Origin of the sequence: Castellaniella sp. (assembly GCF_047971665.1) — a bacterium.
Classification (GTDB): domain Bacteria; phylum Pseudomonadota; class Gammaproteobacteria; order Burkholderiales; family Burkholderiaceae_B; genus Castellaniella.
Map to the genome: position 1 here is coordinate 57,672 of NZ_JBKEAA010000012.1, position 57,671 is coordinate 115,342.

Annotated in this window: 50 protein-coding genes and 1 pseudogene (2 of these 51 cut by a window edge); 21 read left to right on the forward strand and 30 right to left on the reverse strand. The window is 65.5% G+C overall.

The window, feature by feature from the left end; translation table 11 throughout:
- The 3 genes from ACK5JE_RS03465 to gluQRS all read left to right on the forward strand — a co-directional run.
- Window positions 1-1,203, forward strand: partial view of an acetyl/propionyl/methylcrotonyl-CoA carboxylase subunit alpha gene (locus ACK5JE_RS03465; protein WP_416800327.1) — the 3' portion only. It extends 816 nt beyond the left edge of the window; the window shows 1,203 of its 2,019 coding nt (coding positions 817-2,019); its start codon lies off the left edge, out of view; it ends in the stop codon at window positions 1,201-1,203.
- 49 nt (window positions 1,204-1,252) lie between these two features.
- Window positions 1,253-1,720, forward strand: a complete 468-nt coding sequence (locus ACK5JE_RS03470) for a DUF494 family protein (protein ID WP_416800434.1) — start codon at window positions 1,253-1,255, stop codon at window positions 1,718-1,720.
- Window positions 1,721-1,785: 65 nt separating this feature from the next.
- Window positions 1,786-2,688, forward strand: a complete 903-nt coding sequence (gene gluQRS / locus ACK5JE_RS03475) for a tRNA glutamyl-Q(34) synthetase GluQRS (RefSeq protein ID WP_416800328.1) — start codon at window positions 1,786-1,788, stop codon at window positions 2,686-2,688.
- A gap of 32 nt (window positions 2,689-2,720) precedes the next feature.
- Here gluQRS and ACK5JE_RS03480 read toward each other — a convergent pair whose 3' ends face one another.
- On the reverse strand, window positions 2,721-5,255 hold the full coding sequence (locus ACK5JE_RS03480) for a GDYXXLXY domain-containing protein (RefSeq protein ID WP_416800329.1): 2,535 nt from the start codon (window positions 5,253-5,255) through the stop codon (window positions 2,721-2,723).
- A gap of 65 nt (window positions 5,256-5,320) precedes the next feature.
- Between ACK5JE_RS03480 and ACK5JE_RS03485 the strand changes: the two genes are divergently transcribed.
- Complete coding sequence (locus ACK5JE_RS03485; protein ID WP_416800330.1) at window positions 5,321-7,918, forward strand: DNA topoisomerase III; 2,598 nt, start codon at window positions 5,321-5,323, stop codon at window positions 7,916-7,918.
- A 449-nt stretch (window positions 7,919-8,367) separates the two neighbouring features.
- Here the strand turns inward: ACK5JE_RS03485 and ACK5JE_RS03490 are convergent, their stop codons facing one another.
- The 3 genes from ACK5JE_RS03490 to ACK5JE_RS03500 all read right to left on the reverse strand — a co-directional run bounded on the left by ACK5JE_RS03490 (window position 8,368) and on the right by ACK5JE_RS03500 (window position 11,205).
- Window positions 8,368-9,645, reverse strand: coding sequence for a TRAP transporter large permease (locus ACK5JE_RS03490; RefSeq protein WP_416800331.1), 1,278 nt, complete (start codon window positions 9,643-9,645; stop codon window positions 8,368-8,370).
- 15 nt (window positions 9,646-9,660) lie between these two features.
- On the reverse strand, window positions 9,661-10,149 hold the full coding sequence (locus ACK5JE_RS03495; RefSeq protein ID WP_416800332.1) for a TRAP transporter small permease: 489 nt from the start codon (window positions 10,147-10,149) through the stop codon (window positions 9,661-9,663).
- A gap of 75 nt (window positions 10,150-10,224) precedes the next feature.
- A complete protein-coding gene (locus tag ACK5JE_RS03500; protein ID WP_416800333.1) occupies window positions 10,225-11,205 on the reverse strand; it encodes a TRAP transporter substrate-binding protein in 981 nt (326 codons plus the stop codon).
- A 272-nt stretch (window positions 11,206-11,477) separates the two neighbouring features.
- Here ACK5JE_RS03500 and ACK5JE_RS03505 point away from each other — a divergent pair, with 272 nt between their 5' ends.
- Window positions 11,478-12,560 carry a tartrate dehydrogenase gene (locus tag ACK5JE_RS03505; protein ID WP_416800334.1) on the forward strand — a complete coding sequence of 361 codons (1,083 nt, stop codon included), beginning with the start codon at window positions 11,478-11,480 and terminating at the stop codon, window positions 12,558-12,560.
- 206 nt (window positions 12,561-12,766) lie between these two features.
- On the opposite strand, the gene ilvB is transcribed toward ACK5JE_RS03505, so the two are convergent.
- Window positions 12,767-14,536 (reverse strand): biosynthetic-type acetolactate synthase large subunit, encoded by a 1,770-nt coding sequence (ilvB, locus tag ACK5JE_RS03510; protein WP_416800335.1) that lies wholly within the window; start codon window positions 14,534-14,536, stop codon window positions 12,767-12,769.
- 159 nt (window positions 14,537-14,695) lie between these two features.
- On the opposite strand from ilvB, the gene ACK5JE_RS03515 reads away from it, so the two are divergent.
- The 5 genes from ACK5JE_RS03515 (at window position 14,696) to ACK5JE_RS03535 (ending at window position 19,154) form a co-directional block, all read left to right on the forward strand.
- Window positions 14,696-15,166, forward strand: coding sequence for an SET domain-containing protein (locus ACK5JE_RS03515; protein WP_416800336.1), 471 nt, complete (start codon window positions 14,696-14,698; stop codon window positions 15,164-15,166).
- A gap of 173 nt (window positions 15,167-15,339) precedes the next feature.
- Window positions 15,340-15,864: a TRAP transporter small permease gene (locus tag ACK5JE_RS03520; protein WP_416800337.1), complete on the forward strand. Its 525-nt coding sequence runs from the start codon at window positions 15,340-15,342 to the stop codon at window positions 15,862-15,864.
- Window positions 15,861-17,159 carry a TRAP transporter large permease gene (locus ACK5JE_RS03525; protein ID WP_416800338.1) on the forward strand — a complete coding sequence of 433 codons (1,299 nt, stop codon included), beginning with the start codon at window positions 15,861-15,863 and terminating at the stop codon, window positions 17,157-17,159. The genes ACK5JE_RS03520 and ACK5JE_RS03525 overlap by 4 nt, the downstream gene beginning before the upstream one ends.
- A 57-nt stretch (window positions 17,160-17,216) precedes the next feature.
- Window positions 17,217-18,242, forward strand: a complete 1,026-nt coding sequence (locus ACK5JE_RS03530) for a DctP family TRAP transporter solute-binding subunit (RefSeq protein WP_416800339.1) — start codon at window positions 17,217-17,219, stop codon at window positions 18,240-18,242.
- A 162-nt stretch (window positions 18,243-18,404) separates the two neighbouring features.
- Window positions 18,405-19,154: a TSUP family transporter gene (locus ACK5JE_RS03535; RefSeq protein ID WP_416800340.1), complete on the forward strand. Its 750-nt coding sequence runs from the start codon at window positions 18,405-18,407 to the stop codon at window positions 19,152-19,154.
- Between the two features lie 86 nt (window positions 19,155-19,240).
- Here the strand turns inward: ACK5JE_RS03535 and ACK5JE_RS03540 are convergent, their stop codons facing one another.
- From ACK5JE_RS03540 to xdhA, 6 genes are all read right to left on the reverse strand, one after another.
- Window positions 19,241-19,789: a YaeQ family protein gene (locus ACK5JE_RS03540; RefSeq protein WP_416800341.1), complete on the reverse strand. Its 549-nt coding sequence runs from the start codon at window positions 19,787-19,789 to the stop codon at window positions 19,241-19,243.
- 145 nt (window positions 19,790-19,934) lie between these two features.
- Window positions 19,935-21,431: an AMP nucleosidase gene (locus tag ACK5JE_RS03545; protein ID WP_416800342.1), complete on the reverse strand. Its 1,497-nt coding sequence runs from the start codon at window positions 21,429-21,431 to the stop codon at window positions 19,935-19,937.
- A gap of 162 nt (window positions 21,432-21,593) precedes the next feature.
- On the reverse strand, window positions 21,594-22,925 hold the full coding sequence (guaD, locus tag ACK5JE_RS03550) for a guanine deaminase (protein WP_416800343.1): 1,332 nt from the start codon (window positions 22,923-22,925) through the stop codon (window positions 21,594-21,596).
- A 97-nt stretch (window positions 22,926-23,022) separates the two neighbouring features.
- Entirely contained in the window at window positions 23,023-24,069 is a 1,047-nt protein-coding gene (gene xdhC / locus ACK5JE_RS03555; RefSeq protein WP_416800344.1) for a xanthine dehydrogenase accessory protein XdhC, read from the reverse strand.
- A 34-nt stretch (window positions 24,070-24,103) separates the two neighbouring features.
- Window positions 24,104-26,467, reverse strand: coding sequence for a xanthine dehydrogenase molybdopterin binding subunit (gene xdhB, locus ACK5JE_RS03560; RefSeq protein ID WP_416800435.1), 2,364 nt, complete (start codon window positions 26,465-26,467; stop codon window positions 24,104-24,106).
- A 22-nt stretch (window positions 26,468-26,489) separates the two neighbouring features.
- Window positions 26,490-27,974, reverse strand: a complete 1,485-nt coding sequence (gene xdhA, locus ACK5JE_RS03565; RefSeq protein WP_416800436.1) for a xanthine dehydrogenase small subunit — start codon at window positions 27,972-27,974, stop codon at window positions 26,490-26,492.
- A 138-nt stretch (window positions 27,975-28,112) separates the two neighbouring features.
- On the opposite strand from xdhA, the gene ACK5JE_RS03570 reads away from it, so the two are divergent.
- Together ACK5JE_RS03570 and ACK5JE_RS03575 are read left to right on the forward strand one after the other, a co-directional pair.
- Window positions 28,113-29,087, forward strand: coding sequence for a LysR family transcriptional regulator (locus tag ACK5JE_RS03570; RefSeq protein WP_416800345.1), 975 nt, complete (start codon window positions 28,113-28,115; stop codon window positions 29,085-29,087).
- Between the two features lie 142 nt (window positions 29,088-29,229).
- Window positions 29,230-30,459, forward strand: coding sequence for an NCS2 family permease (locus tag ACK5JE_RS03575; RefSeq protein ID WP_416800346.1), 1,230 nt, complete (start codon window positions 29,230-29,232; stop codon window positions 30,457-30,459).
- A 28-nt stretch (window positions 30,460-30,487) separates the two neighbouring features.
- Here the strand turns inward: ACK5JE_RS03575 and ACK5JE_RS03580 are convergent, their stop codons facing one another.
- Complete coding sequence (locus ACK5JE_RS03580) at window positions 30,488-31,426, reverse strand: LysR family transcriptional regulator (protein ID WP_416800347.1); 939 nt, start codon at window positions 31,424-31,426, stop codon at window positions 30,488-30,490.
- 158 nt (window positions 31,427-31,584) lie between these two features.
- Here ACK5JE_RS03580 and uraD point away from each other — a divergent pair, with 158 nt between their 5' ends.
- Both uraD and ACK5JE_RS03590 read left to right on the forward strand, forming a co-directional pair.
- The gene (gene uraD / locus ACK5JE_RS03585) at window positions 31,585-32,091 is read left to right on the forward strand and encodes a 2-oxo-4-hydroxy-4-carboxy-5-ureidoimidazoline decarboxylase (protein ID WP_416800348.1); all 507 of its coding nucleotides are present in this window, start codon (window positions 31,585-31,587) and stop codon (window positions 32,089-32,091) included.
- A gap of 87 nt (window positions 32,092-32,178) precedes the next feature.
- Window positions 32,179-32,691 carry an ureidoglycolate lyase gene (locus tag ACK5JE_RS03590; protein WP_416800349.1) on the forward strand — a complete coding sequence of 171 codons (513 nt, stop codon included), beginning with the start codon at window positions 32,179-32,181 and terminating at the stop codon, window positions 32,689-32,691.
- Between the two features lie 74 nt (window positions 32,692-32,765).
- Here the strand turns inward: ACK5JE_RS03590 and ACK5JE_RS03595 are convergent, their stop codons facing one another.
- The 16 genes from ACK5JE_RS03595 to ACK5JE_RS03670 form a co-directional block, all read right to left on the reverse strand.
- On the reverse strand, window positions 32,766-33,476 hold the full coding sequence (locus ACK5JE_RS03595) for an ABC transporter ATP-binding protein (RefSeq protein ID WP_416800350.1): 711 nt from the start codon (window positions 33,474-33,476) through the stop codon (window positions 32,766-32,768).
- Window positions 33,477-33,504: 28 nt separating this feature from the next.
- A complete protein-coding gene (locus tag ACK5JE_RS03600) occupies window positions 33,505-34,266 on the reverse strand; it encodes an ABC transporter ATP-binding protein (protein WP_416800351.1) in 762 nt (253 codons plus the stop codon).
- A 1-nt stretch (window position 34,267) separates the two neighbouring features.
- Entirely contained in the window at window positions 34,268-35,254 is a 987-nt protein-coding gene (locus tag ACK5JE_RS03605) for a branched-chain amino acid ABC transporter permease (RefSeq protein WP_416800352.1), read from the reverse strand.
- A gap of 7 nt (window positions 35,255-35,261) precedes the next feature.
- Window positions 35,262-36,182: a branched-chain amino acid ABC transporter permease gene (locus ACK5JE_RS03610; protein WP_416800353.1), complete on the reverse strand. Its 921-nt coding sequence runs from the start codon at window positions 36,180-36,182 to the stop codon at window positions 35,262-35,264.
- A gap of 62 nt (window positions 36,183-36,244) precedes the next feature.
- Window positions 36,245-37,414, reverse strand: a complete 1,170-nt coding sequence (locus tag ACK5JE_RS03615) for an ABC transporter substrate-binding protein (RefSeq protein WP_416800354.1) — start codon at window positions 37,412-37,414, stop codon at window positions 36,245-36,247.
- A gap of 48 nt (window positions 37,415-37,462) precedes the next feature.
- Window positions 37,463-38,251, reverse strand: coding sequence for a 2-oxo-3-hexenedioate decarboxylase (dmpH, locus tag ACK5JE_RS03620; protein WP_416800355.1), 789 nt, complete (start codon window positions 38,249-38,251; stop codon window positions 37,463-37,465).
- Window positions 38,248-39,297, reverse strand: coding sequence for a 4-hydroxy-2-oxovalerate aldolase (dmpG, locus tag ACK5JE_RS03625; protein WP_416800356.1), 1,050 nt, complete (start codon window positions 39,295-39,297; stop codon window positions 38,248-38,250). Before dmpG ends, dmpH begins: the two co-directional genes overlap by 4 nt.
- Window positions 39,294-40,235, reverse strand: coding sequence for an acetaldehyde dehydrogenase (acetylating) (locus ACK5JE_RS03630; RefSeq protein ID WP_416800357.1), 942 nt, complete (start codon window positions 40,233-40,235; stop codon window positions 39,294-39,296). The genes dmpG and ACK5JE_RS03630 overlap by 4 nt, the downstream gene beginning before the upstream one ends.
- Window positions 40,236-40,254: 19 nt before the next feature.
- Window positions 40,255-41,040, reverse strand: coding sequence for a 2-oxopent-4-enoate hydratase (dmpE, locus tag ACK5JE_RS03635; RefSeq protein WP_416800358.1), 786 nt, complete (start codon window positions 41,038-41,040; stop codon window positions 40,255-40,257).
- A gap of 16 nt (window positions 41,041-41,056) precedes the next feature.
- Window positions 41,057-42,049, reverse strand: coding sequence for an amidohydrolase family protein (locus ACK5JE_RS03640; protein ID WP_416800359.1), 993 nt, complete (start codon window positions 42,047-42,049; stop codon window positions 41,057-41,059).
- A 26-nt stretch (window positions 42,050-42,075) separates the two neighbouring features.
- Complete coding sequence (gene nbaC / locus ACK5JE_RS03645; protein WP_416800360.1) at window positions 42,076-42,651, reverse strand: 3-hydroxyanthranilate 3,4-dioxygenase; 576 nt, start codon at window positions 42,649-42,651, stop codon at window positions 42,076-42,078.
- A 63-nt stretch (window positions 42,652-42,714) separates the two neighbouring features.
- The gene (locus ACK5JE_RS03650; protein ID WP_416800361.1) at window positions 42,715-43,143 is read right to left on the reverse strand and encodes a RidA family protein; all 429 of its coding nucleotides are present in this window, start codon (window positions 43,141-43,143) and stop codon (window positions 42,715-42,717) included.
- A 38-nt stretch (window positions 43,144-43,181) separates the two neighbouring features.
- Window positions 43,182-44,639: a 2-hydroxymuconic semialdehyde dehydrogenase gene (locus ACK5JE_RS03655; RefSeq protein ID WP_416800362.1), complete on the reverse strand. Its 1,458-nt coding sequence runs from the start codon at window positions 44,637-44,639 to the stop codon at window positions 43,182-43,184.
- 141 nt (window positions 44,640-44,780) lie between these two features.
- Complete coding sequence (locus tag ACK5JE_RS03660; RefSeq protein ID WP_416800363.1) at window positions 44,781-45,764, reverse strand: LysR substrate-binding domain-containing protein; 984 nt, start codon at window positions 45,762-45,764, stop codon at window positions 44,781-44,783.
- Between the two features lie 10 nt (window positions 45,765-45,774).
- Window positions 45,775-46,689 carry a DMT family transporter gene (locus ACK5JE_RS03665; protein ID WP_416800364.1) on the reverse strand — a complete coding sequence of 305 codons (915 nt, stop codon included), beginning with the start codon at window positions 46,687-46,689 and terminating at the stop codon, window positions 45,775-45,777.
- Between the two features lie 2 nt (window positions 46,690-46,691).
- Window positions 46,692-47,609, reverse strand: a complete 918-nt coding sequence (locus ACK5JE_RS03670; protein WP_416800365.1) for a LysR family transcriptional regulator — start codon at window positions 47,607-47,609, stop codon at window positions 46,692-46,694.
- Window positions 47,610-47,827: 218 nt separating this feature from the next.
- Between ACK5JE_RS03670 and gcl the strand changes: the two genes are divergently transcribed.
- From gcl to pyk, 6 genes are all read left to right on the forward strand, one after another.
- Window positions 47,828-49,609 (forward strand): glyoxylate carboligase, encoded by a 1,782-nt coding sequence (gene gcl / locus ACK5JE_RS03675; RefSeq protein ID WP_416800366.1) that lies wholly within the window; start codon window positions 47,828-47,830, stop codon window positions 49,607-49,609.
- 63 nt (window positions 49,610-49,672) lie between these two features.
- Window positions 49,673-50,449 carry a hydroxypyruvate isomerase gene (hyi, locus tag ACK5JE_RS03680; protein WP_416800367.1) on the forward strand — a complete coding sequence of 259 codons (777 nt, stop codon included), beginning with the start codon at window positions 49,673-49,675 and terminating at the stop codon, window positions 50,447-50,449.
- 75 nt (window positions 50,450-50,524) lie between these two features.
- Entirely contained in the window at window positions 50,525-51,409 is an 885-nt protein-coding gene (gene glxR, locus ACK5JE_RS03685) for a 2-hydroxy-3-oxopropionate reductase (protein WP_416800368.1), read from the forward strand.
- Window positions 51,410-51,472: 63 nt separating this feature from the next.
- Window positions 51,473-52,735, forward strand: coding sequence for a glycerate kinase type-2 family protein (locus ACK5JE_RS03690; protein ID WP_416800369.1), 1,263 nt, complete (start codon window positions 51,473-51,475; stop codon window positions 52,733-52,735).
- 28 nt (window positions 52,736-52,763) lie between these two features.
- On the forward strand, window positions 52,764-53,180 hold the full coding sequence (locus tag ACK5JE_RS03695) for a GlcG/HbpS family heme-binding protein (protein WP_416800370.1): 417 nt from the start codon (window positions 52,764-52,766) through the stop codon (window positions 53,178-53,180).
- Window positions 53,181-53,190: 10 nt separating this feature from the next.
- Window positions 53,191-54,612, forward strand: coding sequence for a pyruvate kinase (gene pyk, locus ACK5JE_RS03700; protein ID WP_416800371.1), 1,422 nt, complete (start codon window positions 53,191-53,193; stop codon window positions 54,610-54,612).
- Window positions 54,613-54,745: 133 nt separating this feature from the next.
- Here pyk and ACK5JE_RS03705 read toward each other — a convergent pair.
- Window positions 54,746-55,060, reverse strand: a pseudogene (locus tag ACK5JE_RS03705) (arsenic resistance protein); the annotation flags it as partial.
- Entirely contained in the window at window positions 55,054-55,380 is a 327-nt protein-coding gene (locus ACK5JE_RS03710) for an ArsR/SmtB family transcription factor (protein ID WP_416800372.1), read from the reverse strand. The gene ACK5JE_RS03710 and the pseudogene ACK5JE_RS03705, both read right to left, overlap by 7 nt.
- A gap of 279 nt (window positions 55,381-55,659) precedes the next feature.
- On the opposite strand from ACK5JE_RS03710, the gene ACK5JE_RS03715 reads away from it, so the two are divergent.
- A protein-coding gene (locus tag ACK5JE_RS03715; RefSeq protein WP_416800373.1) for a malate synthase G crosses the window boundary here: on the forward strand, window positions 55,660-57,671 show its 5' portion. The gene runs 163 nt beyond the window's last position; only the first 2,012 of its 2,175 coding nucleotides appear in the window; its start codon is at window positions 55,660-55,662; the stop codon falls past the right edge of the window.

Genomic DNA, 57,671 nt, shown 5'->3' on the forward strand with positions numbered 1-57,671 from the left:
ACGGTGGAATTCATCGCCGAGCCCGATGGCCGTTTCTACTTCATGGAAATGAACACCCGGCTACAGGTCGAGCACCCCGTGACCGAGGCCATCACCGGCCAGGATCTGGTGGAATGGCAACTGCGCGTGGCGGCAGGCCAGCCACTGCCGCTGCGCCAGGATCAGTTGCGCATCCAGGGTCACGCGCTGGAGGCCCGCATCTACGCAGAGAACCCGGACAAGGACTTTCTGCCCAGCATCGGCCGTCTGGACGCCCTGCAATGGCCGCCGCACGTCGTGTTCCAGACCGGTCCCGTGCGCGTGGACGGCGGCGTGCGCGAGGGCGACACCATCTCCCCCCACTACGACCCGATGATCGCCAAGCTGATCGTCCATGGTCAGGACCGCGAGCAGGCCCGGCAGCGGATGCTGCGCGCGCTGGGCGCGGTGCGCGCCACCGGCGTGCAGACCAATATCGCGTTCCTGGGCCGCCTGATGGACGATCCAGCCTTTGCTGCTGCGGATCTGGACACTGGACTGATCGAGCGCGAGCATGATCGTCTGTTCCCCGCGCCTCAGGCGTGCGGGGACACGACGCTGGCGCTGGCCGCCGCCGCCCTGCTGCACCACGATGGCCTCTCCGGCCCCGACGCCACGCCTGACCGTGACCCCTGGCGTCAGGCGGACAACTGGCGCATCGGCGGCCGCTACGAAAACACCCTGACCCTGCTGGACGCCCAGGGCCAACGCACCGTGCAGGTCCGTCGCGACGGCTGCGTCTGGACCCTGGCCGTGGACGAACAGCCCGCGCAGTCCTTTGACTGGCAGGCCGAGGGCCGCCACCCGGCCCACATCCGCGTGCGCCTGGGCGACGCGGAAACACGCGGCGACATCCACCGGGACGGCCCGCGCCTGGATGTCTTCGCCGAGGGCCGGCGGCAGACGCTGGAGTGGCGCAACCCGCTCGCCCTGGCGGCCGCCGCCGCCGACGACACGGCAGGCGGACTCACCGCCCCCATGCCGGGCAAGATCCTGTCGGTCGCCGTCGCGGCGGGAGACGCTGTGACGCGCGGCACGCCCCTGATCGTCATGGAAGCCATGAAAATGGAACACACCATCGATGCGCCGCACGACGGCACCGTCAAAGAGGTCTTCTATGTCGTCGGCGACCAGGTGACCGAAGGCGTCGTCCTGATCGACCTGGAGGCTGCGGGAGGCGATTGAGCACAGGGGAATCCGGTACACTGTGGATGCTAACCGTTCCCTGAACGCCATGTACGACATTCTGGTTTACCTGTTCGAAAACTACTACACGCCCCAGGCCTGCCCGCGCGCCGAGGTCCTGGCGAGCAAGCTGGCCGCCGCCGGCTTCGAACACGAGGACATCGACGATGCGCTGAACTGGCTGCGCGACCTGGCCAGCACCACGGAACACTGTCTGCCGCTGGCCGTCATGCGCGATGTCCGGCACGATGCCGCGCGCATCTATTCCGACGAGGAATACGCGGCCCTGGGCACCGAGGCGATCGGCTTCATCAGCTTCCTGGAGAACTCCGGCAGCCTGACCCCGGTCCTGCGCGAGATCCTGATCGAGGCGGCCCAGGTCGTGGATCACGCGCCCCTGTCCCTGGCCGAAATCAAGGTCCTGGCGCTGATGGTCCTCTGGAGCCAGGAGGCCGAAGTCGATCATCTGGTATTCGAGGAACTGCTGACCGACGACGAGAACCGGCTGTCTCACTAGGGCCTGTTCATCCTCAAAGGAGATCGCGTTGAGCCTGAGCGCTGGTGTGAACAGGTCCTAGCCGCATGCCCGCCCCGCTTCCGGCCATCCCCGGCCATGCTCCCTACGTGGGCCGTTTCGCGCCCAGCCCCAGCGGCCCGTTACACGCGGGATCCCTGGTCGCGGCCCTGGCCAGCTATCTGGATGCCCGGGCGCATCGGGGCCGCTGGCTGCTGCGCATCGAGGACATCGACGAGCCCCGCACCGTGACCGGCGCCGACCGCATCATCCTCCAGCAACTGGAGACACTGGGCCTGCATTGGGACGGCGAGACCGTCAGGCAAACGCAACGCCACCCCCTGTACACGCAAGCGTTCGCCCGCCTGCGGGCTGCCGGGCGCGTCTACGGCTGCGCCTGCATGCGGCGTGAACTGCCGTCCGGCCCGTATCCCGGCACCTGCCGGCCAGGCGCCCGCATCCGGCCGGATGCGCAACGCCCGACCCGCAGCTGGCGCTTCCTGGCCGAACCCGGCGTGGAGACCTTCACGGACCGTTGGCGGGGTCCGCAATCCCAGGATGTGGCCGCCGAAGTCGGCGACTTCATCATCCGCCGGGCCGACGGCCTGTGGGCCTATCAGCTCGTGGTGGTGGTGGACGATGGCGCCCAGGGTGTCACCGACGTGGTGCGCGGCGCCGATCTGCTCGACTCCACGGCGCGCCAGCGGCAGCTGGCGCGCGCCCTGGACCTGCCCATGCCGCGCGTCCTGCATGTCCCGCTGATCCTGAACGCGACCGGCCACAAGCTGTCCAAGCAGAACCACGCCCCTGCGCTGGACGTATCCCGGCCTCTGGCCTGCCTGCAGGCGGCCTGGAAAGCCCTGGGGTTCGAGCCGCTACCCGTCGCGACCCCGCACGCCTTCTGGCCCGAGGCCATCACCTGCTGGGCGCGGCGTTTTGGTCCCGGTCCCGGCCCGAAGGATCGCGCCTGACGCAGCCCACGCCCACAGGGGCCTGTTCATCCTTAGAGCGGCGACTGCTGCTCGTCGAGCAGGCCGGACAACAGGGCCGTGCCATCTTTCGCCACTCGCAGCCTCCCATACCGGGCCTTTGCATAGCGGTCCCCCTGGCCCTCGGGAAAGAACCAGTTGCGGGCCCCCCAATCCAGCCGCCCATCCCGCCAGCGCACGGCCAACGCAACGTGATCGTCCGACAGGGCCGGGGGCTTCTCGACCGAGACGCCCGCCAGTTGCCCGACGCCTTGCGCATCGGGTCGCAGCAGCAGCCAGCCGTGCCCCGCGGCTTTCAGCTCGAATTGCAGTGGCAGTCCCGCCTCACTGTTCAGCCAGACATCCACCTGACGACGCACGGCATAATCCAGATCCATGTAGTCCCCCTGCATCAGGGAGCGGGGATCCACCGGCGCCAGGGCCAGCAGGACCGGCTGGCCCTGGGACAGGATGGTTTGATAGTGATGCACCCGGGCCTGGACCACGCCCAGCGTCAGCACGCCCCCCGCCAGCAGCCAGACAGGCAGCGCCCAATGACGACGAACGACGGGTCGGACCGATCCGGTCGACCACCGCCACCGCACCCAGAGCCACAGCGCCAGCATGAACAGCCAGATCGCCGTCAGCCCCAGTGTCGTCGCCTTGCCGATCAAGGTGCCTGACTGAATATCGAAGTAATACAGCACCAGCCCCCCCAGCCCCAGCAGAACCGAAAGCCCCTGCGCCGGCCGGTGATGCGCCCAGCGTCCCAGGACCAGACCGGTCAGGGCCACGGAACACACTGGCGAGAACATCCACCCCGGACCCGCCACGCAACAAGCCGCCGGCACGCCCAGGCGCAGCCTGACCGGCAGGGCTGGCCGGATCGTGGACATCCAGCCCCCCAGCAACAATCCCGGCAGCAACGCGCTGACCAAGAGCGCGGCAAGGATCGGCCATGTCCTGGACAAGATGAATTCCTGCGCCAGCAAGGACAGGAGAATGGCCCGAAAGGCCGCCACCGACAGGGCAGCCCAGGCCAGGGGCCGCCAGCGCGCCCAGCGCGCCGGCGTCATGGACCGGACCCAGGCAGCCGCGCCCACCAGCAATAACAAGATCTGGCTCAGGCCTCCCGCCCGAAAAACCTCCGGGCTATCGCCGAAAGCGAACAGAAAATCCTCGGGAACCAGCAGCCAGTACCCCATTGACAGGGTCACGCCGGCCACCGCCAGACGCACGATGAACTGACGCGCCCCCGCATAGGCCACGGCCCCCGACGTCAGCAGGATCAACAAGGGAATCTCCCACCCGGTCGCATCCGCCATCAACCAAAGCCCGATCACGCCCGCCAGCAGCACACCCAGGATGGCCAGCACTGCGCCCACCTCCCGCCAGAACGCCGGACCCGCCGTCCGGCCAAGCCACAGGCCGGACACCATCAGGATCAGACCGGCGACCAGGGCATCGAAAAAAGAATCCAGCTCGAAACTGACCACCACCCAGCCGCCCAACAGGAGCAGGCCAGGCACCAGGAAGCCGATCCGCAACGCCGTCACATACCAGGGTGTACGGGTTGCATCGATACGACCCGCCGCCGGCACAAGTTCCGCATCCTCCCGCTCCGCCAGGGCCGGATGCGCCGGCGCAGGCAACGACATCGCCGACCGCAGGCGCAGCAGGCGCCGTGCCGCCCAGAACCCCAGCAGCAGAATCAGCAGCGCCTGAATCAGGAGCATGATCTCCGGCTGCTCCCACACATCGAACCACGGAATCACCATGAATTCCGCCATCAGGATTCCCGCCAACAGCGCCATGGCCACCACCACCGGATCGCGGCGCCAGCGCGTATAAACGCCATAAACGACCAGGATCGGAGCCCAGCGAGGGAGGAACACCAGCGACAATGCCTGCAGGTTCAAATCGTCCGAGGTAAGCCACCCGACGCTCACCAACACGCCCCACACCGCCCAGAACAGCGTTGCCCCCGCCAGCACCCGCCGGACCAGCCGCCAGGGATCCCGCAACATCGGCAGCAGGCACTCCGCCAGCACCAGCAGCAGTCCATTCAGCCCCAGCGACAAGATCTCCACGGGGATCGATGGCAGCGGCGCCGACCAGTCGAACGGCAGAGAATCGATGAACAGGCGCAGCGCCAGATTCAGCAACACCACCCACAACAGCGCCAGGAACGCGGACCGGATCGCCACCAGCCAAGGCAGCATCAGGACGGCCCAGGTCAGAAACAGCTCCCAGGTATCGGCGCCGGTTTGATATATTTGGCCCATGAGAGCCAGCAGCGCGCCCGTCGCCAGGGCGGCCAGACCGGCCAATGGCCCCGCCCAGCGACTGCCGCGTCGAGCCAGGACGGCCACCAGGACGACGAGCAGCGCCAATGTCCCCTGGACACCCGTCAGACGGGCGTCCGGCGTCATCCGGGGCCAGTTCGCCGCCACCCAAAACACCAGGGCGGCGCCGGCCAGAACGACCGCCAGCGAACCAAGGCCCGTGACCAGATGCCTGCGCCACGAATCGGCCTCATGGGCTGGCGATGCGAGACTGACGACTTGCATGGCGTGAAGCCCCCTCGTATGATCCGCGCTAATGCGGCCCGAAAGACGGCCGCCACTGGACCCACATGACTAAAACTCTGATTATTGCTGAAAAACCCTCGGTTGCCCTGGATATCTCACGGGCGCTGGGGGGATTTACCCGGGAAGGCGACTACTTCGAAAGCGAGCAGTACGTGCTGTCCTCCAGTGTCGGCCACCTGCTCAGTCTGGTTGCCCCCAATGACCCGGTACGCGGCAAATGGAGTTTCACCCACCTGCCGGTCATCCCCCCCCAGTTCGAGCTGGGACCGACCGACAAGCGCTCCGCAGAACGGCTGAAGCTGCTGGTCAGGCTGCTCAAGCGCAAGGACGTCGGCGGCGTCATCAACGCCTGCGACGCGGGCCGTGAAGGCGAACTGATCTTTCGCTACATCATCCAGTATTCCGGGGTCAAAAAACCCATCCAGCGGCTGTGGCTGCGTTCCATGACCCAGGCATCCATCCGCGAGGCCTTCGCCAACCTGCGCGACGACGTCACCATGAAACCCCTCGAAGCCGCGGCCCGGTCCCGCGCCGAGGCCGACTGGCTGGTCGGCATCAATGGCACCCGCGCCATGACCGCTTTCAACAGCAAGGACGGCGGTTTCTTCAAGACCCCCGTCGGCCGCGTCCAGACGCCCACGCTGGCGATCGTGATGGAGCGCGAGGACCGCATCCGCCGCTTCGTGTCGCGCGACTACTGGGAAGTCCACGCCACTTTCGTTGCCGCCACCGGCCTGTACGAAGGCCGCTGGTTCGACCCCGACTTCAAAAAGAACGATCAGGACGCCGACGCCCGCGACTCGCGCCTGTGGTCGGCGACCACCGCGCAGACCATCGTCGCCGCCTGCCGCGCACAACCGGGCAGCGTGTCCGAGGAATCCAAGCCCAGCACGCAACTGTCTCCGGCCCTGTTCGACCTGACCACCCTGCAGCGCGAGGCCAACTCACGCTTTGGCTTCTCCGCCAAGACCACGCTCGCCCTGGCACAGGCACTGTACGAACGCCACAAGGCCCTGACCTACCCGCGAACCGACTCGCGCTACCTGCCCCAGGACTATGTCGGCACCGTACAGCAGACCATGCGCACCCTGGCCGACAGCGAATCGGGTGTCGCCCGCTCGGTACGGCCCTACGCTGCCCAGGTCGTCAAGCAGGACTGGGTCAAACCCAACCGGCGCATCTTCGACGACAAAAAGATCTCCGATCACTTTGCCATCATCCCGACCCTGCAGGTGCCGCGCGAGCTCAGCGATGCCGAATTCAAGATCTACGAACTGGTGACACGCCGGTTCCTGGCAGTGTTCTTTCCGGCGGCCGAGTTCCGCGTCACGACCCGCATCACCCAGGTCTCGGGCCATCACTTCAAGACCGAGGGCAAGGTCCTGGTCTCCCCCGGCTGGCTGGCCATCTATGGCCGCGAATCCCAGGGCGAGGACGGCTCCCTGGTCCCCGTGGCCGACGGCGAGCGCGTGCGCACCGAGGACATCGAGGCGCGCGGCCTGGCGACCAAGCCGCCCGCCCGGTTCAACGAGGCCACGCTGCTGTCGGCCATGGAGGGCGCCGGCAAACTGGTGGATGACGAGGCCCTGCGCGAGGCCATGTCCGAACGCGGCCTGGGCACCCCGGCCACGCGCGCAGCCATCATCGAAGGCCTGCTCAACGAAAGCTACCTGCGCCGCGAAGGCCGCGACCTGATCCCCAGCGCCAAGGCCCGCCAGCTGATGACCCTGCTGGCCGGCCTGGGCGTCAGCGAACTGACCTCGCCGGAGCTGACCGGCGAATGGGAGCACAAGCTCAAGCTGATGGAACAGCGTCAACTGGATCGCGAGTCCTTCATGCGCGAGATCGCCCAGATGACTCAGGTCGTCGTCAAGCGCGCCAAGGAATACGAACGCGACACCGTGCCCGGCGACTACGCCACCCTCCAGACTCCTTGCCCGAAATGCGGCGGCGTGGTCAAGGAAAACTACCGCCGCTACGCCTGCACGGCCTGTGACTTCTCCATCGGCAAGCACCCTGGCGGACGCACCTTCGAGATCGCCGAGGTCGAGGAACTGCTGGACAAGCGCACGCTGGGCCCGCTGACCGGCTTCATCAGCAAGATGGGCAGGCCCTTTGCCGCCGTGCTGCGCATCACCGACGAATACAAGCTGGAATTCGACTTCGGCCAACGCGAGGACGAGGATGCCGAACCCGTGGATTTCTCCGGCCATACGCCGCTGGGCGCCTGCCCCAAATGCGGCGGCCACGTCTTCGAGCACGGCATGAACTATGTCTGCGAACGTGCTGTGGGGTCGGAAAAGACCTGCACCTTCCGCAGCGGCAAGGTCATCCTGCAACAGGAAATCCCCGCCGCGCAGATGAGCAAGCTGCTGGACACCGGCAAGACCGACCTGCTCGACGGCTTCGTATCCAGCCGCACCAACCGCAAGTTCAAAGCCTTCCTGGTGCGTCAGGCCGACGGCAAGGTCGGTTTCGAATTCGAACCGCGACCGGCCAAGGCGGGGGCCAAGACAGCCGCCAAGTCCGCGACAAAGACAGCCGCCAAGAAATCCGTCCGCAAGACCGCCGCCAAAAAGACGGCAGCCAAAAAAGTCCCCGCCCGGACCGGGTCTCACGAGGACGACGGTCCGGCCTTCTGACCTCCGCGCCGGCCGCTCAGCTGCTGGCGCGGATTTTCAGCTCGAACCCAGGCCGACCACGACCCGGCTTTCCGAGGCATACGCCCGGATGCCCACCAGCCACGACATGACGCGCTGATCCCTCTGGTTTCCGCTTGACGGGCACCTTGCCGGCCAGCGCCAAGCAGCTGCTTGATGAACCGGTGACCGGCCCGATGACGCCCGAGGCGGTCCAAGACACGTTCATGATGCTCTAAAGAAAGCGATGGTACCCGCGAGGTCCTGGGGCTATGGATCGAGAATACCGAAGGCGCGAAGCTCTGGATGGCCAGACGCTGCAAGGCCTGCAGCCGGTGCTCGATCTGGCACCGGACCATGCCATTCATTCGGGGCGCTGTTGCAGCACCGGTTTCAGGGGTCAAGGCAGCGGTTGTACCCAGGACGATACCACCGCTGTCAATCGACATCTCTCAGCGGTACACCAGATCACGGAAGGTCAGCGACAGGTCGGGCCAGTAGGTGATCACCATCAGGCAGACCACCACCACGCCGACGAAAGGCAGCAGTGGCCGGATCAGGCGCTCGATGGGCACCTTGGCCACCGTGCAGGCGGCGAACAGGTTGACGCCGAAGGGCGGCGTCACCATCCCCAGCGCCAGATTCACCACCATGATCACCCCGAAATGCGCCGGGTCGACACCGAACTGCACCGCCACAGGCAACAACAGAGGCGCCAGCACCACGATGGATGCGGACGTCTCGATGAACATGCCGATGAAGAACAGGGTGATGTTCACGCCCAACAGGAAGGTGAGTCCGCTGTCGAACAGGTGGCTGAGCCATTCGCCCAGCATCATCGGCACACCCGCGCGATTCAGCAGAAAGCCGAACACGCCCGCGTTGGCGATGATGAACATGATGATCGCCGTGGACACCACGGAGCGGTGAAACGTGCGCCCCAGCGTCGCGAAGGTCAGCCGGCGATAGATGAAAATGCCCACGAACAGTGCATACACCACGGCCACGGCCGAGGCCTCGGTGGGGGTGAAGATCCCGCCGTAGATCCCGCCCAGGATGATGACCGGCATCAGCAGTGCCCACCAGGCCTTGCGAAAAGCCGTCCAGACCGGCAGGCGGCCGTCACCGTCGTGCCTGCCCAATCCGTTGCGGCGCGCGTACAGCCAGACATACGCCATCAGCGCGACGACAATCAGCACGCCGGGGCCGATGCCGGCGATGAAGACCTCGCCCACCGACGTATCGGTGGACACGGCATACAGAATCATCGGAATGGACGGCGGAATGATGACGCCCAGTTCCGCGGCGGAGGCCTGCAGCGAAGCCGCGAAAGGCGCCGGGTAACCATGCTTGACCATGGCGGGGATCAGGATGGCCCCCACCGCGAAGGTGGTGGCCACGCTGGATCCGGCCACCGCCGCGAAGATCATGCAGGTCAGCACGCAGCTGCAGGCCAGCCCACCCTGCACGCCGCCCACCACGCTCTTGGCGAACTCGACCATGCGCTCGGAGATGCCGCCTTCCTCCATCAGGTTGCCCGCCAGGATGAAGAAGGGCACGGCGACCAGGGGATATTTGTCCAGGGCAGCGTAAAGCTGCTGCGCGATCACCAGCCAGGTCATGTGACCGTCGAACCCGACGCCGACCATGGTAGCCAGGCCGATCGACACGGCGACCGGCACGGTCAGGCCGAAAAACAGCAGCATGGAAACAACCATCAGCTGCGACATGATGCAATTCCCCGGTCAGATGGTTTCAATGTGGACGCGCCGGGGGCCTTCGGCCCAATAGGCCAGCGCGGCAAGCAGGGACAGCATCGCCCCCACAGGAATGGACAGGTAGATCCATGAAATGGAGACCCCCAGACTGGGCGTGGACTGGAACCGGACGCGCCAGGTCATGTCGATCCCGATCCAGATCAGGAACCCCAGGAATCCGACCACGATCAGCAGGACGAGGTGCTCCAGGATCCGCGCCCGATGCGGGGCAAGCAGGTTGTGCAGCAGATCCACGCCCAGCATGGCGCCCCGGCGGAACGCCAGGGCCACCCCCAGCATCACGGCCCAGATGATGGCGGCCCGCGTCCAGGCCTCGGACCAGGCCGAAGGCGATTCCAGGACAAAGCGCGCCAGGACCTGATAGAAGCCCGCGCCCACGGCGGACCACAGCAGGCCCTGGGCAACCCAGGACACCAGCCGGGACAGGCCCCGGTCGATCAAGCCGAGTAAACGCATGTTGCCCCCTTGGCGCTGCGCACCGCCCCCCCGAGGGGGAATTCGCGCTTGGGGCGGCCCGGCGCGCTCATGGCTTTACTGCGTATCGCGGATGGCATCGACCAGTTCCTTGCCGAACTGTTTGTAGTACTGCGGGTAGACCGGCTGGACGGCCTTGACGAAGGCGGCGTGATCCACCGTGTTGACCTGCATGCCATTGGATTTCAGGGTCTCGATGCCGTCCTTCTCGACCTGGTCGACATAGGCGCGCATGGCTTTGGCGCCTGCGGCGGCGGCCTCTTTGAATTTGGCCTTGCCGGCGTCGTCCAGACCGTCATACACGGAGGGCGACATCAGGATCAGCGCCGGACCATACACATGCGCCGTCAACGACAGGTATTTTTGCAGCTGCCACATCTTCACGGACACGATCACCGACAGCGGGTTTTCCTGGCCATCGATGGTGCCTTGCTGGAGCGCGGTGGCGACTTCGGGCCAGGCCATCGGCGTGGCCAGCACGCCCAGTTCCTTGAATGCGGCGATATGGATGGGATTTTCCGTCGTGCGGATCTTCAGGCCCTTGATGTCGGCGGGCTCCTTGACCGGACGGACATTGTTGGTCAGATGGCGAAAGCCCTGCTCGCCCCAGGCCAGGGCCACCAGGCCGCGCTTGGGGAACTCGGCCAGCATGTCCTGGCCGATCTTGCCGTCCAGCACCTTGCGCGCATGCGCCAGATCGCGGAACAGGAAGGGAATGTCGAACACCCCGGTCTGTGGCACGAAATTCAGCGTGGCGCCCGTGGACACGATGGCCAGATCGATGGTGCCCAGCTGCAGGCCCTCGATGACCTCGCGCTCGCCGCCCAGCGCACTGTTGGGGAACTGCTGCACCTTGAAGTCCGGCGCGCTGGCGCCCAGGGCCTTGACGAAGGCGGCGGCGCCCGCGCCATAATGCGAGTTCTCGGACAGCGCGTACGCCATCTTCAGCGTGGTCTGTGCCAGCGCCGGCGCAGTCGCCGTCATGCCGACCAGCGCCGCCGCGGCGAGCCATCCTGCGAATTTCTTTGCTTGAAACATGGTGTCGTCTCCCGAATCTGATATGAATGTTGTCCGGCCGCGCCCGCGGCCCGGGCGCGAGCCGTCAGAATCACGCTGCGCGCAAAGCACCAAAGCCATGGTGTTCTAACATGAAGTCCGGCAGGCTCGCAATGGAAACCGCGCCTGGGTCCGGGTTATCACAGAGATGAAATACCCTCTGTACGCACCGGACCGGCCAGACAGTACACTTGGACGACGCGCAGGCCCGACGACACGGCCTGGCACCGCTTTCACCCCACCAGAGAACCGGCATGACCCAAAAAATCGCAGTGATTCCCGGCGACGGCATCGGCACGGAGGTCATGCCGGAAGGCCTGCGCGCGCTGGAATCGGCCGCCGTCCGGTTCGGTCTGGATCTGGACTTCGAGTCCTTCGACTGGGGCTGCGACCATTTCCTGCGCGAGGGTCGCATGATGCCCACCGACTGGAAGCACCGCATCGGCGGGCACGACGCCATCCTGTTCGGTGCCGTGGGCGCGCCCGACAAGGTCCCGGACCATGTCGCCGTCTGGGATTCCATCATCACCATCCGTCGCGAATTCGACCAGTACGTGAATCTGCGTCCTGCCCGGCTGATGCCCGGCGTACCCAGCCCGCTGGCCAATCGTCAACCGGGCGACATCGACTTCCTGGTGGTGCGCGAGAACACCGAGGGGGAATACTCCAGCCTGGGCGGACGCATGTTCCCGAACACGGACCGCGAATTCGTCATCCAGGAGTCCGTCTTTACCCGCACCGGGGTCGACCGGGTCCTGAGATTCGCCTTCGAGCTGGCGGCGCGCCGACCCGAACGGCACCTGACGGCCGCCACAAAATCGAACGGCATCTCCATCACCATGCCCTACTGGGACGAGCGCCTGAAGGCCATTGCCCAGGAATACCCCACCGTGACCTGGGACAAGTTCCACATCGACATCCTCTGCGCCCACATGGTGCGCCACCCCGACCGCTTCGACGTGATCGTGGCCTCGAACCTGTTCGGCGACATCCTGTCCGATCTGGGGCCGGCCTGCACCGGAACGATCGGCATCGCTCCATCGGCCAACCTGAACCCGGACCATCTGTACCCCTCCTTGTTCGAACCCGTGCATGGGTCCGCCCCGGACATCGCCGGCCAGGGCATCGCCAATCCGGTCGGGCAGATCTGGTCGGCCGCCATGATGCTCGAACACCTTGGCCAGGGAGAGCCTGCCTGGCAGCAGGCCGCCAACGCCATTCTGAAGGCCATCGAGACCGTACTGGCCGATGGCCCCCGGACCCCTGACATGGGCGGCACGGCACGCACCGCCGAGATGGGTCAGGCGATTGCCGATCACATTGCCCGCGCGCCCTGAGCCGCCTCCCGGCGCGCATCGACCCGGCCCTGCGCGCCGCGCAGACGGGCATGGGCGAACAGTTCGACGGCTCCTGGGCCATGCCTGCGCCCGAGACCGGGGACGCCTGCTGGCGGTCTGGACCCGCAACGGGGCCCGGCAGTTGGGGCCCGGCAGTTGCGCATGGCCCGCCACCTGCGCTGCGGCCAGGAGACTTGGGCGCCGGGCTATTCCTCGACGTACCAGGTGTCTTCGGACAGCATCACCTGCTGGTGCCCATAGCCAGCCGGCATCATCGGGAAGCAATTCTGCAGCGGCACCACCGCCACGTCCAGAAAGTACGGCCCGTCATGGGCCATGCAGGCGGCCAGCGCCGCATCCAGGTCGCGCGGGTGCTCGACCCGCGCCGCACCCCAGCCAAAAGCCCCCGCCAGCGCCACGAAATCCGGGATCGAGGCGTTGTAGCTATGGCTGTAGCGGCCCTCGTGAATCAATTCCTGCCACTGGCGCACCATACCCATGTGCCCGTTGTTGCACAGAATCAGCTTGACCGGCGCGCGGTGCTGCGCGGCGGTGGCCAGTTCCTGGATGTTCATCAGCACGGACGCATCGCCGCTGACGCAGACCACCGGCTTGTCCGGATGCGCGATCTGCGCGCCGATGGCGGCGGGCAGCCCGTAACCCATGGTGCCCGCGCCGCCGGAAGTCAGCCAGCGGTTGGGCCGGTCGATGCGGATGTACTGGGCGGCCCACATCTGGTGCTGGCCCACATCCGTGGCCACGACGGCGTCGCGGCCGGCCAGCAGGCCGTCGATGCGCCGCATCAGGTCCTGGGGCAGGATGGTGTCGTCCGAGGGCGGGAATTTCAGGCAGTCGCACGCCTTCCAGACGGAGATGCGCTGCCACCATTCGTCCAGCCGGCCGGATTCCAGCACGGCCTGGCCCAGCTCCTTGTGCAGGGCGCGCAGCAGCGGATAACAATCCCCCACCAGCGCCACATCCGCGCGCACGACCTTGTCGATCGAGGCCGGATCGATATCCAGGTGAATCTTGTCGGCATGCGGACAGAAGTCCGACAGCCGGCCCGTGATGCGGTCATCGAAACGCGCACCCACACAGACGATCAGGTCGGCATGGTGCATGGCCAGATTCGCCTGCAACGTGCCGTGCATGCCGAGCATGCCCAGGAACTGTGCATCACCGGCCGGGTAGGCGCCCAGCCCCATCAGCGTGAGCGTGCAGGGAGCGCCGGTCGCCTGCACCAGGCCGCGAAAGGCGTGGCAGGCATCGACACCCGAATTGATCAGGCCGCCGCCGCCATAGAACACGGGACGGCGGGCGCGGGCGATCAGCGCGGCGGCCCGCTTGAGCGCGGCCTCCGTCGCGGGCGCCAGCGACTCGACGGCGGGCTCGGGATCCACAGCCGCCACCGCGTGTTCCGGCGGCACCCGGGCAATCTGCAGATCCTTGGGAAAATCCAGCAGCACCGGGCCGGGACGGCCGGCGCGCGTCAGGCGCAGTGCCTTGGCCGCCAGATCGGCGATGTCCTCGGAACGACGCACCTGTGCATTCCATTTGGTGACCGGGCGCGAAATCCCGACGGCATCGCATTCCTGGAAGGCGTCGGTGCCGATGGCGCTGGTCGCCACCTGGCCACTGATGCACAGCACGGGGATCGAGTCGCACAGCGCATCCAGCAGGCCGGTGGTGGTGTTCGACATGCCCGGACCGGAGGTCACGAAGACCACCCCGGGACGGCCGGTGGACCGGGCATAGCCCTCGGCGGCATGCACGGCGGCCTGCTCATGACGCACCAGAATGTGACGGATGCGCGGCTCGGCATACAGGGCGTCGTACAGCGGCAGCACCGCGCCGCCCGGATAGCCGAACACGGTATCCACCCCCAGGGAGATCAAGGTATCCAGCAACACCTCGGCGCCATTGCGGTCGAGAACGGACACGGAAGCGGCGACAGAGGCTGCGGTAGGGGCATTCACGGGAGTTCACCTGTACTGAAGATCGAGGGATGTCGCGCCCGCGCCTCACGCACGGAACCGCCCGGCGGGATTGCCGCCGGGATTCGTGGGTCCGAGATGCCTGGGCTCGTCGGCGCATCTCTATAATGGGTCCAGTTTATCCCTTTTCGTTCGCATCCCATGGCCTCCCATCGTCCACCCTGGCATACCATGCGCGTCTCGACCCTGCATGGCACCGGCGTTTTCGCCGCGCGCGATATCCCCGCCGGCACCCGGATCCTGGATTACGGCGGCCGGCGTCTTTCGGCCGAGCAGGCCGATGCCCGCTGGCCGGTCAACCCCGATGACCCCTACCACACCTTCTATTTCGCACTCAGCAGCGGCCAGGTGATCGACGGCGGCCAGCGCGGCAATGATGCCCGCTGGATCAACCACGGCTGCGCGCCCAATTGCCAGGCGCGCGAGAACGAAGCCGGCACCCGCGTGGCGATCTATGCGCTGCGGGACATTCCGGCAGGCGCCGAACTGCTCTACGACTACGGCCTGGTGATCGATGAGCCGCTCACCCGCACACTGAAACGCCACTACCGCTGCCGCTGCGGCGCGTCCAAATGCCGGGGAACGATGCTGGCACTGCCTGACAAGGGCTGAGTCGGCGGCCTTCCCCACCTCGCCGCCTGCATGCGGCTCGGATTCGTCCGGCACCGGGCAGTCCGCAGGGACTGCCCGGTGTCCGTACTCATCCCAACTGGCAAATGTGGCGTTTCGCAGTAGGATGCAGAGTTGCTATCTGTCACTCTCGCCACCTCCGCCCCGACCGCTCCATGTCAGACGACCACGTTGCCGATTCCTCCGAGCCGACCGAACACGCCTCTCCCTCCGACCCGCCCCTGCGCGTCCCGCTGCGCTTCGAAGACTGGCTGACCGTCCTGACCCTGGGCGCCCTGGCCTGCATCACCCTGGCCAACGTGATCGTCCGCTACCTGACGGCGGAGTCCTTTGCCTGGACCGAGGAGATTTCCATCTTCCTGCTGATCGTGCTCACGATGAGCGCCAGTTCTTCGGCTTTCGTCCGCCTGCTGCACATCCGCATCGAGCTGCTCGCCGACGGCGGCAGCCCTGCGCGCAAGCGGCGCTTTGCCCTGGCCGCGAGCATCGTGTCACTGCTGTTTTTTGCCGGTCTGACCGTCCTGCTGGGCCGCATGTCCCTGGACGAATACAACTGGGGCGATACCTCACCGGCCATCGGCGTGCCCACCTGGTGGTATTCCATGTGGCTGCCGATCCTGTCGGCGATCATCACGCTGCGACTGGCCGGCATGCTGCGACGCGCCTGGGGGAACACATGATTCCCACCCTGTTGTTCGGCCTGTTCGCCGTTCTGATGGTCATCGGCGTGCCCGTGGGCATCGCCCTCGGGGCGGCCGGCACGCTGGCTATCGCCCTGGCCAACCCCGACACCCACTGGTTCGGCCTGATGGCGGTCTCGCAGAGTTTTTATGCCGGCCTGGCCAAATACCCCCTGCTCGCCATCCCCATGTTCGTGCTGGTGGGCTCGATCTTCGACCGCTCCGGCGTCGCCGCCAAGCTCGTGCGTCTGGCCCAGTCGATCACCGGCAACGGCCCTGGCATGCTGGCCGTCGTCGCCATCACCGTCGCCATGTTCCTGGGCGGAATTTCCGGGTCCGGACCGGCCTGCGCCGCCGCCGTGGGCGCCATCATGATCGGTGCCATGAACCGCGCCGGCTACCCACGCGCCTATTCGGCCAGCGTGGTGGCGGCGGGCGCGGCCACCGACATCCTGATCCCGCCCTCGATCGCCATGATCGTCTATTCGGTCCTGGTGCCGGAAGCCTCGGTGCCGGCACTGTTCGCAGCAGGCATGTTCCCCGGCATCCTGGCCGGCCTCGGGCTGATCATCCCGGCCGTCTGGTTGGCGCGGCGCCACAAGATGGGCGAGGCGGCGCGAGCCGAACCCCGGCCGCCTTTCTGGCGCAGTCTGTTCGAGGCCATCCCCGGCCTGGCCGCCCCCGTCATCATCCTGGGCGGCATGCGCATGGGCTATTTCACGCCCACTGAAGCCGCCGTGGTCGCCGTGTTCTACGGCCTGCTCATCGGCCTATTCGTGCACCGCACCATCCGTGTGCGCGACCTGTTCATCATCCTGCGAGAGGCCGGAGAACTGTCCGCCGTGATCATGCTGATCGTCACGCTGGCGGGGATTTTCGCCTGGTCGCTGTCCACCCTGTCGATCATCGACCCGATCACCCAGGCCATCGTGCACTCCGGCCTGGGACAGTACAGCGTGCTGACGCTGCTGATCCTGCTGCTGATCGTGGCGGGCATGTTCCTGGACGGGATTTCGATCTTTCTGATCTTCGTGCCGCTGATCCAGCCAGTCGCCCAGGCCTTCGGCTGGGACCTGGTGTGGCTGGGCGTGGTGCTGACGCTGATGGTCGCGGTGGGCCAGTTCACCCCGCCGGTGGCCGTCAACCTGATGGTCGCCAGCAAGATCGCCCGGATTCCCATGGAAACCACGGTGCCCTGGGTCCTGTGGCTGGTCGCCGGCATGCTCTGCACCCTGGTCCTGACCGTGATTTTCCCGCAGATCGCGCTCTGGCTGCCGCATTATCTGGGATACTGAACACGGACCGATTCATTTGCGCACGAACCAGACTGATTTTTCAAAGAGGAGACTGACATGCGTTTCAATCGTTTCATCGGCGCCGCCGCCCTGGCCTTCACGGCCCTGGCCGCGGTCATGCCGGCCCAGGCGGCCGACTACAAGTCCGAATACAAACTGTCCATCGTGGTCGGCACCAACTTCCCCTGGGGACAGGGGGCGGTGATCTGGTCCGACCTGGTGCGCGAGCGCACCAATGGCCGCATCAACATCAAGATCTACCCCGGCACCTCTCTGGTGCAGGGCGACCAGACGCGCGAATTCACGGCCATCCGCCAGGGCGTGATCGACATGGCCATCGGCTCGACCATCAACTGGTCCCCGCAGGTCAAGGAACTGAACCTGTTCTCCCTGCCGTTCCTGATGCCCGACTATCCCGCCATCGATGCCCTGACTCAGGGCAAGGTCGGCGAGCAGCTGTTCGACACCCTGTCCAAGAAAGGCGTGGTGCCGCTCGCCTGGGGCGAGAACGGCTACCGCCAGCTGTCCAATTCCTCGCGAGAGGTCAAGAGCCCCGAGGATATCAAGGGCATGAAGCTGCGCGTGGTCGGTTCACCGCTGTACATCGACATCTACACCGCCCTGGGCGCCAACCCGACCCAGATGAGCTGGGCCGATGCCCAGCCCGCGCTCGCCAGCGGCGCCGTCGACGGCCAGGAAAACCCGCTGTCCATCTACGCCGGGGCCAAGCTCTACGACGTCGGCCAGAAATACCTGAGCCTGTGGAATTACGTCGCCGACCCCCTGATCTACGTGGTCAACAAGGACGTCTGGAATTCCTGGACCCCAGCCGACCAGAAGATCGTGCGTGAAGCCGCCATCGAGGCGGGCCGCCGCGAAATCGTCATCGCCCGCAAAGGCGTGACCAGCAGCGACGATTCCCTGCTCAAGGAAATCGAAGGCCACGGCGTCAAGGTCACCGTGTTGTCGCCCGAACAGATCGGCGCCTTCGCCAAGGCGACCCGGCCGGTGTTCGACAAGTGGGCCAAGCAGATCGGCCCCGACCTGGTGAAACAGGCCCAGTCCGACATTGCCAAGCGCTGAGCGCGCTGGGCGGCCCCTGACCCGGGGCCCGATGCCGCTCCTTCCTGTACGCCGCGTCCGGTCGGACGCGGCGTTTTTTCATGCGCGGCGCGGCGCTGCGCGCAGGATACGGCCTTCGCGACAGCGTATGATGCTGACGGTTCACCGCCCTGTCGCCTGTCCATGGAAATCACCTTCGACGTCACCGTCCTGCTGTTCTTCGTCGCGCTGCTGGCGGGTATCGTCGACGCCATTGCCGGCGGCGGCGGCCTGATCACCATCCCGGCGCTGCTGGCGGTGGGCCTGCCGCCGGGAGCCGCCATTGCCACCAACAAGATCGGCGGCATTGCCGGGTCGACCGCCGCCACGCTGCATTTCCTGCGCATGCGCCAGATCGACCTGAAACGCAGCCGCTGGATGATGCTGACCACATTCCTGGGCTCGCTGACGGGCGGCATCGCCCTGACGCAGATCGGGAGTGATGTGCTGCGTCAGGTGATCCCCTTCCTGCTGATCGGTTTCGCGCTGTATTTTCTGCTGGCGCCCCGCGTCGGGGCCGAGGATCGCGCCCAACGAATCACGCCCGCCCTGTATGCCGCCACGCTGGCGCCGCTGATCGGTTTCTACGACGGATTTTTCGGGCCCGGCACCGGTACATTCCTGGCCATCTCCTGCGTCACGCTGCTGGGCTTCAATCTGGTCAAGGCCACGGCGCACGCCAAACTGCTGAACCTGTGCAGCAATCTGGCTTCCGTCCTGTTTTTCGCGGCCAGCGGCCACATCGCCTGGGCCTTCGGCCTGCCGATGCTGGCCGGCCAGTGGATCGGTGGCACCATTGGCGCGCGCCTGGCCGTCACACGCGGCCACCAGCTGATCCGCGTCCTGATGGTGTCCATGGCGCTGATCGTGTCGATGAAAATGCTTCTGGAATGAATGCCGCGCCGGGCTGCGCCTGACCCGGCATGCCACGCTTGGCGCGACCGCCCATCCGCACCGTCCGGTCCGGCGAATGCCGGTGGTCAACCCTCCCCGCGCAGGCAGCGCAGATCCAGGTTCACATCGCCGTGTTCGCATGACACCCAGGCGCTGCGGTCGGTGACGTTCACGCTCAGGCTCATATTGCGTCCGGCCAGCGCCGTCAGGGCGCGTGTGGCCTCGGCATCCAGCGCCCAGGCCTGCAGATTGGCGGCCCGGCCCAGCTTGTCGCGCACCCCGGACCACCAGATGTCCACGCCCCGGCCATAGGCCAGTACGATCACCCGTCCGGACCGGCCGCAGGCCTTCAGCAGGCGGCGCTCGTCGGGCAGGCCGACCTCGACCCACTGCTGGATCGCGCCGGTCAGATCCAGGTTCCAGAGATCGGGCTCGTCCGTGTCGCTCAGGCCCCGGGTGAAGACCAGCCGTTCGTCGGCCTCGACCCACAGGGCATAGGCCAGCAGCCGCACCATCAGGCGCTCGTCGGTCTCGGACGGATGCCGGGCGACGGTGACGGCATGACTGCCGTAATAGGCGCGGTCGTTGTCCGCGACATGGATTTCCGCCTTATAGATAGTAGCGCGCAGGGCCATGGCGGTTCTCGTTCCTATTTCGGCAGCGTGCCGAAAATGAAAGTCTACTGTGATTAGCACTTCTTTTTGCCGCCGGGACGCCCCAAGGCAAAAAGCGCCCCCTCGGGGGGCAGCAAGCGGGCGTAGCCCGCGCAGCGTGGGGGCCCTATTTGAACGCCGTCTCGATGAAACTGCGCAGCTTGCGCGAATGCAGGCGCTCGCCCGGCATCTCGCGCAGGTGTTCCAGCGCCCGGATACCGATATGCAGGTGCTGATCGACCTGCGTGCGGTAGAACGCGGTCGCCATGCCCGGCAGTTTCAGTTCGCCGTGCAGCGGCTTGTCCGACACGCACAGCAATGTGCCGTAAGGCACGCGAAAGCGAAAGCCGTTGGCCGCGATGGTGGCCGATTCCATGTCCAGGGCGATGGCGCGCGACTGCGACAGGCGCTGCACCGGCTCCTGCTGGTCGCGCAGTTCCCAGTTGCGGTTGTCGATGGTGGCCACCGTGCCGGTCCGCATGATCTTTTTCAGCTCCCAGCCGGAGAGGCCGGAAACATCGGCCACGGCCTGTTCCAGCGCGACCTGGACCTCGGCCAGCGGCGGCACCGGCACCCACAGGGGCAGATCGTCGTCCAGGACATGGTCCTTGCGCACATAGCCGTGGGCCAGCACGTAATCCCCCAGCCGCTGAGTGGTGCGCAGCCCGGCGCAATGCCCCAGCATCAGCCAGGCCGATGGCCGCAGCACGGCGACATGGTCGGTGATGGTCTTGGCATTGGATGGCCCTACCCCGATGTTGATCAGGGTGATGCCGGTGTGGCCCGGCCGCTTGAGGTGATAGGACGGCATCTGCGGCAAGGGCGCCGGTCCCACGCGAGCCTCGTCCAGGGTGCCCCGCGTGACGACGCGGTTGCCAGGCTCGATCAGCTCCGTGTAGCCCCCCTCGCCCGAGGCCAGGGTCTCGCGCGCCCACTGCACGAACCCGTCCACGTAGAACTGATAATTGGTGAACAGCACAAAATCCTGGAAATGCGCCGGCGCCGTGGCCGTGTAATGCTGCAGCCGGTGCAGGGAATAGTCGATGCGCGGCGCGGTAAAAGGCGCCAGGGGCCGGGCCTGATTGGCACGGCCAGCCCAGGTGCCGTTGACGATGGCATCATCGGTCACCGCCAGATCCGGCACATCGAAATGGTCGCGCAGGGTATGGCCGGGGATCTCGGAGTATTCGCCTTCGACGTATTCACCCTCGGGAAAGGCAAAATGCAGCGGGATGGGCAGGTCCGATTCGCCGATCTCGACCGGCACGCCATGGTTGCGCAGCAGCAGGCGCACCTGTTCACGCAGGTAGTCGTGGAACAGCGCGGGCTGCGTCACCGTGGTCATGTAGACGCCCGGCTCGACCAGATGGCCATAGGACAGGCGGCTGTCGACTTCCTGGTAGGAATGCACCCGGATGCGGATCGCCGGATAGCAGGCGCGCACCCGCTGGCCGGCCGCCAGGCCGTCGACACAATATTCGCGAAAGGCCTCGCGGATGAAGGCGGTATTGCGCCGGTAGATCTCCAGCAGCCGGTCGACCGCCGCGTCGGCGTCCTCGTAGCTGGAGAACGGGATCAGCGGCGGCAGCCGGGTCGGGCGCGCGGTGTCGATGAATTTTTCCATGCGCCTGATTATGGCAGGTCTGCGTGACAGCGCCACGTCAGAACATGAAGGGCGCTGTCAATCCCCGCAGAAAATCCATCGGCCGCTCCTCGCTGAGGCGCCTGGCTGGCAACATCCGGTCCAGCATGTCTGCATCGCCAACCGGACAGACAGGACAATGACTCAGCGCCGGTGCACCTCCCGACCCGCCGCATAGGTCGCGGCGATGGTCCGGTCGTCGCCCAGCATCGCCAGGGCGAACAGCAGTTCTTCCAGAGAGTCGGCCAGGGCGCTGCGGCGTTCCAGCAGCGGCGTGGCCTTGGGATCGAGCACAATGAAGTCGGCCTCGGCGCCCGGCGCCAGCGTGCCGATCCGCCCGGCCATGCCCAGGTGCCTGGCCGCACCCTGCGTGGCCTGCCAGAACATGCGTCGCGCCGTCAGGTAGTAGCCGGACAGGCGCGCGACCTTGTGCGCCTCATTCATGGTCAGCAGCATGGAAAAAGACGAGCCGCCGCCCACATCAGTCGCCAGGGCCACCGGCATGCCGAAATTCCTGGCCGCCGCGAAATCGAACAGACCGCTGCCCAGGAACTGGTTGGATGTGGGACAGTGCGCGGCGACGGCGCCTGCATCGCGCATGCGGCGACGGTCATCATCGTCCAGCCAGACACAATGTCCGTAGACAGCGCGGGGCCGAAGCAGGCCGTACTGGTCGTAGATGTCCAGGTAGCTGCGATAGCCGGGAAACAGGTCCATCACCCACTTCACCTCGTCGCGGTTCTCCGACACGTGCGACTGGATGAACACGTCCGAATACCGACCGGCCAGCTCGCCGCACAGACCGAGCTGCTCGGGGGTGGAGGTCGGCGCGAAACGCGGCGTCAGGGCATACGACTGGCGGCCCCTGCCATGCCAGCGCCGGATCAGGTCCTCGCTGTCACGGGCTCCGGATTCAGCCGTGTCGCGCAGGTATTCGGGACAGTTGCGGTCCATCATGACCTTGCCCGCCACCATGCGCAGATTGCGCGTGTGGCTTTCCTCGAAGAAGGCCTGCGCCGAGCCCGGATGCACAGTGCAGTACACCAGCGCGGTGGTGGTGCCGCAACGCAGCAACTCGTCCAGGAAAAAACGCGCCACATCCTGGGCATATTCCGGGTTCTCGAAGCGCCGCTCGGTCGGGAAGGTATAGGTTTCCAGCCACGGCAGCAGACCCGGCGCCGGCGAGGCGATCATGTCCGTCTGCGGGTAGTGGATGTGCGTGTCGATAAAGCCCGGCGTAATCAAGTGGCCGCGCCAGTCCTGAACCGACGTGCCGGGGGGCAGCGCTCCGATCAGCCGGTCGTAGTCGCCGCACTGCTCGATGCAGCCGTCACGCACGACCAGCAGGCCGTCACGGATCCATTCGCAGGCATCATCCTCGGCCTTGGGCGTGTCGCGGAAATACAGCAACTGCGCGCGGTAGGCCTGCCCGACAGAGGGATGCTGTCCGGCGGGTGCAGATGGGGAGGTGGCCATCTTCGAGTCTCCTTTGTCGTGGCGCCTGGGCCGCCATCGTCCTGGACGGCACGGCGGGCGGGCCGCTTTTTCAATCCGGGTGGAACATCAATTTTGCTCAGTGAACGATCGTTTCAGTGGAAACCGGCGTACCGGCCCGTCGCGGCCTTTCGGTCCGCAGACGCAGCAACTGCGCGGCGACCGCCACGGCGATCACGGCGGGCTGCTTGCCCTCGATGCCGGGTTCGCCAATGGGGCAAACGATACGCGCGTAGCGTTCCGGCGCGATGCCGCGCGCGCGAAAGCGATGCTCGAACTTGCGCCGCTTGGTCTGCGAACCGATCAGGCCGAAATAGGCCACGTCGTCGCGCCGCAGCAATTGCTCGCACAGGCGCTGGTCGAGCGCATGGTCATGGGTCATGATCAGAAAACAGCTCTCGGGCGGAGCCTCGTCGATCACGGCTTCGGGTGTGTCGGTCGCCTCGATCGATACATTGGCTGGCACCGCATCCGGAAACAGATCATCGCGCGCATCCACCCAGGTCACCCGGCAGGGCAGCGTGCCCAGCACGTGCACCAGGGCCTGGCCGACATGGCCGGCGCCGAAAATCACCACATGCAACGGATCGGGGCGGATCGGTTCGCGCAGCGTCAGGCAGCCCAGGACCGGATCGGGATGTAGCAGCCGGTCGGCGTCCGGGCCGGTCGGCATCACGCCCTGATCGGCCGCGGCGGCCTCGTCAGGTTCATGCACGCGCACCCAGGGCGCCACGCCCATTCCGCCCAGGCCGACCTCGCGGGTGCACCCGACGGGCGACTGCCGTCCGATGCGCAGCGCCTGCAGCCAGTCGCGGTCGGAGTCCCGCAGGCGCTCGAACAGCAGGTGCACGATGCCGCCGCAGCACTGGCCCAATGACGGGCCCAGCGCCAGGGATTCGACCCAGCGATCGGGGCTGTCGTCGGCGCGCAGATGGGCGCGCGCGAATCCTGAGGCCTTCCATTCGAGATGCCCGCCTCCGATGGTGAACCACTGACAGTCCTCGGACACGAGCATCTTCGCCCCGGCCTCGCGCGGCGCCGAGCCCTGGACCCAGGCCACCGTGACCAGCACCGTCGGCTGCTGCCGATCCAGGCACCACAGGGCCTGATCGATCCAGGTGTTCATGACTTTGCGGCGCTCCGTTGCCAATGCACGAGGCCTAGGCCGCACCGCGGGCCCGCAGGTTCTCGATGGCCCTCAGGATGGCTTCCGGCGTGGCGGGCGCCGACAGGTCGGGCGAGGTCTGTCCATCGCCTGCTGCCGCGACCGCGTCGCAAAGGGCATTGAAGACGCTGATGCCATGCAGCAGCGGCGGCTCGCCCACGGCCTTGGAGCGGTGGATGGTCTCCTTCAGGTTCTGCGCCCTGAACAGGCGCACGCGAAAATCGCGCGGGCAATCGCTGATGCCTGGAATCTTGTAGGTGGACGGCGCGTGCGTCATCAGGCGGCCGTCTTCACGCCACCAGAGTTCCTCGGTGGTCAGCCAGCCCATGCCCTGGATGAAGCCGCCTTCGATCTGTCCCAGATCGATCGCGGGATTGATGGAGGCGCCGACGTCGTGCAGGATGTCGGCGCGCAGCAGTTTCCACTCGCCCGTCAGCGTGTCCACCACCACCTCGGAGACAGCCGCGCCAAAGGCGAAATAGTAGAACGGCCGGCCATGCATGGTGGCCTTGTCCCAGACGATGCCCGGCGTGGCGTAGAACCCATCGGACCACAGCTGCACGCGATCCCAGTAGGCCTCGTCGACCAGTTGATCGAACGGGATATTGTGGCCGTTGACATTGACCTGACGCCAGGCGAAGGCCACATCCCCGGGTTTGCCGCCGTATTTGCGCGCCGCAAAACCAGCCAGGCGCGCGCGCAATTGCAGCGCCGCGTCCTCGGCCGCCTTGCCGTTCAGGTCGGTGCCCGTGGAAGCCGCGGTCGCCGAGGTGTTGGCGACCTTGTGGGTATCGGTGGCCGTGACGCGCACGCAGTCCAGATCCAGCCCCAGGGTGTTGGCCACGACCTGGGCGACCTTGGTGTTCAGCCCCTGACCCATTTCCGTGCCGCCATGATTGACCAGCACAGAACCATCACGGTAGATGTGCACCAGCGCGCCCGCCTGATTGAAAGCCGGCACATTGAAGGAGATGCCGAACTTCACCGGCGTCAGCGCCAGGCCCTTTTTCAGGATGGGGCTGGACGCGTTGAATTCGCTCACCGCCCGGCGGCGCCCCCGGTAGTCCGAACTGGCGACCAGATCGGCCACCAGCGGTTCGATCAGGTTGCCCTCGACCACCTGTCCGTAAGGGGTGGTGTTGCGTGTTTCGATGCCATAGAAATTGGTCTGGCGCACATCCAGCGGATCGCGGCCCAGCGCGCGGGCGATACGGTCGATCACGACTTCGGTCAACAATGCGCCCTGCGGCCCGCCGAAACCGCGGAAGGCCGTGTTCGACTGCGTGTTCGTCTTGCCGCACATGGCGCGCACGTCCGCAGCCGGGATGTAGTAAGCGTTGTCGAAATGGCATACGGCGCGGCTGGCCACGGCCTCGGACAGGTCGGCGGAAAAGCCGGAATGCAGCGTCATGTCCAGGCGCATGCCCAGGATCCGGCCCCCATCGTCATAGCCGACGTCGTACGCGTAATGAAAGCCGTGGCGCTTGCCGGTGATCGTCATGTCGTCATCGCGATCCGCGCGCAGCTTCACAGGGCGTCGCAACCGGTGCGCCGCGACCGAGGCCAGGCAGGCGAACACCGCCGACTGGGATTCCTTGCCACCGAAACCGCCGCCCATGCGCCTGCACTCGACCTGGACCTGATGCGCGTGCCAGCCCAGCGCATGGCCGACCACGGCCTGCATCTCCGTCGGATGCTGCGTGGAGCACCAGACCAGCATGCCGTCCTTTTCGCGCGGAATCGCGTAGGCGATCTGGCCTTCCAGGTAGAACTGCTCCTGGCCGCCGCACTCGAAGGTGCCCGTCAGCCGGCGCGGCGCGCCATCCAGCGCGGCCTGGACGTCGCCCTCGACCAGGCGCAGATCCGGCAGGGTGCGTGAACCCGCTTGCCTGGCCTGAGCCGGCGTCAACAGGTGAGGCAGCGCCTCGTAATCGATCGCGCCCAGTCGCGCGGCGCGACGCGCGGCATCCACCGTGCGGGCCACCACCAGGAACAGCGGCTGGCCGACGTACTGGACCAACCCATCCGCCAGCAGCGGGTCGTCATGAATCACGGGGCCACAGTTGTTTTCACCGGGGATATCACGGGCCGTGAGCACGGCGATGACGCCTGGCGCCCCGCGCACGGCCTCCAGGTCCATGCTGCGCACGCGGGCATGCGCCTTGCTCGACAGGCCCAGCGCAGCGTAGACCGTCCCGCGCAATTCCGGGATGTCATCGGTATAGACAGCCTCGCCAGTGACATGCAGCGCGGCGGATTCGTGCGGACTGGACGCGCCCGCGGCGGGCTCACCCTCGACGGGGCGGGGAATGCGGTCGTTGGCGACGGCCAGCCGGTCCAGTTCGACCGGCGCATTGATGCGCATATTCATGACGATCTCCTCAAGCGATGTCGGCCAGAACTGCCGTGCTGACCTGATGGGTCGCCAGGGACTTCCCAGGAACGGTTTCCAGATAAAAGCGGTACAGCAGGTTGCGCGAGGCCAACAGGCGGTACTCGCTGCTGGCGCGCATGTCGGTCAGGGGCTTGAAATCCTGCGCGACGGCGTCCATCGCGGCGCGCACATGCGCCTCGTCCCAGGGTTGGCCCTGCAGGACGGTCTCCACGGCGCGTGCGCGACAGGGCGTGGCGGCGACGCCGCCGAAACCGGTGCGGATGGACTGCACCGCACCGGACGCGTCCAGCACCACGGCAAAGGCCGCGCACACCGCCGAGATGTCCTGATCGAACCGCTTGGACAGCTTGTAGAGGCGGAACCGACGACCGGGCACCCGCACGGGCACCCGCAGGCCTTGGACGAACTCGCCCGGCTCGGCGGCGTTTTTCTGATAGCCCAGGTAATAGTCCTCGAGCGACAACTCGCGCACCCGTTCTCCCTGGCGCAGCACGATGCGGGCTCCCAGCGCGATCAGCCCCGGCATGGAGTCGCCGATCGGTGAACCATTGGCCACATTCCCGCCCAGCGTGCCCGCGTTGCGGATCGGAAAGGACGCGAAGCGCTGACGCAGCTCGGTCAACTCGGGAATATGCTCGATCAGCGCATCGAAAGCGTCATTCAGTAGCGCTCCCGCGCCGATGATCAGCTCGTCGCCTTCGAGGTGGATGTCGCGCAATTCAGCCACCTGGCCGATATAGATCAGATGCGGCAGATCGCGGAACTGCTTGGTCACCCACAGACCGACGTCGGTACCGCCGGCCAGGATGCGGGCGTCCGGATGCGCCATGCGCAACCGGGCCAACTGCGCCAGCGTGCGGGGCGCATGGAACGTGTGGCCCTCATGCGTATAGGTGAACACGCCATCACGCTGCAGCGCGGCCAGGACGTTCGCCAGCGCCGCCCGGTCGAAGGACACCGCCGGGTAGTTGAACATCTCGCCCGCCGCACGCACGATGGGCTGGTAGCCCGTGCAGCGGCACAGGTTGCCCGACAGCGCATCGTCGATCTCGGAACGCGTGGGCTGCGGATCCTGCGGGCCATGCGCCAGGTACATGCCCCACATGGACATGACGAACCCCGGGGTGCAGAATCCGCACTGGGAGCCATGGCAATCGACCATGGCCTGCTGCACCGGATGCAGCGAACCGTCGTCCTGGCGCAGGTCTTCGACCGTGTACAGCGCCTTGCCATCGAGCGAGGGCAGGAGCTGGATACAGGCATTCACCGCCCGCATGGCCACGCCGCCCTGGCCATCAGGCTCGGCCACCATGACGGTACAGGCGCCACAGTCGCCTTCGGCGCAACCTTCCTTGGTGCCCATGCAGCCCAGGTCCTCGCGCAGGTACTGCAAGACGGTGCGGGTCGTGGGCTGACCGGAAACCTCGTGGGTCTGGCCACGATAGTGAAAGCGGATGACATCGGTCTCCATCACATCCCTCTTTTCATTGAACAGGTGATCTGTCCACAATATCACCGCGCGACAGTCTCATCCATTCATTCCGGATGATGGTGACTATCATCCCGCCCCCCCATGGACGGACGGAGTCCGTCCGTGAATAATAGTCCGATGCCACGAACCCGCGAACCGCTCGACACGCATCTGCTGCGCATCCTGCAGATCCTGCTCACCGAACAGAGCGTCTCGCGCGCAGCCATCAAGCTGGAACTGTCCCAGCCAGCCCTCAGTAATTCACTGCGCCGCCTGCGCGACATCACGGGCGATCCGATTCTGGTGCGCGGCAAGACCGGGATGGTTCCGACCAGCCGCGGTCTGGAACTGCTGGCGCATGCCAACGACGCCCTGAGCGCCATCGATCGCATCACGCAGCCCCCGGACGATTTCGAGCCGGCCAGAACCAAGCGGGAATTCCACCTGGGGGCGCCGGACTACCTGGATGCGATGTTCCTGCCGAACATCGCCGAGATCCTGCGCCGAGAGGCCCCATACGCCAAGCTCATCGTCCACCCGATCAACGCGGATTACGATTATGTCGGCAGCCTGGAAGACGGCGGCCTGGACGTCGTCATCGGCAACTGGCTCGAGCCGCCGCCACAGATGCACATGGCGCGGCTGTTCGACGACGAAGTCGTCTGTATGATCGGCAGTCAGAATCCGGTGGCACACCGCGAACTCACCCCCAAGCTGTATCTGGAACTGCCGCATCTGGCGCCCATCCCCTATGTGACGACACGCCAGAGCTTCATCGATGGCTACCTGGCCTCTCAGGGGCTGCAGCGCAATATCCAGATGACCATCCCCTATTTCGGCATGGTGGCCGGCATGCTGCTGCGCACCGACCTGATCTTCACCACCGGCCGGCAATTCGCCCAACACTACGCGCGTTACCTGCCCCTCACCATCCTGCCCGCGCCACTGCCCTTTCCCCCCATGCGCTTCTATCTGCTGTGGCATGAGCGTTGTCATGACGCCCAGGAGGTCATCTGGCTGCGTCAATGCATCACGAAGGTCGCCACCATGCTGGGGGCCAGTCTCGGCAACAGCCGCCAGAACCCGCCCACGCGGCATCCAGGCAAACCCTGACGCATCCCAGACAACATCATCCAGGCCTGATAGCCGTCATCAGCCCAGTCCTCACACAGCCGGAAATCACGTCCCTAGAATGACCTGACTCAAAAAACGCCCACCCGATCAGAAGGCGTCCACCATTCTGGAGACAATGCACATGAGTGATCAGGAGTACCTCTTATCCTCCGGGCCCGGCACCCCCCTATCCACGACCTCCTGGCTGGAACGCCGTTTTCAGCTCTCGGCCCGCGGCACCAACGTGCACCAGGAAACCCTGGCCGGACTGACGACCTTCCTGGCGATGGTCTATTCCGTGTTTGTCGTCCCCGCCATGCTGGGCAAGGCAGGCTTCGACACCTCATCGGTCTTCATCGCGGTCTGTCTGACCAGCGCCTTCGGCTCGCTGCTGATGGGCCTGTGGGCCAACCTGCCGATCGCCGTGGGCTGCGCCATCTCGCTGACGGCCTTCACGGCCTTCGACCTGGTCCTGGGGCAGGGCCTGTCGCCCGCCATCGCCCTGGGCGCGATCTTCCTGATGGGCGTGATCTTCACCGCCATTTCCGTCACCGGTGTGCGCACCTGGATCCTGCGCAACCTGTCGGTCGGCATCGCGCACGGCACCGGGATCGGCATTGGCCTGTTCCTGCTGCTGATCGCGGCCAATGAAGTCGGCCTGGTGGTCAAGAACCCCGGCCCCGGCCTGCCGGTATCCCTGGGCACCCTCAACGCCATGCCGGCCCTGCTGTCCATCGCCGGCCTGGCAGCGATCTTCGGCCTGGAGCGCCGGCGCGTGCCGGGCGGCATCCTGCTGGTCATCCTCGCGCTGTCTGTCGTCGGCCTGATCTGGGACCCGGCTGTGCGCTTCACCGGCCTGTTCGCCCTGCCCTCGTTCGGCGGCGAACACTCGCTGATCGGCGCCATGAACATCGGCGGCGCGCTCAACGCGCTGGTCATCCCCAGCGCCCTTGCCCTGGTCATGACCGCTGTATTCGACGCCACCGGCACCATCCGCGCCGTAGCGGGCCAGGCGGGGCAGCTGGACGAGAACGACCAGATCATCAACGGCGGCCGCGCCCTGACGGCGGACTCGGTGAGTTCCATCGTATCGGCCGGCCTGGGCGGCGCCCCCGCGGCGGCCTACATCGAATCGGCGGCTGGCACGGCGGCCGGAGGCAAGACCGGCCTGACCGCCACCATCGTCGGCCTGGGGTTCCTGGCCCTGATCTTCCTGTCGCCGCTGGCGGGCCTGGTGCCGTCCTACGCCACCGCGCCGGCGCTGATGTACGTGGGCCTGCTGATGCTGGGCGGTGTGCGCAAGCTGCACCTCGGCACGCTGGCCATCGCCATCGCGCTGGCCGCGTTCTATCTGGGCGGCTGGGCCATCTGATCCCTCTGTCGCAGGCGCGCGGGGCGTCTCAGCCGTCCTGCGCCAGCAGCCCCCGGCCGCAATCCCCCAGCAGGTGCCGCAGCCAGCGATGAGAGGGTGCATGATGATTGCGCGCATGCCACAACTGATAGAACCGCATCCGCGGGAACTCGACCGGAGAATCCAGAATCGCCAGCGGCAGCAGCCCGGTGTAATAGCGGGCGAAATGCCGCGTGGTGGTGAACACCAGATCGGTCCCCGGCAGCAGGTAGGGCGCCAGCATGAAAGATTGCGCCTCGACGCATTCCTTGCGCTGGATCCGCAGGGACGTCAGCACCATGTCGATCATGCCGCGCTGGGTGATGGAATACGGCGTCGGCACCACGTGCGGCACCCGCCGGAAATCCTCCAGCGTCATGCCGCGACGCGCCAGCGGATGATCCGCGGCCATCATGCAGACGATTTCGTCCTCGAGCAGCACCGACAGGTGCATGCGATCGGGCGGCTCGGGCCAGTTGCCGATCACCACATCCAGCTCGCCTTCGGCCAGGGAATGCTCGAAATCGAAATCGGGCCCCAGGGCATGCAACACCAGTCGCGCGTGCGACGCCTCGCGGCGGAAGCGCCGGACCACCGAGGCAGCGAAAGCCGGTGCCAGATAGTCCGGCGAGCCGATACGAAAGACCTGGCGGCTGCTGTCGGGTTCGAAATCCTCGCCGGTTTCCAGCATCGAATCGATCGAGGTCAGCGCCGTGCGGGCATGCTCCAGGATCGCCAGCGCCCGGTCGGTCGGCACCATGCCGCCTTTTTCACGCACCAGCAGTGGATCCTGCAGGATCTGACGCAGGTTCTTCAGGGCCACGCTGATGGCCGGCTGGGACTGGTTGAGCTTGAGCGCGGTGCGCGACACGCTGCGTTCGGCCATCAGGATGCTGAACACCTTCAGCAGGTAGGTATCCAGCGTTTCGCTACCGCGTCGTGTCGCCATCGGGGGAACCTCCATTCGGACGGGGGCGCGGACGATCCGCCCTCCGACGCCCCCGGGAAATGCGGCACAGCATATATCACTTATACCGCGTTGCGCTCTTCATTTGGCGCACGATACCTCGTAGACTTTCCATCATGATGCACTCATCCTCTTTTGTCATGACCTTGAACGAACTGTCCTCTCTGACCCAGGCCGAATTTTCCAGGGAACTCGGAGCGATTTTCGAGCATTCCCCCTGGATTCCGGAACGCGCCTGGGCCGCCCGGCCCTTTGCCGACGTGGAAGCCCTGCACCAGGCCATGATGCGCGTCGTCCGCGACGCGGCCCCGGCCGAGCAGCTTGCCCTGATCGCCGCCCACCCGGAACTCGCCGGCAAAGAGGCCTCGGCGGGCACGCTGACCAGCGATTCGACCAGCGAACAACGGGGCGCGGGCCTGGACCAGTGCAGCCCTGAGGAGCTGCATCGCCTGCGTCACCTGAACGCGGCCTACCGCGAGCAGTTCGGCTTTCCTTTCGTGATTGCCGTCAAGGGCCGCAGCCGCGACCAGATCATGGGCGCCATCGAAGAACGGCTGCGCAATGCCCGCGACGCCGAATTCATCACCTGCCTGGACCAGATCGGACAGATTGCGCGCTTTCGTCTCGAGGCCCGCTTTCCCGCCTGACGAACCCGGGGCGGCCCCGCCCCGCGCCATCCGGCACGACCCATCGCCCGCTTCCGGCACGCCGCCGGGATACCCACGGAGCCTCTCATGACCGCCACCACGCTGACGTCCCTGACCATCGAACCCCTGACACGGGAAGCCTTCGCGCCCTTTGGCGACGTGATCCAGGCGGACGATGCGGCCAGACATTTCACCATCAACGAGGGCAACACCGAGCGCTATCACGACCTGGCGCGGATCGATCCCGGCGCGGATGGCCGCGCCATTGTCTCGATCTTTCGCGGTCAGCCGCGCGCGCTGCCATTCACCGTCACCATGATGGAACGCCACCCGAAGGCCAGCCAGGCCTTCATCCCGCTGTCGGGGCGCCCCTACCTCGTCATTGTCGCCGACCCGGCCTCCACACCCACGGTCGCCGATCTACGCGTATTCCTGTGCCGTGGCGACCAGGGTGTGAACTACGCGCGCGGCGTCTGGCATCATCCGCTGCTGGGGCTGGAGGCGGTTTCGGATTTCCTGATCGTCGACCGGGCCGGACCGGGCGAGAACTGTGACATCGTCCAGATGGAGACGCCCAGTCTCATCCCCGCGCTGCGCTGAGCCGATGCCGCGCCAGGGGCTGCGCCGCAGGCATCCCTGACGCGATTCCGGCCGGGCCGGCTCCTGGGCAGGGATCAGGCGCCCAGGTATTTTTGCTGCGTCTCCGGGTCGGCCCGCAGCGCCTCCGAGCCCCCCTCCCAGACGACCTGGCCCTTTTCCACGATGGTGTGATGGTCGGCCAGTTGCAGCAACGGCGCCAGATTCTTGTCGATCACCAGGATTGCCATGCCCTCGCGGCGCAACAACGCCAGCGCGGCCCAGATTTCCTGGCGCACCAGGGGCGACAGGCCTTCGGTGGCCTCATCCAGAATCAACAGCGCCGGATTGGTCATCAGGGCGCGGCCGATGGCCAGCATCTGCTGCTCCCCGCCGGAAAGCTGATTGCCGAAATTGCCCACGCGCTCCTTCAGGCGCGGAAAGAGCGCGTAGATGCGCGGCAGCGTCCAGGGCACGCGTTTTTTATGACGATCCGCCGCTGTGGCGATCAGGTTTTCCTCGACCGACAGATTGGGAAAAATCTGCCGGCCTTCCGGCACCAGGCCGATACCATGCTGCGCCACACGGTGGCTGGGCAGATTCTGGATTTCCGCGCCATTGAACCACACCTGTCCCTGCCAGACCGGGTGCATGCCCATGATGCTCCTGATGGTCGTGGTCTTGCCCATGCCGTTGCGGCCCAGCAGGGTCACGCACTGTCCGGCGTCGATCCGCAGGCGCATTCCGTACAGCACCTGGCTGCGTCCGTACCCGGACGCCAGGTTCTCGACTTGCAGCAGGGCGCTCATCGCGCGCCTCCGTGACCGTCTGGCAGCCTCATGCAGGCACCTCCTCATCCCCCAGATAGGCCTCGCGGACTTCCGGGCTGCTGCGCACGGTCTCCACATCGCCACAGCAGATGACCTTGCCATAGAACAGCACACTGATGCGGTCGGCCAGCGAAAACACCGCATCCATGTCATGTTCGATCAGCAAGATGCCATACCGGCTCTTGAGCCGCCGCAGCAGCGCCACCATCATGTCCGAACCGGTATCGCCATGCCCCATGCCGGCCATGGGTTCATCGAGCAACAGCACCTTGGGCTCGACCGCCAGTGCCATGGCGATTTCCAGCTGGCGCTGCTGCCCGTAGGACAGCGACATGGCCAGCGTACTCCGCCAGTCAGACAGCCCCATCAGTCCGATGAGCGCGTCGGCCCGGTCCGTCAACGCCGGGGACTCCACCGCCGGTGTCCAGAAATGAAAGCCGTGACCCCGGCACCCCTGAACCGCCAGGATCACGTTTTCGAGCACGGTGAACTGCTGGATCACAGAAGTGATCTGATAAGAACGCCCGATCCCGGCACGGACCCGCTGTGCCATGCCGAGTCCATCGATGGATCGACCGTCCAGGCTGATCGTCCCCGCATCGCTGGGAATCTCGCCCATGATCTGGCTGATCAGCGTGGTCTTGCCGGCACCGTTCGGGCCGATGACGGCATGGATTTCTCCCGGCCGGATGTCCAGGTCCACATGGTCCGTGACCAGCAGGCCGCCGTACCGCTTGACCAGACCGCGGATCGAAAGCAGAGACTGCATCTCAGCGCCCCTCCCCGGACGAGACGATCATGCCCCAGAGCCCATTGCGCAGGAACAGCACGATGAGCACGATCACGGGCCCCATGATGATCATCCAATGATCGGTCAGGCCCTTCAGCCCCTCTTCCAGCAGCAGAAAACCGGCGGCGCCCACCACCGGTCCCACCAGGGTGCCGGCGCCCCCCAGCAGCACCATGATGATCAGCTCACCCGATGCGGTCCAGGCCATATAGGCCGGCGAGGCGAACGCGGTCAGGTTCGCCAGAAAAAACCCCGCCAGCGCGCACAACTCGGCCGACAGCACGTAGGCCAGCAACCGGTACCCCAACGGCGAGGTGCCCACGGCCCGCACACGCCGGGCATCCATGCTGGAGGCGCGCAGGATCAGGCCGAAACGCGAGCGGATGACGCGGCGCAACAGCAGCAGGCTGATTCCCAGGCAGGCCAGTAAGGCCAGATACAGGCCCGCCTGACTGCCGGTCAGGGCGCCGAACCGACTGAGCTGACGGATCGGTAAACCTTCGTCGCCACCGTACTGTTTCAGGCCCACCGCCAGAAAATAGAACATCTGCGCCAGCGCCAGCGTAATCATGATGAAGGCGATGCCCTGCGTGCGCAGGGCGATCAGCCCCACGGGAGCCGCGATCACGGCCGTGACGACCACCACCAGGAACAGATGCAGGACGCCGCTGTCGGCGCCATAGCGCGCGGCAATGGCGACACAATAGGCGCCGATGCCGATGTACATGGCATGACCGAAGCTGACCAGCCCGCCGTAGCCCAGCGCCAGATTCAACCCTACGGCGGCCAGGGCGAACACCAGGATGCGGCTGAACTGCAGCAGGATGTACGTGTCGTCCATGATCCGGGCATACACCGGCACCAGCAGCAACAGCCCGAAAATCAGAACGGTCAGCGCCACCGGCCAGACGTGCCTGGCAAGGACGGGGGACTGGGGCGTGTCCAGACGGGGAGATTCTGTTTTCATCCGGCGCTCACCGTTTTTTCACAGGAAACAGCCCCTCGGGCTTGACGGCCAGCACGATCACCATCAACACATAGACCGCCAGGGATGAAACCGCGGCGCCCAACGTGCTGGCCAGCCCCTGTTCCAGCGCCCGGCTCAACAGCGCCGGCGCGACGGTGCGCCCCAGGGTATCGACCAGCCCCACGACCAGCGCCCCCAGGAAGGCGCCCCGGATCGATCCGATTCCGCCGATCACGATGACCACCAGCGTCATGATCAGGATGGAATCTCCCATGCCCGGCTGCACGGACAGGATCGGCCCCACCATGGCGCCGCCCAGACCGGCCAGGCCCGCCCCCAGGGCGAAGATGAAGGTATTGAGCCAGCCGATGTTCACCCCCAGCGCAGCGACCATGGCGCGATTGCTGGCGCCGGCACGGATCAGCATGCCGACGCGGGTGCGCTCGATCAGAAGATACAAGCCCAGCGCCACCAGCAGGCCCACCAGAATGATGAGCAGGCGATACAAGGGATAGGGCGTCCCGAGCACCACGACCGTACGGCTCAGCGCATCCGGCAGGCTCATGAAGATCGGCGCCGAGCCCCAGATCATGCGCACGGCCTCGTTACAGAACAGCATCAGCCCGAAAGTCGCCAGCACCTGATCCAGGTGCGCTCTTGGATACAGTCGCGAAAATCCGCTGCGGTCCAGCACCACACCCAGCACCATGACGCCACCCAGGCCGGCCAGAACGGCCAGCGTAAAAGAGTTGGTATGGCTGAAGGCGGCAGCCGCGAAATAAGCCCCCATCATATAGAGCGCGCCATGCGCCAGATTGATGAAGCTCATGATGCCGAAAACCAGAGTCAGGCCGGCAGCCAGCAAAAACAACAGAATTCCATACTGCAGGCCATTGAGCGCCTGCATGAATATCAGCTGCGGACTCATGTCCGTCCTCCGTGGCAGGCGGCATGCGCCGCCTGCCGGTCAGGGCTCGAGAGGCGAACCGATCAATACTTGCAATCCTTGTAATAGGCGTCGGAATGGTTCGTCAGCGGCTTGCCGATGGTCCTCAGGGAAACACGCCCCTGGGCGTCCTTGGCCACCTCGAAGGCATAGAAATCCTCGATGGGGAAACCGTTGACGTTGAACTTGTAGGCGCCGCGCAGGGATGCATAATCCGCCGCGCGCAAAGCATCCCGGAGCGCCTTCTTGTCGGCGACCTTGCCCCCGGTCTTCTTCAGGGCGCTGTCGATCAACAGCGCCGAGTCATAGGACTGGGCCGCATACTGCGAGGGAATGCGCTTGTATTTCTTTTCGAACGCGGCGACGAACGCCTGACTGACGGGATTCTTGAAATCCGGCCCCCAGAACGTGCCGGCATAGGCGCCCAGCGCGGCATCGCCCAAGGCGGGCAAGGTGCTGCCGTCCACGGTCGAAACCGTCAGCAGCGGAATCTTGCCCATCAGACCGAACTGCCGGTATTGCTTGACGAAATTCACGCCCATGCCACCCGGCAGGAAAACCCAGACAGCCGAGGGATTGGCGGCCTGCAGCGCCAGTAATTCCGCCGAATAATCCTGCTGCCCCAGCTGGGTGTAGACCTCGCCCGAGATCCGTCCCGTATAAAAGCGCTTGAAGCCCTTGACCTGATCACGGCCCGACTGATAGTTGGGGGTGATCATGTAGATGTCCTTGTACTTCTGATCGGTCGCGTACTGCCCCATGACCTCGGCCTGGCCGTCGTTCTGCCAGGACGCAAAAAAGAAACCCGCATTGCACTGTTTGCCAGCCAGCGGCGCCGGCCCCGCATTGGACCCCACAAAGGTCATGTCGGCATCGGCCATGGGCTTGGCGATCGCCATCATGACGTTCGAAAACGTCACCCCCGCCACCAGATCGACCTTGTCCTTCTCGATGAACTTCTGCACGGCCTGGACGCCCACATCGGGCTTGAGCTGATCATCTTCCTTCAGAAGGACGATGTCCTGACCGCCCAGCTTGCCGCCGTTCTGCTCCAGGGCCAGATTGAAACCATCGACCATATCCTGACCCAGGGCCGCGCCGGCGCCGGACAGCGTCGCCAGGAAACCGATTTTCACTTCGGCCTGAGCCGATCCGGCGGCCAGCCCCAACGACAGGGCCAGCGCAGTCGTCAGCATGGTTGTGCGGTATGCCATGGTTGTCTCCTGAAAAATCAATGGTTTAGTTTTAAAGCGTTATCGATGTTACACGAAAGCCAATGATGTGCAACCCATTCCCTGCATGTGCAGCATGACGTGATCACCGGCCTGAACCGAGACTGCCTCGGTGAGGCCGCCACTCAGGATCAGCGTGCCCGCCGGGATGGTCTCGCCACGCAAGCCCAGGTGATTGGCGAGCATGGCCACCGCGTTGGCCGGATGGCCCAGCACGGCGGCCCCCGCGCCCAGCGCCACGACCTGGCCGTTCTTTTCCATCACCACCCCCGTGGTGCGCAGGTCCAGCGCGCGGGGATCCCGCGGAATCCCGCCAACCACGAACCGCGACGAAGAACAGTTGTCCGCCACCACGCTTTTCAGATCGAACTTGAAATCGCGATAACGGCTGTCGATGATCTCGATCCCGGGCAGCACGAAATCGGTCGCCGCCAGAACCTCGGAAATCGTGCATCCCGGCCCGGCCAGCGGCGCTTTGGTGACAAAGACGATTTCCGGCTCCGCCTTGGGATGGATCAGCTCCGCATGGCGGCACTGGCCGGCGTCGGGCACCGCGAACGAATCGGCCAGAAAACCGAAGATCGGCGTCTCGATCCCCATCTGGCGCATCTTGGCAAACGAGGTCAGGCCCGCCTTCAGGCCGACGATCCGCGCACCGCGCGCCATCTTGCGGCGACGGATGCCCTCCTGCACGGCATAGGCGTCGGCCCAATCCATGTCCGGGTGATCCAGCGTGATCTTGAGAGTGTCGTGCGCCTGCTGTTCGCAATCCTCCAGATGCGCGGCCAGCGCCTCGATGGTCGCCGTATCCAGACTCATGGAACCTCCCCGGCGCGCCCCGCCACACCTTTTTTGCGCGCCAGATTCAACGCGGTGTCCTCGATCATGTCCTCCTGGCCACCGACCATGCCGCGCCGACCCATCTCCACCAGGATTTCCCGGGCCGGCACGCCGTAGCGCTGCTCTGCCCGGCGGGCAAACAGCAGGAACGAACCGTAGACGCCGGCATAGCCCAGCGTCAGCGCATCGCGGCTCAGGCGTACCGGCTCTTTCATCATCGGATAGACGATGTCCTCGGCCACGTCCTGCACCTTGAACAGGTCCACGCCGGTCTCGATCCCCATCAGGTTGCAGACCGCCACCAGCGCCTCCATGGGCGTATTGCCCGAGCCCGCCCCCATGCCTGAGCAGGCCGCATCGATGCGATTTGCGCCCGCATCGATCGCCGCCATGCTGTTGGCGACCCCCATGGCCAGGTTGTGATGGCCATGAAAGCCGATTTCGGTCTCCGGCTTCAGGGCCTGGCGCAACGCGCCGATCTTTTCAGCGACCTGATGCGGCAGCATGTGGCCGGCCGAATCGGTCATGTAGACACAGTTGGCGCCATAGCCTTGCATCAGCCGGGCCTGCGCGACCAGCCCTTCGGACGTGTTCATGTGACTCATCATCAGGAAGCCCACCGTATCCATGTCGAGGCCGCGGGCCACTTCGATATGCTGCTGAGAGACGTCGGCCTCCGTGCAATGCGTGGCGACACGGATGGTCCGCACGCCCAGCCCGTACGCCATGCGCAGATGCTCGACCGTGCCGATGCCCGGCAGCAGCAGCGCCGACACCCTGGCCTGCTTCAGCAGCGGAATCACCGTGTTCAGGTATTCCTCGTCGCTGTGCAGCGAGAATCCGTAATTGACCGACGCCCCGCCCAATCCATCCCCGTGGGTGACCTCGATCATCGGCACACCGGCCGCATCCAGTCCCTGCGCGACATCCCTCATCTGCTGCAACGTGATCTGGTGACGCATGGCGTGCATGCCGTCGCGCAGCGTCATGTCGTGCAGGGTGACGGTTTTCTTTTGGGTGCTCATGAGGATTCCTTCTGGGCCTGCGCGCTTGCATCGGGGAGATCGTGCCGGGTCAGTTCGCCTTTCTGGATGCGTTCGGCGAACATCTCGGCCGTGCGCGTCGCCGATGCGGTCATGATGTCCAGGTTGCCTGAATACGTGGGCAGATAATCGCCCAGGCCCTCGACTTCCAGATAAATGGACACGCGGCGGCCGTCAAAAACCGGCCCGTTGACCAGGCGATAGCCCGGCACGTACCGCTGGACTTCGGCCACCATGTCCCGCACGGAGGCCGTGATGGCCGCCTCGTCGGGATCCGACTCGGTCAGGCAGTGCACGGTATCGCGCATGATCAGGGGCGGTTCGGCAGGATTCAGAATGATGATGGCCTTGCCCCTGCGCGCACCGCCCACCCGTTCGACCGCGCCCGCCGTCGTGACGGTGAATTCGTCGATGTTGCGCCGGGTGCCCGGCCCGGCCGATTTCGACGAGACGGTCGCCACGATTTCGGCGTATTCCACCGGCTGCACGCGCGAGACGGCCGCGACCATCGGAATGGTGGCCTGGCCGCCGCAGGTCACCATGTTGACGTTGGTCTCGCGCTGCGCCAGATGCGCCTGCAGGTTGACCGGCGGCACACAGTACGGGCCGATCGCCGCCGGCGTCAGATCGATCATCAGCGCGCCACGCGCCGTCACCCTGTCGCTGTTTTCCTTATGGACATAGGCCGAGGTGGCATCGAACACGATCTGGATACGGTCCGCGGCCATGTGCGGCAACAGTCCCTCGACCCCTTCGGCCGTGGTCTTCAGTCCGAGTTCGCGCGCCCGCGACAGCCCCTCGGAATCGGGATCGATGCCCACCATCCAGACCGGCTCCAACAACGGGCTGCGCTTGAGCTTGTACAGCAGATCGGTGCCGATGTTGCCTGACCCGATCAAGGCGCATCTGATCTTTTCCATGATGATTTCCCTTTGCCCGCTACGCGACGAAACGCACGCCGCAGGTACCGATGCCGCCGATCGACATGTGCAGGCTGTCGCCGGCAGTCACGGACGTCATGGCCGCCAGCGCCCCGGACAAAATGATTTCCCCGGCCGCCAGGCTGCCCCCCAATGCGCCCAGTGCATTGGCCAGCCAGGCCACGGCATTGGCCGGATGGCCCAGCGCCGCCGCGCCCGCGCCTGTATTGAGCAGCTCTCCGTTTTTCTCGAACACCATGCCGCAGGTCCGCAGATCGAGCCCGCGCGGATCGACCAGCCGGTCGCCAAGAACGAACACGCCGCAGGAGGCGTTGTCGGCCACGGTGTCCTGGATCTTGATCTTCCAGTCACGGATACGGGAATCCACGATTTCGAAACAGACGGTCACGGCCTCGGTCGCGGCCAGCACCTCGCTGACGGTCACCCCTGGCCCGTGCAGGTCCTTTTTCAGGACGAAGGCGATCTCGCCCTCGGCCTTGGGCTGGACCAACCGAGACATGGAGACGGCCTCGCCCGGGGCAACCACCATGTCGCTGAGCAAATAGCCAAAGTCCGGCTGGTAAACACCCAGCATGTCCATCACGGCCTGGCTGGTGACGCCGATCTTCTTGCCCACCACACGGGCGCCGGCGTCCAGGCGATGGCCCACCATGCGCTGCTGGATGCGGTAGGCATCCTCGACGCCAATCTCCAGGTGGCGGCTCGTCAAGGGCTCGATGGCCCGGCAGTCGGTCCAGGCGGCATGCAGTTCATTGCCCAGTTGTTCGATCAGCGCGGATTCCATGTCGGCGCAACTCCATTCAGGCAAGGTTGAAAAAGGTCCGGGCATTCCCGTCCAGGATGCGATGTTTTTCATCGTCTTCCAGCAGCCCGGTCTCACTCACCAACGCGCCGATGCGCTGCTCGCCCAGCGGGTAGGGGTAGTCGGATCCGAGCATCACGCGCTCGCAACCCATCACATCCACCAGCAGACGCAGGGCCCGGGGATCGAAAACGGCGGAATCCACCGAGAACCGGTGGCAATAGGATGAGGGCGGGTTGGGGCAGTCCTGGCGCACGATGTCGCGGTATTGCCAGGCATTGTCGACCCGCCCCAGCGTAAAGGCGAATGCGCCGCCGCCATGGGCAAAACAGAGCTTCAGACTGCGCGGCAGCCGCTCGAAGGCCCCCGACAGGATCAGGGACAGGATCCCCAGCGAGGTTTCCGCCGGCATGGCCACCAGCCAGGGCAGCATCCATTTGCGCATCCGCCCGGCGCCGCCCATCATGTCCCAGGGATGCGCCAGCACCGGGATATCGTTCACGGCGCAGTGATGCAGGAACTCCACCAGCTGCGCGTCGTCCAGATCGCGGTCACCGACATGATTGCCGATCTGCACCCCCACATGCCCCGCCGCCTTGGCGCGGGACGCCTCGCGGCATGCCAGCTCGGTGTCTTGCAGCGGCACCTGGGCCATGGCCTTCAGGCGGTCGGGGTGGCCGGCGCAATATGCCAGGGTCAGATCGTTCATGCGCGCGGCCCAATCGGCGACCTTGCGCGCCTCCAGCGCATAGCCGAACATGACCGGCGTGGCGCTGACGATCTGCACGTCCAGGCCCAGCCGATCCATGTCCGCCACCCGCCGCTGCGGGTCCCACAGCACGGGAATCACAGGGCGGAACTCGCTGTCGCCCTTCATGATCATGCCCTCGTCCGGGCCGATGATCTTGAGCCAGGGCGCCTGCCCGGGGTCCAGCGCATGCGCCTGTTCGCGGGAAATCTCCGGAAATAGATGCGCGTGGATGTCTATCATGTCGATGACCTTTTTGCGTATCCCGTTCAGAAATCCCGGACGCTGGACTTGCTCAGTTGCTCGTGCCAGGCGTGATGATCCTTGCCCGGATGCTGGGTCCCGCACTCCGGACAGACACGCGCCTCGTCTTTCAGGGCGTAGAACCGGTCATAGACTCTGGGCAGATCGTCCACCAGGCTTTCCAGTTGCTGCGTGGCTTTCCAGACCTCGGTGCCACAATGAGCGCAATGCCATTGCAGGCTGTCGTGCGCGCCCTGGGGGCGCGGCAGCTCGATCAGCAGACACAGGCCATCGGGATCGGGCCGCTGCGGCGAATGAATCAGATGCGGCGGCTGCAGAAAAACATCGCCCGCTTTCAGATCGATGCGCTCGAAGCGCCCGCGATCCCAGACGATGAGGTAGGCCTCGCCTCGGAGCTGATAAAAGATTTCCTCGGTCGGGTTGTCATGGAAGTCGGTGCGCTGATTGCCGCCGCCCACCATGTTGATGATGTAGTTGCCATCGGGGAAGACCGCCGCATTGCAGACCGGCGGCTTGAGCTGGTCGCGATGATCGTCGACCCACTGCATCAGGTTCTTGGGCAAACCGTACTTGGCATCCATGTTTGTCTCCTTGTCATGGACCGGCATCCAACGCTGACACCGGTCGTCGCATCCGGCCCGGTATCAGGCGGCCGGTGGCCTGTAGGCAACGGCCTTGATCTCGATCCGCAAGTGCGGGTGCGGTAGTTGATGAACCGCCACGGTGGTGCGCGCCGGCCCCTCAAAGCCGAAATATTCGCCATAGACTTCGTTGTAGCCGGCGAAATCCCCCATATCGACCAGATAGGCGCTGATCTCCACCACGTCCTCCAGGCCGGCGCCGACGCTGGCGAGGATGTCGCGGATGTTCTCGATCACGGCGCGGGTCTGCGCACGGATGTCCATGCTCACGGCCCCCATCACATCCACGGTTTCCACCCCGGCCAAGGTATTGTCGGCACGGCGGGAGCTGGTGCCCGACACGAACAGGAAGTCGCCCGCGCGCTTGACGTGGGGAAATTTGCCGCGCGGCGTGGCCTTGCCTGCAACGACTTTGGCGGATACGGGGCTCATGGCATACGGTCTCCTGAATGTCTTCCGGTCCAAGGGAATCAGACCTTGATGCAGATGTTGGTGATCTCGGAATAGAAATCCAGAGAATGACGTCCGCCCTCGCGGCCTATCCCGGACTGGCGCACACCGCCGAAAGGCGTGCGCAGATCGCGCAGATACCAGGTGTTGACCCAGACGAGGCCGCTGCGCATGCGGGGCGCCACCCGATGCGCCCGCGACAGATTCTGTGTCCAGATCGCCGTGGCCAGGCCATAGTCGGAATCATTGGCACGGGCGACCGCCTCGTCTTCCGTGTCAAAGGGCGCCACATGGCACACCGGCCCGAAGATCTCCTCGCGCAGGCAGCGGGCATCATCCGGCAATCCGGTCCAGAGGGTCGGTCTCACCCAGAATCCCTGATCGCGCGCGTCATCGAACACAGGCACATCGCCTCCCGTCACCACGGTCGCACCCTCGTCTCGCGCCAGCTGGAAATAGGACAGCACCTTGGCCTGGTGCTTTTTCGAGATCATGGGGCCGATGTCGGTATCCGGATGGCCCGGACGCCCCAGCACCAGCGCTTCGGTCCGCGCCTTGAGCGCTGCGACGAAACGATCGAAGATCGACCGCTGCACCAGCACGCGTTCGCTGCACAGACAGACCTGGCCCGAGTTGGTGAAAGAGGATTTCACGACGCCCTCCACGGCGGCGTCGAAATCCGCATCCTCGAACACGATGGCGGCGTTCTTGCCGCCCAGTTCGAATGACACATCCTTCACACCGTCGGCCACCGTCTTCATGATGTGCGCTCCGGTGGCCGACGCCCCGGTGAAAGTCACGGCGTCGATACCGGGATGACTGATCATGGCCTGACCTGTCGAACCGCTGCCGAATCCGTGCAGGACGTTGAAGGCCCCTGCGGGAAAATCGATGTCCTGGGCCACCTGCGCCAGCAGAAAGGCGGAGGAGGGAGTTTCCTCGGAGGGCTTGGCCACCACGGCATTGCCCAGCGCCAGGGCCGGCGCGACCTTCCAGCTGAACAAGAGCACCGGCAGGTTCCAGGGAGAAATCGCCGCCACCACACCCAAAGGCTTGCGCACGGTGTAGTTCAGGGCGCGACCGCCGTCGGCCGTGACCGTCTCGAAGCACTCCGTGTGCGCATGGCGCACCAGATCGGCAAAAAAACGGAAATTGGCAATGGCCCGCGGCACGTCCAGCGTGCGCGCCTGGCGCACGGTGCGGCCCGTATCCCGGACTTCGGCCTCGACGAACTCATCGAAATGCCACTCGATGCCATCGGCCAGCTTGCGCAACCAATCGGACCGCTCGGTCGGGCCGCACCGTCCCCACGCCCCGGCCAAGGCGTCCCGGGCTGCGCGCACGGCCAGATCGACCTCCTGCGCCGTCGCCTCACAGACTTCTCCGACGACCGTGCCATCCACCGGACTGACATTGGGAAACCGTCGGGCGCTTTCGACAAAGCGGCCACCGATAAAATGCGTGATGGGTTCTGCCACAGCGCTTGCCTCTCGTCATATGTACGCGTACATATACTGTAGGCAGCCTTGAGATTATTTCCCAATCAATAAAAACCGGATAGCGATTCCATAATGGAATCAGATCAAGCTTCTCCCCGGGCATCGCGGACATAACACCGCTCAGGGTCCCATCCGGGGAAAAGACTCAGGCCGGAAGCCGCCGCCGGAGTCCCGCGCCCGCGCGCCGACCTCCTTCAGGATGCCGATGAAGGTGGCCGCGGCAGGCACCGGCTCACGATCGGCCCTCAGGCTGTAACCAATGGTGCCGAACGGCACGCGCACATGGATGGGGACTTCGAACAACACGCCCACCTGAATCAGCGGCCGGGCGGAGACCCCGGGCAGCATGGCCAACGTATCGGACCGCGCCAGTATGCCCAGGTTGGTCAGCATCGACAGCGAGATGATCTGGTTGGCCGGAATCGGAAGATCGCGGCCGCGAAAGAATTGATCCACCTGCTTGCGCACCGGCGACGCATCAGACGGCACGATCCACGGATAATCCAGCAGATCCTCGGGCGAACAGGCCGGCCGCCGCGACAGGGGATGGTTGGCCCGCGCCACGATCATCAGTTCATCGTCATAGATCGCGTGAACCTCCACCCCCTCGCCCGGGTTCTCCGGCAAACGGCCGACGATCACATCCAGTTCGCCGACCTGCAGCATCGGGAACAGGATGTCATTGGTGGCCTCCTGGATCAGCAGGCCCACCTTGGGGTGGCGGCGCTTCATCAAGGCCACGCTCTCGGGCAGCAGCCAGGCCGAGGCGGAGATCAGCGTCCCCACGGCCACCTGGCCGCCATCGCTGCTGCGCAATGCCAGCAGCTCCTCGCTCAGGGCGCGCGCATCGCCCAGCATGGGGCGGATGCGTATCAGCAGATGCTCGGCGAACACGGTCAACCGCACCCCTTTGCTGTGGCGCTCGAACAGCGTGACCTCCAGCAGATCTTCCAGTTGCCTGATGATCTTGACGACATTGGGCTGCGTCATGTGCACCGCCTCGGCCGCCTTGTGCATGGACCCCAGCGTGGCGACCCGCTCAAAGACCAGCAACTGCTTGAATTTGAGGTCGCGCACACGCGCCAGGGTCTGATCCGACAGCATCGTCGCGTCCCTATTTCCGGGCGCCCATCGACCGCACGCTGATCACCATCAGCGCCACGCCGATCAGAATCATCCCCGTCAATTCCAGCCCGCCGGGAATTTCGCCCAGTTCCAGCCAGCCGGACAGCACGCCGACCACGGGCACGCCCAGCGACGACAGCCCCGCCATCCCGGCGGACAGATGCTGCAATGCGAACAGCCACAGAAACCAGGCCAGCGCGGTCGCCATGATCGCGTTATAGACCAGCGCCCCATAAAAGTAGGGCATGGGCTCGATCGGCCGCTCGGGCACCATCCAGGCGGCAATGCACAGCGCCAGGGCGCCGAACAGCATCTGCCACGCCGTCAGCGGCAATGCGTCCATCGGGTAATCGCGCTTGATCCATTTCGCCACCAGCGTCGACAGCGCCCAGCACAGGCCCGAGGCAATGGCCAGCACCTCGCTGACGATCCCCGAATGCTGATTCCAGGGTTCCAGGATCAGCACCAGCCCCGTCGCCGCCAGCGCCAGCGCCAGCCATTGCACTCCCCGGATCCGCTCGCCAAACGCCACCCAGGCCAGCGGAATCACCCAGAACGGCATGGTGTACACCAGGATCGAGGTCTTGCCTGCACCGCCCTGCAACAAGGCAAGCTGGATCAGCGCGGAAAACACGCCCGTCTGCAAGACGCCCAGCAGCGCCACGCGAGGCCAGGCCCGGATCCGCATGGGACGCCGCAGCACCTTCAGCACCAGCAGCAACGCCGCCGCGCCGAACAGGGTGCGCAGCGCCGCGAAGTCAAAGGGACCGACATACGCCAGCACCTGCTTCATGACGACCCAGTTGTAGCCCCAGACCAGCGCCATGCAGGCCAGCGCCAACAGCGCGAGCCGCTCGTTGCGGCGGATCGCCGGGTCCCGCTCCACGGCGGTTTCAGCATTCACGTTCAAGATGATCCCCGCCCTTCCCAATAACCAGGTTCATGATAATGGTTTCTCAGGGCATCGATGAAATAGCGCACCTTGGAGGGCAGATACCGCTGCTGCGGATAGACCGCCTGGATGTCATAGGCGGGCAGAGCGAATTCGTCGAGCACCGTCACCAGTTCGCCGCGCTTGAGTTCGCGCTGGATTTCCCAGGTCGAGCGCCACCCGACCCCCAGCCCCTGCCTGACCCATCGATACAGCAGCTCGCCGTCATTGCAGGCCAGATCGCCGCGCACCCGCACGGCGAAAGGCTTGCCGTCGCGCACGAACGTCCAGCCGCGATGCTGCCCGCCCTGCAGGTTGAAGGCCAGGCAATTGTGCCGCGTCAGGTCTTCCGGCACACGCGGCACGCCGTGCGATTCGAAATAGGCGGGGGTGCCGCAGACCACGCGGCGGTTCGGGTGCAGGCGCACGGCCACATAGTTCGGATCGGTCACCTCCCCGATGCGGATGGCCATGTCATAGCCTTCGCGCACCAGATCCACCACGCTGTCGGTGAAATTGAACGACAGCGCCAGATCCGGATAGTGCTCACGGAACGTCAGCGCATGCGGCGCGACATGCAGGCGCCCGAACGAGGCCGGCGCCGACACCACCAGGTGACCCGCCAATGAGCGACGCCGGGACATGATGCTGGCATCGGCATCATCAAAATCCTGGACCAGCTGCCGGCAATGTTCCAGATATTGTTCGCCCAGTTCCGTCAGCACCAGGCCACGCGTCGAGCGGTGCATCAACTGCACCCCCAGGCGTTTTTCCAGCGCCGTCAGACGCCGCCCCATGATGACCGGCGTCACCCCTTCGACCAGGGCAGCGGCGGAAAAACTGCCTTGCTCGGCAATCAATACAAAACTGTGTATCTCGGTATAGCGGCTCAAAAGGATCTCCCCCAGACACCCCCCAAGGAATGCTTGAAAACACAGGCAGAACAGATAAAACCGAGGGGTGAAGAACGACAAACATTCTACCCCTGGCTTCACGCATTACATACAAATAGTATCGATAGAACAGAGAAGGACTGGGATTCCTGTGCCCCATCGACTTCTTTATTCTGAACACATCAACGAACAACCGCACGATCACCCCAGGAGAAATCATGGCAAAAATGAGAGCCGTCGATGCCGCCGCCGCTGTGCTGCAAAAAGAAGGCATCACCACCCTGTTCGGCGTGCCAGGCGCGGCCATCAATCCGCTCTACTCCGCTCTGCGCAAGCACGGCGGTTTCAAGCATGTGCTGGCCCGCCACGTGGAAGGCGCCTCGCACATGGCCGAAGGCTATACCCGCGCCAACCCCGGCAATATCGGCGTCTGCCTGGGCACCTCCGGGCCCGCCGGCACCGACATGATCACCGGCCTGTACTCGGCCACCGGCGACTCCATCCCCATCCTGTGCATCACCGGCCAGGCGCCGCGCGCGCAATTGCACAAGGAAAGCTTTCAGGCCGTGGACATCGAGACCATCGCCAAGCCGGTCACCAAATGGTCCGTGATGGCGCGCGAGCCGGAACTGGTGCCGCGCATCCTGCAGCAGGCCTTCCACCTCATGCGCTCCGGACGCCCCGGCCCCGTGCTGGTGGACCTGCCCTTTGACGTGCAGATGGCCGAAATCGAGTTCGACATCGACACCTATGAGCCGCTGCCGGTGTACAAGCCTGCCGCCACCGCGGCCCAGGCGGCCAAGGCCGTGGCCATGCTCAATACGGCCGAGCGCCCGCTGCTGGTCGCCGGCGGCGGTATCTTCAGCGCCGGCGCATCGGAGCTGCTGAAGGAATTCGCCGAGCTGACCGGCGTGCCCGTCATCCCCACCCTGATGGGCTGGGGCGTGATCCCTGACGATCATCCGCTGATGGCCGGCATGGTCGGCCTGCAGACCGCGCACCGCTACGGCAACGCCAACCTGCTGGCTTCGGACTTCGTCATGGGCATCGGCAACCGCTGGGCCAACCGCCACACCGGCTCGACATCCGTCTACACCAAGGGTCGCACCTTCGTGCATATCGACGTCGACCCCACCCAGATCGGCAAGGTGTTCGGCCCCGACTATGGCATCGCCTCGGACGCCGGCGCCGCTTTGCGCCTGATGATCGAGGAGGCAAGGCGCCTGAAAGCCGCCGGCGAACTGCGCGACCGCAGCACCTGGGCGGGCGCATGCCGCGCGCGCCGGAACGAGACGTCCATGCAGCGCAAGACGCACTTCGATCAGGCGCCCCTCAAGCCGCAACGCGTCTATGAGGAAATGAACAAGGCCTTCAGCAAAAACGTGCGCTATGTCACCACCATCGGCCTGTCCCAGATCGCCGCCGCGCAGTTCCTGCACGTCTACGGTCCGCGCCACTGGATCAATGCCGGCCAGGCCGGCCCGCTGGGCTGGACGGTTCCCGCAACCCTGGGCGTGGTGGCCGCCGACACCGGCGACGAGATCGTCGCATTGTCGGGGGATTACGACTTCCAGTTCATGATCGAGGAACTGGCCGTGGGCGCGCAATTCAATCTGCCCTACATCCACATTGTGGTCAATAATGCCTATCTGGGGCTGATCCGCCAGTCGCAGCGCGGCTTCGACATGGACTATTGCGTGCAGCTCGCCTTCGACAACATCAACGCGCCGGAGACCGACGGCTATGGCGTGGACCACGTCAAGGTCGCCGAAGGCCTGGGTTGCAAGGCCATCCGCGTCAAGAAAGTCGAGGACATCCAGCCCGCGATCGCCCAGGCCCGCGCCTGGATCAAGGAATTCCGCGTCCCCGTCGTGGTCGAGTTCATCCTGGAGCGCGTCACCAACATCTCCATGGGCAACGAGATCGACGCGATCAACGAATTCGAGGAACTGGCGGAACATGGCGCGGACGCCCCGACCGCCGTCACCCTGCTGGACTGAGCAGGATTGCGGCCGCCCTGTCATCGCATGGCGGCCCCACCGAATCAACAGGAGTCACATCACATGCCTAAATTTGCCGCCAACCTGACGATGCTGTTCACCGAGATCGACTTCCTGGACCGGTTCCAGGCGGCCGCCAAGGCCGGTTTCCAGGGCGTGGAATATCTGTTCCCTTACGCCTACGACAAGCAGGATCTGGCCCGGCGCCTCGAGGACAACGGCCTGGTCCAGGTGCTGCACAACCTCCCGGCCGGAGACTGGGAGGGCGGCGAGCGCGGCATCGCCTGCCACCCCGACCGGGTCGAGGAATTCAAGCAAGGGGTTGCCCGCGCCATCGAATACGCCCAGGCCCTGAATTGCCCGCAGGTCAACTGCCTGGCCGGCAAGGTTCCCGCGGGCGTGGACACCGCCACGGCGCACCGGACCTTTGTCGACAATCTGCGCCATGCCGCCGCCGCACTGAAACAAGCCGGCATCCGCCTGGTCATCGAACCGATCAACACCTTCGACATTCCCGGTTTCTTCCTGACCCGCACCGATCAGGCCCTGGCCCTCATCGCCGAGGTCGGGTCCGACAACCTGCGCGTGCAATACGACATCTATCATGCCCAGCGCATGGAAGGAGAGCTCGGCAACACGATCAGCAAGCATCTGGGCGACATCGGCCACATCCAGCTGGCCGACAATCCTGGCCGCAACGAACCCGGTACCGGCGAAATCAACTATCAGTGGCTGCTGCGCCACATCGATCAGGTCGGCTACAGCGGCTGGATCGGCTGCGAATACAAGCCAGCCGGCCGGACCGCGGATGGCCTGGGCTGGATCCAGGCGCTGGCCTGATCGCGGCGACCACCGCCGGCCGACCGGCCAGCGCATCGCACCCGACCTTTACCACATCCAACAAGGAGCAATCACATGGCTAACATCGGTTTCATCGGCCTGGGCATCATGGGCACCCCCATGGCGGCCAATCTCATTTCGGGCGGCCACGCCCTGGTCACGTTTACCCGCGGCAAGACGCCGCAAAGCCTGCTGGACGCGGGCGCCAAGGCTGTTGCCAGCGGCACGGAAGTCGCCAAAGCCGCCGACATCATCATCGTCATGGTGCCCGACACCCCGGATGTCGAGGCGGTGCTGTTCGGTGAAAACGGCGTGGCCGAAGGCCTGTCCAAGGGCAAGATCGTGATCGACATGAGCTCGATCTCGCCCGTCGCCACCAAGGAATTCGCCAAGAAGATCAACGCGCTGGGCTGCGAATACCTGGACGCCCCAGTGTCCGGTGGCGAAGTCGGCGCCAAGGCCGCCAGCCTGACCATCATGATCGGCGGCAGCCAGGCCGCCTTTGATCAGTGCAAGCCGATCTTCGAGCTGATGGGCAAGAACATCACCCTGGTCGGCGGCAACGGCGACGGACAGACCACCAAGGTCGCCAACCAGATCATCGTCGCCCTGACCATCGAAGCTGTGAGCGAAGCCCTGGTGCTGGCGTCGAAAGCCGGCGCCGACCCGGCCAAGGTCCGTCAGGCGCTGATGGGCGGGTTCGCCAGCTCACGCATCCTGGAAGTGCACGGCGAGCGCATGGTCAAGCGCACCTTCGATCCGGGATTCCGCATCAACCTGCACCAGAAGGACCTGAATCTTGCCCTGACCACCGCCCGCCAGCTCGGCCTGTCCCTGCCCAGCACGGCCGTGGCACAGGAACTGTTCAATGCCTGCGTGGCCCACGGCGGCGCCGGCTGGGATCATTCCGGCATGGTGCGCGCGCTGGAAATCCTGGCGAATCACAAAATCGATCAATGAGTGTAAGCTTGGCTCCTCGCATTCCGCCGGGAAGCCACGCCTCATTTTCGGGATGACCGCACCATGAACCTTTCGCCCCGCGAACTCCTCACCCGCATGTTCCAGGCTGCCGTGCGCGCCGCCCAGCCTGAGCACTGCATCCCCGCCTTTCTGCCACAACGGCCCAAAGGGCGCACGATCGTCATCGGCGCAGGAAAGGCCTCGGCGGCCATGGCACAGGCGTTCGAGCGGCATTGGTCGGGTCCGCTGACGGGGCGGGTGGTCACCCGTTACGGCTACGCCGTGTCCTGTGAGCGCATCGAGATCGTGGAAGCGGCCCATCCGGTCCCCGACGAGGCCGGTGAAATCGCCGCCCGGAGGCTGTTCGAACAGGTCGCCGGCCTGACGGCCGACGATCTGGTGATCTGCCTGATCTCGGGCGGTGGCTCCTCGCTGCTGCCCGTGCCTGGCAGTGGCGTGACACTGGCCGACAAGCAGGCCATCAACCGCGCCCTGCTGAAATCCGGCGCGACGATCGCCGAGATGAACTGCGTGCGCCGCCACCTGTCGGGCATCAAGGGCGGCCGGCTCGCGGCAGCCTGCACCCCCGCGCGCGTGATCAACCTGCTGATCTCCGACGTCCCCGGCGACCAGCCCTGCGACATCGCATCGGGCCCCACCGTGGCCGACCCGAGCACCTGCGCCGACGCGCTGGACATCGTGCGCCGCTACGGCATCGATCTGCCGGCCGGCGCCCGCCGGCTGCTGGAATCCGGCGAGGGCGAAACCCTCAAACCGGGCGATGCCCGGCTGGCCCGCGTCGAAACCCACCTGATCGCCACCCCACAGATGGCCCTGGAGGCCGCCGCCTCGGTCGCCCGGGAAGCCGGCATCAAGCCGCTGCTGCTGGGCGATCGCATCGAGGGCGAGGCGCGCGATGTCGGCAAGGTGCTGGGCGGCATCGCGCTGCAAGTGCGCGTGCATGGACAGCCCATCACCGCGCCTTGCGTCCTGCTGTCCGGTGGCGAAACCACCGTGACCGTGCGCGGCCAGGGCCGGGGCGGGCGCAATGTCGAATGTCTGCTGTCTCTTGCCATTACCCTGGACGGCGCCCCAGGCGTTCACGCCCTGGCCGGAGACACCGACGGCGTCGACGGCCAGGAAGAAATCGCCGGAGCCCTGATCAGCCCGGACACCCTGGCGCGCGCTTGGGCAACCGGCATGCCGCCGCGCGCGCATCTGGACGACAACGACGGCCACGGATTTTTTGAACGCCTGGGCGATTCCCTGATCACCGGCCCCACCCTGACCAACGTCAACGACTTTCGCGCCATCCTGGTTCTTTGATCCCGACGGCACACACAGGAGAAACACCATGAAAACCATCCGAGTCCTGACCCTGGAAGACGCACGCCGCATGGCGGACGCCGCCGAGGCCGAAGCCCGCCGCAACAGCTGGAACGTCAGCATCGCCATCTGCGACGCCGGCGGCCACGCGATTTGGTTGCAGCGCATGGACGGCGCGCCGCTCATGAGCGCCCAGGTGGCCCCGGACAAGGCCCGGACCTGCGTCCTCGGCGGCAAGCCCAGCAAAGTCTACGAGGACATGGTCAACCAGGGTCGGTTCGCCGCCCTGTCCATGCCCATCGTCCCGCTGGAAGGCGGGGAGCCCGTCCGCTTCGAAGGCAGCGTCATCGGCGCGATCGGGGTCTCCGGCGTGCAGGCGGCCCAGGACGCCCAGGTGGCCCAGGCCGGCGTGGACGCCCTGGACGCCGCAGCCCCCACCCGATAAGAGCCGAATCATGCGCAATGATCGCCGTGTCCGTATCCTGGCCACCCTGGGCCCGACCAGTTCCTCGTTCGAACAGATCCGCGCCCTGGCGCAGGCAGGCGCCAATGTGTTCCGCCTGAATTTCAGCCACGGCACACACGAGGACCACGCCGAACGCTATCGCATCGTCCGTCAGGTCGAACAGGAACTGGGCCGCCCCATCGGCATCCTGATGGACCTGCAGGGGCCGAAACTGCGCGTGGGCAGGATCGCTGGCGGCAAAACCGTCCTGACGGCCGGCCAGTCCTTCCGGCTGGACCTGGACCCCGCCGAGGGGGATGCCGCGCGCGCCAACCTGCCGCACCCGGAGATCTTCGCCGCCCTGGAAGACGGCACCGACCTGTTGCTCGACGATGGCAAGCTGCGCTTGCGCGTTGACCACCACGGCCCGGACTTCGCCGAGACCACCGTCCTGGTGGGCGGTCCGCTGTCCGACCGCAAGGGCGTCAACGTGCCCGGCGTCATCCTGCCGATCTCTCCCCTGACGCCCAAGGATCGCGCCGATCTGGAATTCGGTCTGTCGCTGGGCGTGGACTGGGTGGCCCTGTCCTTTGTACAGCGTCCGGAAGACCTCATCGAGGCGCGCAGCCTGATTGGTCAGCGCGCCTGGATCATGGCCAAACTGGAAAAACCCGCCGCCATCGAGCATCTGGACGCCATCGTGGCGCAGGCCGACGGCATCATGGTGGCGCGCGGCGACCTGGGCGTGGAGCTGCCTCCGCAACGCGTCCCGGTTCTGCAGCAACGCATCGTGCGCCGGGCGCGCGCCGCCGGCAAACCGGTGGTCGTCGCCACGCAGATGCTGGAATCCATGATCACCGCCCCCGTGCCCACCCGCGCGGAAGCCTCCGATGTAGCCACCGCCGTCTACAGCGGCGCCGATGCCGTCATGCTGTCGGCCGAATCGGCCTCCGGCAAATACCCGGTCGAGGCAGTCGCCATCATGGAGCACATCATCCAGGAAGTCGAAGCCGATCCGTCCTGGCGCGCCAACCTGGAGGCCACGCACAGTCCGGCCGAGGCCAATATCCCGGATGCCATCTGCTGTGCCCTGCGCCGTGTCGCGGGCCTGCTGGAGCCGGCCGCGACTGTGGCCTACACGACCTCGGGCTTCAGCGCCTTGCGCGCCAGCCGCGAACGACCCGCCACCCCGATCCTGGCCCTGACCTCGCAGCCTGAAACCGCACGGCGCCTGGCGCTGGCCTGGGGCGTGCGCCCGATCCATTTCCCCGAACAGCTGCACGAATCGACCGAAATGATCGACCGGGCCACCACCGCTGCCCGCCAGGCCGGACTGGCCGAACCAGGCGACATGCTGATCGTGATCGCCGGCCTGCCGTTCGGGCGCAGCGGCAGCACCAACCTGCTGCATATCGCCCAGGTGCCCGACTGACGCCAGAAAAGAGGTCGCGGCGGGAATTCAGCCAGCCCGATAAGCGGAGCGCCCTGGGCCTGAGCCGGCGATAATGCTGACAAAGGAACTGGAAGGATGACCAAGGGAACGAGACGGACGCACTCAGCGGCGTGACCACGCGCACCACCAGCAGCATCACCGGCACTTCGATCAGCACGCCGACCACGGTGGCCAGCGCCGCGCCGGAGTGGAAACCGAACAGGCTGATGGCGGCGGCCACGGCCAGCTCGAAGAAATTGGATGCGCCGATCAGTGCCGAGGGGCCGGCGATGCTGTGCTTCTCGCCTACTTTGCGGTTGAGCCAGTACGCCAACCCGGAGTTGAAGAACACTTGGATCAGAATGGGCACGGCCAGCATGGCAATCACCAGCGGTTGACGCAGAATGGCTTCGCCTTGGAAGGCGAACAGCAACACCAGCGTCAGCAGTCGCAGCGGGTGGTTGTGTCGGAAACCTCGCAGACACCGCCTTGGCAGCAGTGCTCGGTCATGTAGCCGAGCAAACCGTTCATCCGGGCGAAGTCGGCGCGGTAGATCAGATTGCGGCCCTGCTGCTCGATGGTGACGAGGCCGGCATGGGCCAATTCCTTCAAGTGGAAGGACAGGGAGTTACGGGCCACGTCGAGCTGGTCGGCAAGGACGCTGGGCGTCAGTCCCTCGGGGCCCGCGACCACCAGGGCGCGGAATACGCGCAGCCGCTGGGTGTGAGCCAAGGCGCCGAGGGCGGAAACGGCTTGATCTTGATTCATGATTCGATAATACAACATTTATTGAATCATTGCGCAAATGAGCGACACACAGAGGCTCATGGCGTCCCGCCGTCGCGCTGTCTGGGGCAGAATCTGTTGGCAGCCTGAGTCAGAAACCATGGAGCAGAGCTTACGAACTTCTTCAGGCTGTCTGATGAAAGGGGGCCACTTCAGTTGTCCTCGCATGCGTCGCTCTCGCAACAAGCAAGGCCCCACTTCAACTCTTATAGAAGACTGCCTATAATCCATCATTGACTTCCAGATTATTCAAGGACCATCATGACCGATCGCATCTCCAGCCATGGACTCCAGATCGCCGCTTCCTTGCACCGCTTCCTCGAACAGGAAGCCCTGCCGGGTACGGATGTGCAGGCGGCTGCCTTCTGGGAAGGCCTGTCGGCAATCATTCACGACCTCGCTCCAAAAAACCGCGCGCTGCTGGCCGAACGCGATCGCCTCCAGGCCACGCTGGATGATTGGTATGCCAAGCATCCGGGCCCCATCGCCGATCCTGCGGCCTATCGCGCCTTCCTGAAGGACATCGGCTACCTGAAGGACATCCCCGAGCAGGTCTCCATCGCCACGGATCGCGTCGACGTCGAAATCACCTCGCAGGCCGGTCCACAGCTGGTCGTGCCGGTGATGAACGCCCGCTATGCCCTGAACGCTGCCAACGCGCGCTGGGGAAGCCTGTACGACGCCCTGTACGGCACCGATGCGATTCCCGACACCGAAGACGCCGCGCGCGCCGGCGGCTACAACCCGGTGCGCGGCGCGCGCGTGATTGCCTTCGCGCGCAAATTCCTCGACGACAGCTTCCCGCTGGCCAAAGGCTCGCATGCCGACGCCACCGCCTACGCCGTTGTTCAGGGCGACCTGCAAGTCACGCTCAAGGACAGCACGGTCACAGGTCTGGCCGATTCCGCCGCTTTCCTGGGGCATCGCGGTGATGCGGCCGCTCCTCAAGCCCTGGTGTTGCGCCATCACGGCCTGCACATCGAGATCCAGTTCGATGCGAACCATCCTATCGGCAAGACCGATACCGCCCACATCAAGGACGTGGTCGTCGAATCGGCCCTCACCACCATCATGGACTGCGAGGATTCCGTCGCCGCCGTGGATGCGGAAGACAAAGTTCTCGCCTACCACAACTGGCTGGGTCTGATGAAAGGCGACCTGAGCGAGGATCTGGTCAAGGGTGGCAAGACCATCACCCGCCGCCTGAATCCGGACCGTGAGTACACGGCGCGCGACGGCGCCGCCGCCACCCTGCACGGCCGCTCGCTGATGCTCGTGCGCAATGTCGGCCACCTGATGACCAACCCGGCCATCCTGGACCGCGATGGCAACGAAGTCCCCGAAGGCATCCTGGATGCCGCCTTCACCTCGCTGATCGCCATCCATGACCTGAAGGCGCGCAAGAACTCCCGCGCCGGCTCGATCTACATCGTCAAACCCAAGATGCATGGCCCCGACGAGGTCGCCTTCGCCAGCGAGATCTTCAGCCGCGTCGAGCAGCTGCTGGGCCTGGCGCCCAACACGATCAAGATGGGCATCATGGACGAGGAGCGCCGCACCAGCGTCAACCTCAAGGCCTGCATCGCCGCCGCTAGAGATCGCGTGGCCTTCATCAACACCGGTTTCCTGGATCGCACCGGCGACGAACTGCATACCTCCATGCACGCCGGCGTCATGGTACGCAAGCACGACATGAAGACCCAGACCTGGATCCAGGCCTACGAGCCGAACAATGTGCAAAGCGGCCTGGAGTGCGGCCTGCGCGGCCACGCGCAGATCGGCAAGGGCATGTGGGCCATGCCCGACCTGATGGCCGCGATGCTGGAACAAAAGAGCGCCCAGCTCAAGGCTGGCGGCAACACCGCCTGGGTCCCCTCGCCGACGGCCGCCACCCTGCACGCCTTGCACTATCACCAGGTTGATGTGGTCGAGGTGCAAAAATCCCTGGAAAACCAGCATCAGGACTATATCGACCGCATCCTGAGCGTGCCGGTCACCGCCGCGCCCACCTGGACGCCCAAGCAAATCCAGCAGGAGCTGGACAACAATTGCCAGGGAATCCTGGGCTACGTGGTGCGATGGATCGACCAGGGCGTGGGCTGCTCAAAGGTCCCCGACATTCACGACGTGGGCCTGATGGAAGACCGCGCCACGCTGCGGATTTCCAGCCAGCACATCGCCAACTGGCTGCTGCACGGCGTCGCCTCCCGCGAGCAGGTCGAAGAAACCCTGCGCCGCATGGCCACCGTGGTGGACAAGCAGAATGCCGGCGA

Coding starts and splice junctions, on each gene's coding strand:
- guaD (WP_416800343.1), bottom strand. CDS start 22,925: ATGGCCACCTCCCCATCTGCACCCGCCGGACAGCATCCCTCTGTCGGG.
- ACK5JE_RS03500 (WP_416800333.1), bottom strand. CDS start 11,205: ATGTTTCAAGCAAAGAAATTCGCAGGATGGCTCGCCGCGGCGGCGCTG.
- pyk (WP_416800371.1), top strand. CDS start 53,191: ATGCGCAATGATCGCCGTGTCCGTATCCTGGCCACCCTGGGCCCGACC.
- ACK5JE_RS03490 (WP_416800331.1), bottom strand. CDS start 9,645: ATGTCGCAGCTGATGGTTGTTTCCATGCTGCTGTTTTTCGGCCTGACC.
- ACK5JE_RS03540 (WP_416800341.1), bottom strand. CDS start 19,789: ATGGCCCTGCGCGCTACTATCTATAAGGCGGAAATCCATGTCGCGGAC.
- ACK5JE_RS03470 (WP_416800434.1), top strand. CDS start 1,253: ATGTACGACATTCTGGTTTACCTGTTCGAAAACTACTACACGCCCCAG.
- ACK5JE_RS03520 (WP_416800337.1), top strand. CDS start 15,340: ATGTCAGACGACCACGTTGCCGATTCCTCCGAGCCGACCGAACACGCC.
- ACK5JE_RS03535 (WP_416800340.1), top strand. CDS start 18,405: ATGGAAATCACCTTCGACGTCACCGTCCTGCTGTTCTTCGTCGCGCTG.
- ACK5JE_RS03580 (WP_416800347.1), bottom strand. CDS start 31,426: ATGGCGACACGACGCGGTAGCGAAACGCTGGATACCTACCTGCTGAAG.
- ACK5JE_RS03610 (WP_416800353.1), bottom strand. CDS start 36,182: ATGAGTCCGCAGCTGATATTCATGCAGGCGCTCAATGGCCTGCAGTAT.
- ACK5JE_RS03690 (WP_416800369.1), top strand. CDS start 51,473: ATGAACCTTTCGCCCCGCGAACTCCTCACCCGCATGTTCCAGGCTGCC.
- ACK5JE_RS03480 (WP_416800329.1), bottom strand. CDS start 5,255: ATGCAAGTCGTCAGTCTCGCATCGCCAGCCCATGAGGCCGATTCGTGG.
- nbaC (WP_416800360.1), bottom strand. CDS start 42,651: ATGGATGCCAAGTACGGTTTGCCCAAGAACCTGATGCAGTGGGTCGAC.
- ACK5JE_RS03515 (WP_416800336.1), top strand. CDS start 14,696: ATGGCCTCCCATCGTCCACCCTGGCATACCATGCGCGTCTCGACCCTG.
- hyi (WP_416800367.1), top strand. CDS start 49,673: ATGCCTAAATTTGCCGCCAACCTGACGATGCTGTTCACCGAGATCGAC.
- ACK5JE_RS03595 (WP_416800350.1), bottom strand. CDS start 33,476: ATGAGCGCCCTGCTGCAAGTCGAGAACCTGGCGTCCGGGTACGGACGC.
- ACK5JE_RS03485 (WP_416800330.1), top strand. CDS start 5,321: ATGACTAAAACTCTGATTATTGCTGAAAAACCCTCGGTTGCCCTGGAT.
- gcl (WP_416800366.1), top strand. CDS start 47,828: ATGGCAAAAATGAGAGCCGTCGATGCCGCCGCCGCTGTGCTGCAAAAA.
- ACK5JE_RS03605 (WP_416800352.1), bottom strand. CDS start 35,254: ATGAAAACAGAATCTCCCCGTCTGGACACGCCCCAGTCCCCCGTCCTT.
- ACK5JE_RS03590 (WP_416800349.1), top strand. CDS start 32,179: ATGACCGCCACCACGCTGACGTCCCTGACCATCGAACCCCTGACACGG.
- ACK5JE_RS03695 (WP_416800370.1), top strand. CDS start 52,764: ATGAAAACCATCCGAGTCCTGACCCTGGAAGACGCACGCCGCATGGCG.
- ACK5JE_RS03495 (WP_416800332.1), bottom strand. CDS start 10,149: ATGCGTTTACTCGGCTTGATCGACCGGGGCCTGTCCCGGCTGGTGTCC.
- ACK5JE_RS03615 (WP_416800354.1), bottom strand. CDS start 37,414: ATGGCATACCGCACAACCATGCTGACGACTGCGCTGGCCCTGTCGTTG.
- ACK5JE_RS03505 (WP_416800334.1), top strand. CDS start 11,478: ATGACCCAAAAAATCGCAGTGATTCCCGGCGACGGCATCGGCACGGAG.
- ACK5JE_RS03640 (WP_416800359.1), bottom strand. CDS start 42,049: ATGATAGACATCCACGCGCATCTATTTCCGGAGATTTCCCGCGAACAG.
- xdhC (WP_416800344.1), bottom strand. CDS start 24,069: ATGAACACCTGGATCGATCAGGCCCTGTGGTGCCTGGATCGGCAGCAG.
- ACK5JE_RS03710 (WP_416800372.1), bottom strand. CDS start 55,380: ATGAATCAAGATCAAGCCGTTTCCGCCCTCGGCGCCTTGGCTCACACC.
- uraD (WP_416800348.1), top strand. CDS start 31,585: ATGACCTTGAACGAACTGTCCTCTCTGACCCAGGCCGAATTTTCCAGG.
- ACK5JE_RS03600 (WP_416800351.1), bottom strand. CDS start 34,266: ATGCAGTCTCTGCTTTCGATCCGCGGTCTGGTCAAGCGGTACGGCGGC.
- ACK5JE_RS03660 (WP_416800363.1), bottom strand. CDS start 45,764: ATGCTGTCGGATCAGACCCTGGCGCGTGTGCGCGACCTCAAATTCAAG.
- xdhA (WP_416800436.1), bottom strand. CDS start 27,974: ATGGAGACCGATGTCATCCGCTTTCACTATCGTGGCCAGACCCACGAG.
- dmpG (WP_416800356.1), bottom strand. CDS start 39,297: ATGAGCACCCAAAAGAAAACCGTCACCCTGCACGACATGACGCTGCGC.
- dmpE (WP_416800358.1), bottom strand. CDS start 41,040: ATGGAATCCGCGCTGATCGAACAACTGGGCAATGAACTGCATGCCGCC.
- ACK5JE_RS03545 (WP_416800342.1), bottom strand. CDS start 21,431: ATGGAAAAATTCATCGACACCGCGCGCCCGACCCGGCTGCCGCCGCTG.
- ACK5JE_RS03530 (WP_416800339.1), top strand. CDS start 17,217: ATGCGTTTCAATCGTTTCATCGGCGCCGCCGCCCTGGCCTTCACGGCC.
- ACK5JE_RS03630 (WP_416800357.1), bottom strand. CDS start 40,235: ATGGAAAAGATCAGATGCGCCTTGATCGGGTCAGGCAACATCGGCACC.
- ACK5JE_RS03575 (WP_416800346.1), top strand. CDS start 29,230: ATGAGTGATCAGGAGTACCTCTTATCCTCCGGGCCCGGCACCCCCCTA.
- gluQRS (WP_416800328.1), top strand. CDS start 1,786: ATGCCCGCCCCGCTTCCGGCCATCCCCGGCCATGCTCCCTACGTGGGC.
- ACK5JE_RS03650 (WP_416800361.1), bottom strand. CDS start 43,143: ATGAGCCCCGTATCCGCCAAAGTCGTTGCAGGCAAGGCCACGCCGCGC.
- dmpH (WP_416800355.1), bottom strand. CDS start 38,251: ATGAGTCTGGATACGGCGACCATCGAGGCGCTGGCCGCGCATCTGGAG.
- ACK5JE_RS03525 (WP_416800338.1), top strand. CDS start 15,861: ATGATTCCCACCCTGTTGTTCGGCCTGTTCGCCGTTCTGATGGTCATC.
- glxR (WP_416800368.1), top strand. CDS start 50,525: ATGGCTAACATCGGTTTCATCGGCCTGGGCATCATGGGCACCCCCATG.
- ACK5JE_RS03570 (WP_416800345.1), top strand. CDS start 28,113: ATGCCACGAACCCGCGAACCGCTCGACACGCATCTGCTGCGCATCCTG.